The following is a 56,719-nucleotide window of genomic DNA, read 5'->3' as shown; positions in this document are numbered from 1 at the left end:
CTCATCAAAGTCATTAAAAGAAATGCCTTTGGATTCAGGAACTTTGAAAACTTTAAAAAACGCATTTTGATTACTTTAAACGTAAAGAAAGAGAGAACGAAATTCGTCCTCTCTAGGTGTTAGCTTTTCATCTACCCACTACAGTTGACAAAGAGCCATATTGATTTGCTTTTATAATTATTTTACAGCACTTGTTTTTGGTAATACTTTCTCACCTGTAGCTGTTTCAGCAGCTTTTACAGATTTATGAGCAGCTTTTCCATTATCTGAAACATTCTCATTTGATTTTTGAGTAACAGAAACTTCTTCAGCTTTCTTAGGCGCTTCAGCTTCAGCAGCAGCTTTCGGATCAGCTTCACGGAAAGCATTATAAAGTTCTTCTACTTTTGCAAATTGTGTTTCATAGGCAGCCCGAGCATCATTGTAGGCAATAGTAGCACTAGCAAGGTTATTTTCTTCAGTTGCAACGTTCACTTTTGCTGCTTCTACTGCTGCAGTATCTGCCTTAGCAGCAACTAATGCCTCTTCAGCAGCAATTTCTGCTGGATTAAAAGTAGTTTCGACAAGCCCTACACGTGCTGAAGTTACTTCTCCAGTAAATACAACCGGTGTTCCATTATATGTAAAAGAAGGTCCACCTGTAGCAGAAGTTGCAATTGCCATTGCGTTTGCACGTTCCGCACGAACAGTATCAAGTTTTCCTTGAGCAGCAGTAACTTTAGCCTGATAAGTAGCCTCTGCATCAGCCAATGAAGCCTGTGCACGTTGAAGTGCAATTTCTACACCTACCTTATTTTGACCAGCGTTAGTAAAGTGATTTTCAAGAACTTGAAGCTCACCTAAAGCTGCAGCATATTCTTTTGAACCTACTTTACCTACATTTGCCACACCTTGCGTTACATTATCATATGCAAATACGCTTGTCGTTAGTGGCGCAACTGTGCCAAAAAGTGCTACACCAGCCAATGTCGTATATAAAACTTTCTTCATTGTTCTATATCTCCTATATATTCTTTATTTTTTACAAGTCTCCTTGTATAATTCTATTATACCCCCCCCCGAATTTCTTTTGTCAAGTACTTTTTTCATTTTTTATAATATTTTTTAATGCGTGTCTATTTTTATCCCTCTCGTATTATAGCCTCTATTTATAATTCCTTTCATAGTGGTATCTTAGACAGTTTTTTGAGACCTTGAGTTCAAAAAACTAGAGCCAGAATGAATAGATATAACAGGCGGGCTGTCTGATACTGACGAAAATCAAAAAGAAGTGGCGTTAATCAAGATTTTAACATCTTGACTAACGCCAACTCCCTTCTTATTTATCCTTATCATCTTGCATTTTTTCTTTTACTTCTTCATATGAAAGTGGGTGGATATCTTCTTCTTGATGCTCTGCATCTGTAGGCATTTGCCCCGTCTCGTAGAGCGATTTAATTTGAACGCTATCCAAGGTCTCATATTTCAATAAGGCTTCTGCAATCAATTTATGGGTTTCACGGTTGGCTTGGATAATGTCCGCAGCCTTATCACGCGCTTCATTTAATAACTTGCGAACTTCATTATCCAATTCATAAGCCGTTTGCTCCGAGATATGTTTTTGTGTAGTATAGCCACCAAACATCGCATGATTTCCCTCATACTGCATTGGTCCCATCTTATCACTCATTCCATACTCTGCCACCATAGCCCGTGCCATTTGAGTGGCTTGTTCAAAGTCATTAGCAGCTCCAGTTGTTTGAGCATTAAAAATAATTTCTTCTGCTACGCGACCACCCATTAGACCTGCTAATTGTTCTTTCATATCTTCTTTAGATAGAAGCATTTGATCTTCTTTTGGCAAGGCAATCATGTACCCACCTGCTCGCCCACGAGGAACAATGGTCACTTTATGAACTTCACGTGCGTTTGATAGAACAAGTCCAACAATCGTATGACCCGCTTCATGGTAGGCCACCATTTCTCGCTCACGTTTTGAAACTTGGCGATCTTTCTTAGACGGTCCTGCAATGACACGATCTTCTGCCTCATCAATATCTGAAGCATCAATCACTGCCTTATTCTGACGAGCTGCAACTAAAGCTGCCTCATTTAATACATTTTCTAAATCTGCACCAACAAATCCTGGTGTTTGTTGCGCAACTAATTTCAAATCGACATCATCTGCCAAGGGCTTGTTTTTAGCATGAACTTTCAAAATAGCTTCACGGCCTTTTACATCTGGTCTTCCAACTAAAACCTTACGGTCAAAGCGCCCAGGACGAAGAAGGGCCGGGTCCAATACATCACTACGATTGGTTGCTGCAATGACAATGATGCCTTCATTTCCAGCAAAACCATCCATTTCAATCAATAATTGGTTGAGGGTCTGCTCACGCTCATCGTTTCCGCCTCCCATTCCAATACCACGCTGACGTCCAACAGCATCAATTTCATCAATAAAAATGATAGCTGGTGCAGCTTTTTTAGCATCTTCAAAAAGAGAACGGACACGGCTAGCACCGACACCAACAAACATCTCTACAAAATCCGAACCAGATATGCTAAAGAATGGAACACCTGCTTCTCCAGCTACAGCTTTTGCAAGGAGGGTCTTACCGGTTCCTGGAGGTCCCTCAAGGAGAACACCAGCAGGAATCCGAGCTCCCAATTTTGTAAAGCGCTTGGGATCCTTCAAAAACTCAACAACTTCTACTAGTTCTTGTTTTTCTTCTTCTGCACCTGCTACATCAGAAAAACGAACCTTTACATTGCTTTTTTCCAACGCCTTGGCTTTGTTACGGCCAAAGTTCATGGCACCTCGTGCACCACCACTACCTTGATTCATCATCATGATAAAGAAGATACCGAAAAGAAGCAATGGGAAAATATTGATAAAGATCGTCAGCCACAAGCTATTAGAACTCTCCGGCTTTACCGTTACTTTTACATCATGTTCTTTTGCTAGGGTCTGTAAATCATCTAATGCCGAATCTGCTGGCAGCATGGTAGAGGTAAATTTTTGATAGCTCGCCTTATCAGAAACCTGGAATAATTTAATGGATTCTGCCGTCTTGCTTTCTGCAATCTTTGGATTTTTATAGGTTCCTGAAATTTCAACGACGCTACCATTTGGCTGATAAGTGACCTCTGTCACATTACCATCTTGTAATTCAGTCACAACTTGTGAGTAGCTAATTTCATGTGTAGTAACTTGACTACCTGCTTTAAAAAATTGATAGGCTGTAATGACCGTCGCAATAATTAAAATAAGAAGAAAAGGATTTCGGATCAATCCTTTATTGTTTTGATTATTCATAAATACTATAGTAACCTTTTCCTAATTTGAATAGACTTCCTCTTTCAATACCCCAATATAAGGAATATTGCGGTAGTTTTCATTATAATCAAGACCAAATCCTACAACAAATTCATTTGGAATTGTAAAACCGGTATAGTCTGATTCAATCTCTACCACACGACCTTCTGGTTTATCAAGGAGCGTTGCAATTTTAATAGAAGCTGCTTGTCGCAAGGCAAATAATTCTTGCAATTCTTTTAATGTACGTCCTGTATCAATAATATCTTCAATAATAAGGACATCACGACCTGCAACATCTGTATCCAAGTCTTTAATAATCTTAACAGTACCACTACTTTCAGTACCACCATGGTAGCTAGATACGACCATAAAGTCCATTTCAATATGAGTGTCGATATGCTTGATCAGTTCTGCCATAAAAGGAATAGAACCTTTTAAAATACCAACTAATAGGGGAGTTTTTCCAGCGTACTCTTCTGTTAAAATCTTCCCTAATTCCTTACTTTTTGCAACAATTTCTTCCTCTGAAATAAGAATCTTTTTGATATCTTTTTCCAACATATTCCATTCACTCTTTCATTTTTATATATAATGCAGCTTTGATTATACCATGTTTTAGTGATTTACTCAAATCACTGGCAACCATATTCGCAATTCCATAAATTTTTCCTGCTTGTTCAATCACAACAGCCTGATTTCGTAATTTTTGAGGAATTTTTTGATCAATAAAATAGCGTCTTACTTTCTTATTGATGGAATGAAGTAAAATAGTATCACCGGCCCGTCTCTCCCTCAAAATAATCGGTTGATTGGCTTGAAGATAGAGAATCTGGTCTGGTTGCTCCAGTGGCTTATTTAATGAAAAAATAAACTTCCCATATTGAAAAATACCTTCTGATTCTATCATGTATTCTTCCTTTTGCCTATCCGTCTTAGGTTGTATTTTTGTAATAGTAAAAGTCTGATAATCCTTTACAAGGTAATAATCCCCTTTTAGATGGTGCTGATAATTTGCCTTGCTTTCAAGGATACCTAGTAGCTGCTGGAATTGATTCTGGGTCAGATGAAGTTCTGGAAACTGTTCTAGATATTGCTGTAGCAAAAGATACCGAACAGCTCCTGTTTGCTCTTGAAATTCTGAGAGATTATTGATATTGATATGTCTAGTTAATTCCCTAAAGGCTTGATGAAGATAAGCTGACTCTCTTCCCATACGTAGTAGGGCAGATGTAAACTGGGGATTTTCATTGGTCAGTAAAGGAAGGTAGTCATTGCGGACACGATTTCTAAAGTAAGCCAAAGAGCGATTGCTTTCATCTTCAAAATGAAACAAATCCATCAATTCCCCCTTACGAAAGGAAAGTAAAGGGCGAATCACTTCTCCACTTGCAAAAGGTTGGACTATTTTCATTCCTGCTAGATGGGCTAGGCGGCTCCCTCGAATCAAACGCATCAAAATCGTCTCTGCCTGATCATCAGCATGGTGAGCCGTAACCAAGGCTGTATAATGGTGTTTCTTCATCACTTCTGCAAAAAAATCATAGCGCATGGTGCGTGCTGCTGCTTCAGAAAATCTCCCTTCAAAATAAGAAACATAGCAAGGAATCCCCAAGCTTTTGGACCATTCTTTAATATAGTTTTCTTCCTCAAATGCTTCTTGTCGCTGCTGATGGTTGACATGAGCAACCCCAATTCGTATGTCAAAAACAGCTTGGTATTTAGAGAGAAGGTGGAGTAGATTCATCGAATCCTTTCCACCTGAAACCGCAATAAGGACTGCCTTATGCTTATCAAAAAAGTGACCTTTTTGTGCCACTTTTAAAAATTTTTCTTCCATTATTTTAAAATCCCATATACATCATTTGCAATCTGTGAAATATCATCATAGGTCATCTGATCTGTAAAGATGGATAAGACAAATGGTTCTTTAGCATAGACAACTGCCACATCATGCTTAAAATCATAAGCATCTCCGATTTTATGAGCAACTTTAACATCAATATCCCTTGCAATTCGTTGCTCATCAAAATGAGTAGTAGAAAGGCTTTCCAGTACATAGCCATCCTGCCGATAAATCGCCTCCATCATCAAACCTGCCATCTCAGCAGAAGCCATACGCGACACCATGTCCCATTTTTGCCCTGCAATCCTAGTCGTTTCTTGATAGAACTGCTTATCGAATTTATCAGCTGCATAGTAGCCAAGGAGATTGCTTGCCACATTGTCTGATTCTTTTGCTGTACGATTGATGAGATCGTCTATTCTATACTTTTGATTGTCTGGTGTCTTATCAATAGATCCACTTCCTTCAGGTTCATAAGCACCATCAAAGTCTTCCGTTTCTTTGACATACTTTACACTATCTGTCAAGTTCATTTCCCCATGATTGAGTTTTTCTTGGACATAGTATAATGTAGGAAGTTTGGTCACACTAGCCGCATACATCATCTGGTCTTGGTTGACACCTGCTGTCTCTCCAGTTGACAATTTTTTGACATAGACAGCTATATTCTTAGATTGATATTTTCTTGTTAACAAATCTTGAACAGCCTCTATACGATTATCCGAATTAGATAAATCATGAAGATTGACCCAAGCCTTGGAGTTTATTTTCGCAAAAAATCCTAGAGGAGTTTCAACCATTTCTGATACTGTTACCTCTTGGTAAGGCTTCAGATCAAGACTTAGTTTCTTAGCTTGATTAGCGATAGGGCTAGAATACAGAGTAACATTTTTTTTGAGCCATGCCTTTTCCGAAAGCACCTGACGTGTCAGGATGACATCATCATAGATAAATGTTTGGTCAGCCACTACATATCTCTTATCCTGTAGTTGGAATACCAACTGGTTCTGACTATTGACATCAACCCCAATAATTGAAAAAGGTTGATTAGGCTTTACTTTTTTGGAAGGAACGGTCAATTCTTTGTCAAGGTAGCTGTCCATTTCTTCATAAACATTTGGATTAGAAGGAATGGTTTGAAAATCTGTACTATACTCCTTATAATGCAGCTGATAGTTCATCTGATTCGATAATTCAAATGGAATTTCAGTACTTCCAACTGGTGTAGCTGCAAGCAAAACTGGACTAATAAGCCATAATAACTGTTTTTTCATCCTTCCTCCTTCCTAGTCTTTCGTATCCTTATTATTCTCTCTTTTTAATTTTAAGGCTCGATTCTTCTCAGCTAGTTCCTCCAGTTTTTCATCAGAATAAGCTAAGAATTGTTCAACCATTGCTGCAATCGTTTCTGTCATCGTGGTAGTAATCCTGGAATATTATAAATAAATTCCCCTTCCTTTGAATATTGAAGCTTCGCACGAATGTACTTCGTAACATATTCTTCATCCTCTAATTTTTTTACTAAGGAAGTTTCAATTTTCTCCTGCTTTTCCAATTCCTTGTACCGATTCTGCAAATCATTCAGTTGCTGCTCCCGCTTTTGTAAGATCTGATAACTATTGACTAGATTATAGGTTGGCAGCACAAACAGGAAGATAACTAAAATCAAAATGGAACCCATAAATCGGTTCTTCTGCTTTTTTTCCTGACGATAAGCCTGGCTTTTTTGTAATTCTTTCTGAATATATTGATTATTGATTTGGAGAATGTTCGATTTTTTCATCTGCTTCAATCCTTGTTTCGCTGATGATCTCATACATGTTGAGGGCATCTTCTTTTTTAGTACTATCTTTCATCTCTAGTACTTTGACAACTAGTAACTTATTTCCAAAACGGATTTCAATCTGATCATTTTCTTTTAAATCAGTTGAAGATTTGGCCAAAATACCATTTACCTTGATTCTTCCCTTATCCGCTACTTCTTTTGCAACGGTACGACGTTTGATAATACGGGACACCTTTAAATACTTGTCTAGTCTCATGTTTTTCACCTCATTTTTCTATTGTATCACTTTTTCATTCCTTTTTAAACTCTACAGATCCTTTTGAAGCTTCCTATCAACCATTTTTTCAGCAAAATGCATGAGTTCCTCAATAATTTGATACTCTTTTTTCTGTTCAATGTTGAAAATTAATTCCACACGTCCCTTATTTTCTGAAATACGAGCTTTCAGATTGGTTACAGATAAGGCTTCAAAGTAATCCTGCATCAGAAATATTTGACCCGATACTTCTTCAAAACTGATGATTATTTGTTGTTGTTTGCGTTCCACTTTTTGCACAAATACTTGGTCACAATAAGATTTCAAAAGACCAATTTCAAGGAGATAGGCGACCACATCTGGATACTCTCCAAATCGATCGATCAACTCATTTTGCAATTCTTCATAATCATCGCGATTATCAAGTTGCTTGATTCGCTTATAAATCTCAATTTTTTGACGTTGATCATCAATGTATTCACTCGGTAAATAGGCATCAATACATAGATTGATTTCTGTATTACTTCTGTCTCGTTTAGTCTGTTTGCCTTGTTTTTCAAGAATAGCATTTTCCAATAATTGAGCATATAATTCATAGCCGACCGAATCAATAAAGCCACTCTGGGCTGCTCCCAAAATATTCCCTGCCCCTCGAATGGATAAATCCTGCATCGCAATTTTAAAGCCAGAACCCAATTCTGTAAAGCCCTTAATTGCTTCAAGACGTCTTTCAGCAACCTCTGTCAAGTTCTTATCTGGTCGATACATTAAATAGGCATAAGCAATCCGATTAGAACGACCGACACGACCTCTTAGTTGATAAAGAGTGGACAATCCCATGTGGTCTGCATTTTCGATAAAAAGGGTATTCACGTTTGAAATATCGACACCTGTTTCAATAATCGTTGTCGTAACTAATACATCATATTCCCCATCAATAAAGGCTAGAAGCGTATTTTCTAATTGAATTTCTGACATCTGACCATGAACATATCCAATCTCGGCTTCAGGTACTAAGTCCCGTAATTCAGAGACTTTTTGTTCAATCGTGTCAACTTTATTGTAAAGATAGTAAACTTGCCCATCTCTATCCATTTCCCGTAAGATTGCATCTCGAATAATAGAGGGATTGGTTTCCAAAACATAGGTCTGAACAGGATAACGATTAGTCGGTGGGGTCTCAATGACTGACAAATCACGAATCCCTAACATAGACATTTGCAAGGTTCGTGGAATCGGTGTTGCTGTCAAGGTGAGTACATCTATTTTTGTTTTTAATTCTTTTAGGCGTTCTTTATGCTTAACACCAAACCGCTGCTCTTCGTCAATAACTAGTAAACCTAAATCAAAAAATTCAATATCTTTTGAGAGCAAACGATGCGTACCAATAATAATATCTATCTGACCTTTTTTGAGTTTTTTAACTGTTATTTCTTGCTCAAGCTTGGTTTTAAAACGGCTCATAACATCAACATTAACAGGGAAAGCTGCAAAACGACTTTTGAAATTGGCAAAATGCTGCTGTGCCAATACAGTTGTAGGAACCAAAATCGCTACTTGCTTACCATCATTAACCGCCTTAAAAGCTGCACGCATAGCGACCTCCGTCTTACCAAAACCAACATCTCCCACCAACAAACGATCCATCGGAGAAGCTTTTTCCATGTCTTTCTTTACTTCTTGAATGGAGCGAAGCTGATCTTCTGTTTCAACATAGGGAAAATATTGTTCAAATTCGGCTTGATTTTGATCATCAGCTGAGAAAGCAAAGCCTGTTAATTGACTGCGTTCAGCATAGAGACGGATCAAATCATCTGCTATATCTTCAACCTGCTTGACTACCTTTTGCTTGGCCCGTTTGAAACGACCATCATTCAAATTATTGAGTTTGGGTGTTTTGCCACCTGAAGCCAAATACTTAGATAGTACATCAATTTGCTCCACAGGCAAAGAAATCCGATCATTATTTTGATAGTGAATACTCAAATAATCACGATGAATTCCCGATACCTCAATTGTCTCAATCCCCAAATACTGACCAACACCATGGACATTGTGAACTACATAATCTCCCACAGACAGCTCACTATAATCTTTTAAGCGCTCAGCATTTGAAATATTTCTCCGACGAACTTTCCGACGAATCTTTTTATGAAAAATCTCATACTCAGTAATGAGCGCAATCTTTTCATCTAAGAAATGAAAACCTGCAGATAATTGACCCAGTGTCAATTGCTGCTGACCAATTTGTAGCTGATCGGGTTGGACAACAGGTAAGTCTAGCCCATATTCCTGTAAAGTATCCTGTAAACGTTTTAAGGCAGATTCAGATTCCGTTTGAAGAATCACTGTATAATCAGACTTGGCATAATGCCGTAATTCATCTTGTAATAAAGGAATCTGGTTGAAAAATTCCTGCATCGAGTGCTGATTCAATTGATACAGCGTGTCAAATTTCAGATTCCCTAACCCCTTTTGAAAAATTGAAAAATAGGTAGCAGGCTTATAAGCCCTAAAAGATTGATACACAGATGAATAGTAATGTAAACTTGCCAAGGATTTACCATTTTGTAAATCCTGTGTCAATAGTTCAGCAACTTCCTTGTCAAACTTCGCATGGGCATCCGCTATCCTATGAAAATCATCGAAAAATATAGGTGTATGGACTGGAAGATAGTCTAATAAAGTCCACTCTTTTTCATAAAAATATGAAAGAAATTTCCGACTATCTGGATGGCGGTAAAACTGCCTTACATCTGAAAGTACTTCTTTTATATAAGAAATCTGTTCCTGTTCTTGTAATGTCTGTAAACTATCTGTCAACTTCTTTTCTGCACGTAGATAGTCTTTTTCATCAAAAATCATATCAGAAGCAGGTCGTATCAAGATAGCATCAACATATTCAATAGAGCGCTGGCTTTCAATATCAAACTGGCGAATACCATCAATTTCATCCCCAAAAAATTCTAGACGATAGGGACGTTCGGTATTCATTTCAAAAATATCCAGAATATCTCCACGTTGACTAAATTCACCTGAATTTAAGACACGAGAAACCTTTTTATAACCAATTTCTTGCAAGGTCTTTACAAGTTTGTCAATTTCAATTTCTTCCCCAACCCTAAGTTCTTTTATCGCTTTTTGGTAAGATAGCGGATTTGGTAGTAACACCCTACAAGCTGCCATACTGGCAACTAAAATTCCAGATTTCGTTTTATCTAGTAGAAAGTTAAGACTTTCCAAACGAGACTGGATACGGTCATTTGAAGCAAAGGAAAATTCTGCAACTGGGTTATCATCTGTAAAGAAGTTGTAAACAGCATTGGTCCCTAAAATATGAGTCAGTTCTTGACTTAATTTCTCAGCCTCATTCTGGGTCGCTGTCACAATCAAATACTTTTCAGCTAATCTATCAAGAGCAGATGCCATGACAAGTACTTTCAGAGTGCCTGAAAGTCCCATTAGTAGTTGTCGACTGGAATCGTTTCCTCCAGCTAGCCATTGATTGATTTGCTTATTATGCTTGACTAATTCAAGAATATTCATCTTAGTTATTATACCTTCTCATTATCTTTTCAATGTCCTTTTCCTGTAAATACATCGTTACAAAGTCATCAAGTCTGTCTAAAGCCAGCTCAATCTGAATCCGGTCATCACTATCAAAATCAGATAAGACATGTTGGACCACTGTCATTCCATTTTTTGGTCGACCGATGCCAATTTTTATACGATCAAACTCCTGACTACCAAGATATTTAATAATACTCTTAATCCCATTATGACCACCTGCTGACCCTTTCTGACGAAAACGGACTTTCCCAACCGCCATATCCAAATCATCATAAATGACCACTAAATCCTCCTTAGTAAGCCCATAGTAGGTTAATAAAGCATGGACAGCCTTTCCAGATTCATTCATAAATGTCGTTGGTTTGACTAAATAGACTTTTTCATTCTTTATAAAAGTTGAGGCAATATCCGCCTGAAAGATCCGATCATGGCTAAAGGATAGGTGTTCTCGTTGCGCAATCCGATCGATAAACATAAAGCCAATATTGTGCTTAGTAGCCTCATAACGATCCCCAGGATTTCCCAATCCTACAATCAATTTTGTCATCATATTCTCCTTCTTCGATTGTCTAGTTTGTCTAAGAGTTGCTTCACTAATCTCTTCCAAACTGGTGAAGATTAAAAATAGGCGTTGCTAAAACAAACTCTCAAAAAGCTTCTTTGTCGTGTTTTCTAATTTTCAGTCACTTTTTTAACGCTCTCGTATCTTGATATACAAACAGTAAAACGGTTGGAAAGCAGTTTCCAACCTCTTCATTATTTTTGATACGCTTATACATTAAAGCGGAATTCCATAATATCCCCGTCTTGGACGATATATTCTTTTCCTTCCTCACGTAAGCGCCCTGCTTCTTTAACAGCCTTTTCACTACCGTAGGTCATCAAATCATCATAGGACATGGTTACAGCACGGATAAAGCCTTTTTCAAAATCTGAGTGGATGATTCCAGCTGCCTGTGGAGCTTTGATACCACGTTTAAAGGTCCAAGCTCGTACCTCTTTTTCACCAGCTGTAAAGTAGGTTCCTAAGCCTAGTAAGTGGTATGCTGCCCGCGTTAGCTTATCAACACCTGACTCTGTTAGACCCATCGCTTCTAAAAATTCAGCCTTGTCTGCCTCATCCAATTCAGAAATTTCTTCTTCTGCACGCGCAGAAATGACGACGACTTCTGCATGTTCTGTAGCAGCAAAGTCACGGATTTGCTTCACGTAATCAATACTGTCTGGATCTGCAACTTCATCTTCGCTGACATTTGCTACATAAAGGACTGGTTTGGTGGTTAGAAGAAATAAACCTTTCACAACCTTTTGCTCTTCTTCTGTAAAGTCAATCGTACGAGCAGATTTTCCATCTTCTAAGATTGGTTTAATTTTTTGTAAAACGCTAAATTCCGCGACTGAATCCTTATCTTTTTGGGTACGAGCCATTTTTTCAACACGTGCATAGCGTTTGTTGACACTGTCCAAGTCCGCCAAAATTAACTCTAAGTTAATCGTTTCAATATCAGCCATTGGATCAACAAAAGCTGACTCACGTCCTTGTTCCCGCATGACATTTTCATCATCAAAGGCACGGACAACATGAACAATAGCATCTACTTCGCGGATATTAGCCAGGAACTTATTTCCAAGCCCCTCCCCCTTAGAAGCTCCTTTTACGATTCCTGCAATATCTGTAAATTCAAAGGTAGTGGGAACAGTCTTTTTAGGGGTAATCAGTTCCGTTAATTTTTGTAAACGCTCATCTGGCACTTCTACCATTCCAACATTGGGGTCAATAGTTGCAAAGGGATAATTTGCCGCTTCTGCTCCTGCTTTTGTAATCGCATTAAATAGGGTCGATTTCCCAACATTAGGCAAACCAACGATACCTGCTGTTAAAGCCATTTCTTATTCTCCATTCAAAAATTTCAATCACGACTATTATAGCAGAAAAGAGAAAAAAAAGCTTGCTCAGTGACAAGCTTTCAACTAATTAACCCCAAATTTGCATCACGTCGCTATGGCAACAGGGCATAAAGAAATCCGCCAACAGGAAATATTAACCACCAATAACGAGCAAAGAATTACCAGGCATTCATCTGTGAGGTTGATTCTGCTTTTTCAATTACCTGTTCGACAATTTTTTCTGGCTTTTTCCCTAAAACCAACTCATCTAGACTGATATCAAAAATTTCAGCTAGTTTTATCAAGTTATCCAAATCAGGTGTCGCATCACCATTTTCCCATTTGGAGATAGATTGGCGAGAAATAAAGAGTTGCTCTGCTAAGGCATCCTGAGAAAGATTTTTAGCTAAACGGATGGTTTTGAGTTGTCTTGAAAATTGTGACATAATTTCACCTGCTTCTCTTTTTTCTTGATTATACCCTCTTTGAACAGAAATCACTAGCACTTTTAAACGCAACTGTCAGTTGCAAATTGTCTCAGACTAGCCATAAATCAAGCTTTTTCAGGTTGCGAGAGAGTTTTTTTCATTTTCCATTCAAAATCGTGGCGGCTCATCATCACCAGGTGATTACAATTCGTGCAACGAATCTTGATATCTGCACCTAGGCGCATGACCTCCCAGGCATTTGCCTTTTTCCCCGTTGATTTGATGACACAAGCATGGGGCTTTTTCATCTCCACAATACTCCCTAATTCGTACATGAATCTTCCTCTCCAAGATAATAATAACGTGTCTGACAGGTCATCGTTAGCTCATCAATCGTCTGTAATTCTCCATCTATTTGAGCAACCGTCTTATTTGGCAAACGAAGGTAAACGCTTTTTGCTGTCGTATGGTGCAAAACCGAAGACCTCTTGTGACGTTTTAATAATAAGTCCAGTAGCGCCTGAATACGCTCCCTAATAGAAGTCGCTGATACATACACCAGATCCATCTGAGGCTTGGTGATATGAGCCTCTGGCCAAATCATAATTCCACCGCCAAAATAGGTGTTATTGGCGATGGAAAGAAAAAAGAGATGCTCTAGCTCCAATACTTGATCATTCGTTTGAACAAACGCTACTAACTGAGCAGGATTTAACAGACCAAGAACACCAAAGAAAAGATAGGTTAACTTCCCGATTTTTAGACGATTGAACCACCTTTTAATCCCTGACTTTTCTGAATGTGCGACGACACGCGCTGGGTAACCAATATCAAGACTATTGACCACAACTCCATTAGGAGTTATGAAAAGACAGATCGGTACAGATTGGGTTTCTAGTAAGTTCTCCATGACCTGCTGCCAAGACACGATACCTGTAGCACGCGCAAAATCATTTCCTGAACCAGTTGGATAATAGGCAAAGGGAAGTTCCTGTGGCCAAACAGACAATACCTTTGACAAGGTACCATCACCACCTAAAATTAAAAAACGGTCACAATTTTTCTGAAAGATCGACAGAATTGCAGCTACTTGCTGATATTCATCATTTTTTCTTTTCGTCATAAAAGTCTCTACCCGCACCTGTGGATAAGTCTTTCGAATATCTTTAATAATTGTGAGGGCTTTCCCATGTCCTGCTTGAGGATTCGCTAAAATATATACTGTCATATCTCTCATCGTTTTCATTTTACCCCAGTATAACATAAAAGGGAATGAGACAAAAGTTATATCGTTAGTTTATTAAAATTTTATATCTTCAAAAAGCACATGAATGTGGAAAAGTAAAAAGAAGCTGAGCATTCCTCAACTTCTCTCTTTGAATTTCTAAAAACTAATTTGTCCGAACAGGGGTAATCAATTGGATAAAATCAATCTCTTCTGTATTCGGTACAAGAGTAAATGGACGAACAGGGGAAATAAAGCTAATGTTGATTTGTTCACTATTGGCTGCTTTTAAGGCATCAATAAGATAAGTTGGATTAAAGCTAATCACCAAATCCTCTCCTGATACTTCAAGTGTATCCAATTCTTCATTTACCCGACCAACTTCTGGTGAATGAACATGGGCAGATACTTGTCCACCTATGATTTCTAACTTGACTGTACCATTTTGGGTTGCATTTGATAATAACCGAGCCCGTTCCATTGCTTGACGTAATTTTGCTGTATCAAAAATAACTGTGGTATTGCATTCAGTAGGAATCAAGCGATCTGTATCTGGATAGGTTCCTTCGAGCAAGCGAGTATAAAAACTAATATGCTCACTTCTAAACAGCATTTGACTAGTAGAGAAGAAAACTTCCACTGTTTCAATATCGTCGGTGAAAACAGTGACAAATTCACGTAGTGAGCGACTCGGAATGACTACGTTAAAGTTATCCCCAGCCTTGTCCAAAGTTAATTTCCGTTGACTCATCCGATGAGAATCTGTTGCAACAGTTTTCAAATATTTGTTTTCTGTCAATACAAAGTGGACACCTGTTAGTATTGGACGACTTTCTTGAGTAGAAGCTGCAAAGGCTGTTTCGTTAATGGTCTCTTTTAAAACACTTGTTTTTAGAATAAGGGGTTCAGCAGTTGAAACTTCTTGTAGTCTAGGATATTGTTCAGCTTCTTTTCCTTTCAAGGTAATTTCTGATTTTCCACTTGTCAAAACAATTTGTTGCTGTTCAATTTCATGAACATCTAATACAATATCTGGTAGGCTTGAGACGACATTGATAAAGAAAGAGGCTTCTAACAAAATAGAACCTTGGGAAGAAATCAATAAGCCAGCATTCTCATCTTGAATAGAGATAAAGTTTTCAATTGAAATTTGACCATTTGACCCTGTTAAGGTAATTCCTTCAGTGGATACTTCCATTTTTAAAGTTGATAAAATAGGAATAGCATTTTTACTACTGATAGCTCTCTTAGTAATAGTAAGGGCTTGTAAAAATACAGTTTTATTGATAGAAAATTGAATCATGGATTCTCCTTTATTTATAGATTATAAGATTAGTAGTAATAGTAGGTTCTGTGTATTCTGTGGAAAACAGGCTAATAAACAGTGTTTCGAGACTTATTCCCTGTGAATAGCCTGTGGAGAACAGTGCGTTTTTGAACCAAGTTATCCTCAGTGACGAATTTTGTTTTTTATAGTAGTGAGTTCGATTTCGAGATTTTCATCCTCTACTAACCTATTTTTAATTTTATTATGCGCGTGCATGACTGTTGTATGATCGCGATTGCCAAACTCTTTTCCGATTTTTGGGAGAGAGTTATCCGTCATTTCACGTGCTAAATACATGGCTACCTGTCGAGCATGGACGATGTTTTGTACACGTTTAGCACCCTTTATCTCCTTGAGACTGACCCCGTAAAATTCCCCTACTTCATGTTGGATGGTTTCAATGGCGATTACTGTATTGACAGGATTTGTCTGTTTCCTAGCACGAATAGCTTCTGCTGCAACATCAACAGTGATTTCAGTTAGCTTCTTGACATTGGCCAGGAGATGGATATCTTTTAAGGCGCCTTCTAGATCACGGACATTGGAATCGAATTGACCAGCGAGATAAGATAGGGTATCGTCTGTAAAATCATAAGGATAGTCTTCACATTTATTACGTAAAATGGCGATGCGTGTTTCCAAATCTGGTGGTGTAATATCAGTTGTTAGCCCCCATTTGAAGCGTGTGACAATTCGTTCTTCCAGATTATCTAAGTAGTCGGGATTACGGTCGCTCGTCAAGACAATCTGCTTATTTTTATCGTGAAGTGCATTAAAGGTATGGAAAAATTCTTCCTGAGTAGACGCCTTATTTCGTAGAAATTGAATGTCGTCAATCAGCAGAAAATCTAAATTTCGATAGATTTCCTTAAATTGTTCCATCTTATTGAGACGAAGATGTTCTAGGAAATCATTGATAAAGGTTTCTGTTGAAACATACTTGATACGGGCATTTGGATTATTTTCCAAAGCCTTATTACCGATTGCGTTTAAGAGATGGGTTTTTCCTAGACCTGGGCCCCCGTAGATAAATAAGGGATTATAGAAAATGCCAGGATTGTCAGCGACTCCTAAAGCCCCAGCTTTTGCCATTTGATTATTGATTCCTTGAACAAAATTTGCAAAGGTATATTGAGGCTTGATATCTGGATGAGGCACGGCTTGCTCCTCTTTTTGGTGGGTTCGCTCTAGCTGTGCTATGGGCTCACTAATGCTGGTTCTTTCCGGAGGAGCATCATTGGTAAATTGGTAGTCAATGGAAATCTGACTATCAAAAATCTCAAATCCTGCGGTGATGATGATATCTTTTAAATTTTGATCCCAGAAGAGCTGTTTATAAGGACTGTCTAAGAATATCTGCGCTCGACTTGAGGAGATATCTAGTAATTGGGCATTTTCGACATAAAAATCATAAGCCCCTTGGTTAAGCTTTGCTTTCGCTAATTGCAGAACGCGCATCCAAAATATTTGTTGTTGCTCCACTATTTCTCCCCTCTTTCTATTTGATTTGTTCTATTAGTGTATCATAAAAGGTAAAAGTTTTCCACAAGTTATGTTTTTTCCACATTGTTTATATCAGTTTTCCACAAGTTGTGTATAAAGCTGAAAAATGGGGATTTTTCGGATAAATGAAACAGGTATGTAGTGTGAATAAACCTGTTTATAGATAAAAGGATTCCACACTAGTTTATAATAGTGTGGATAATTCGTTCAAATTCTTCTGCATCTTTAAATGAAATGGTTAGGTGTCCTCCACCATTTTTTTTCTGTTGGATTTGAACACTTGTTCCTAAAAGTTGCCGAATGTTTTCTTCCGCTTCTTTGACAAAGAGATTTTTACTAGACTGAGTCTGTTTTGGTTTCCTAGTGGATAAGGCAGCTTCTAAGGCACGAACACTCATTTCTTTTTCCAAAATAGTATGGAGCCATTGCTCTTGCTCTGCTACTGTATAAGGAATTAAGAGCCTAGCGTGCCCTTGTGATAGTTTTTCCTCTTTTACTGCCTGAATCAAGGTGTCAGATAGCTGTAGCAAACGCAGAACATTGGTGATGTAGGGTCGTGACTTACCCATGATCTGTGCAATTTCATCGTGTGTTAAGCCCTTTTCAATTAAGCGCTGATAGGAAGTGGCTTCCTCAATAGGATTCAGATCAGAGCGTTGTAGGTTTTCAATAATGGCTTGTGAAAGCAATTCATCATCAGATAGCTCTTTGACAATCGCAGGAACCCTCGTCAAACCTGCTAATTGACTAGCTCGTAATCTTCTTTCTCCTGCTAGTAATTCGTACCCAATAATAGATGATTTTCGGACAATCAAAGGCTGAATCAGGCCATTTTCTTTGATCGACTGGGCAAGTTCCTCCAACTTTTCCTGATCAAAATGAATCCGTGGTTGATAGGGATTCGGGCTGATATCAGTGATTGCAATATAACGTAGTTCTTCCATATGTCCATCTTAGCAAAAAAAGACCCACTTTACAATGATGTAAAGTGGATGATTGGTTAGTTTGTGAGGTCCTCTGTTGAATTGGATAACTTGATGTCAACCGTTTTTTCTTTTCCACGACGGGAATAAGTAATGGAAATCGTATCCCCAACAGTATGTTTATAGAGAGCACTTTGCAAATCACTGATGGTTTCAACTGTTTCACCGTCAATCTTGGTGATGACGTCATATTGCTCCAATTGACCGTCTGCTGGTAGACCTTTTTGAGTAGAGAGCACGACAATACCGGATTGCAAGCTATCATCTTCAACACCTGCCTTTTGTCGTTGGGCAGTAGAAAGATTACTTAAATTCGCCATTTTAATCCCCAATGCTGGACGAATGACTTTCCCATTTTTTTCAAGTTGATTGATGATATTGACTGCGTCATTTGCTGGAATGGCAAATCCCATTCCTTCTACAGCAACTCCAGTTGTTGAATTGGAGCTGGAAGTAATTTTACTAGAAGTAATTCCGATGACTTGTCCTTGAATATTGATGAGTGGTCCACCTGAATTTCCAGGATTAATCGCAGTATCGGTTTGAATAGCATTGGTGGAAATGGTTTGTCCATCTTCTGCCTTTGAAGTAACTGTACGGCTGAGACTGGAGACGATTCCTTGTGTGACTGTGTTGGCATAGATACTACCGAGTGGGCTACCGATGGCGATTGCTGTTTCTCCAACTTTAATTTTATCAGAATCTGCAAATTCAGCAACATTTTTAACCTTATCAGCAGCAATCTTAATGACGGCAATATCTGCATAGGTATCTGAACCAATCAGCTCTCCTTCTACTTTTTCGCCTGAAGCTAGTTGAATATCAATTTTTTCAGCTCCTGCAATCACGTGGGTATTGGTGACGAGGTAGGCAAATTGGTCTGTTTTTTTGTAAATAACCCCAGAACCTTCACCTGCTACAGCTAAATCCCCTTCTGAATTGGTGTTCTCTTCTAGAATAGAGTAATAGCCATTACCACGTGGTTGTTGATAGTTAATCACAGATACCACTGCATTTTGTACTTTTTCAACAGCCGATGTTGTCGAATTTTCATTATTGTATTGTACCTTACTAACAGTTGTCTGTTCGTTTTCTTTTTTGGTCTCAACGACCTGCGTGGTCTGATTATTCGTCTGGAGTAAGGGGGCAACAAGCGTTCCTGCTAATCCTCCGATAAAACCAATCGACAATAAGAGCAACACCTTTAAGAATTTTTTCATACAGATAATCCTTTCGAATTTTAGGTTTATCATAACCTTCTTTTCTTAATTATAACTTAAAAATAAAAAAAAGCAATCCACAGGATGTGGATAACTTAGCTAGATTCTATTGAAGTCTGTTAGCTAAGAGAGATTTTTGCTTGCATTTGAGACGAATATGATACAATGATGATATGAAAATAAAAATCATCACAGTTGGAAAACTAAAAGAAAAGTATCTAAAAGACGGAATTGCTGAATACATGAAACGCCTCAGTCGATTTGCAAAAATCGATATAATTGAGTTAGTAGATGAAAAGACACCAGATAAGGCTAGTTCTGCTGAAAATGATGCTATTTTGAAAAAAGAAGCAGGACGGATTTTAGCAAAAATAAGCGAACGTGAATATGTGATTGCTTTAGCTATTGAAGGTCGTCAATTTGCTTCAGAAGATTTTAGCCAGTTAATAGCTACTACCATGGTCCAAGGATATTCAGATATTACCTTTGTGATTGGTGGTAGCTTGGGCTTACATGAGGCAGTCAAAAAACGGGCTAATATATTGATGAGTTTTGGTCTTTTTACCCTCCCTCACCAATTGATGCGCCTCGTATTAGTTGAACAAATTTATCGTGCTTTTATGATTCAGCAAGGAAGTCCGTATCATAAATAGTTTCATGTGAAACATAGGAGTTATATGTCAATAAAAAAGGAATATCAAGTCTTTGAAGGATTACGAATTGCGACAGCTTTAACCTTTATTAGTGGGTATTTGAACGCATTTACCTATGTTACTCAAGGAAGTCGGTTTGCAGGTATCCAATCAGGAAATATTATCATGCTGTCCTACTATCTAGCAAAGGGTGATGGAACACAGGTACTTCGCTTTCTAAATCCTATTTTTTTCTTCGTATTGGGACAGTTTGTTGTCTATCTTATCAAACAAAGATTGAAAAGAAATCAGTGGTTATGGCATTTTAGCAGTAGTGTATTGATGACTTGCTTTATTCTCCTTGCAGTTGTGATTTCGCCCTTTGTAGGTCCCTTTTTCATCGTGGCAATACTTGCTTTTGTAGCTTCTATCCAAATAGGCACCTTTCAAAAGCTAAGAGGAGCTCCCTATGCAAATGTGATGATGACAGGGAATCTAAAAAATGCAGCCTATTTATGGTTTAAGGGATGGGTAGAGCATGATAAGGTTCTTCGTAAAAGAGGTCAGGAAACAATCCTTATTTTGGGCAGTTTTAGCTTTGGGGTGAGTATTTCAACACTTCTTTCCCTACGATTTTCCGAGTATGCACTTATCTATGTCTTGCTTCCAGCCCTTTATGTCAATTATGAATTATGGAGAGAAAAAAGCCTAGCATAAAAGCTAGGCTTGCTGTATGATTCCAGCAGGATTCGAACCTGCGACCGTTCGCTTAGAAGGCGAATGCTCTATCCAGCTGAGCTATGGAACCGCTCAGTAACTATCTTATTCTAACGTAAACACGACGGAATGTCAAGATGTAGAAAAAGTAAAAAATAGCTTGACAAAGGGATAAGTTCTATATTATACTAGATTAGTACTTAAATGGTCCGTTGGTCAAGGGGTTAAGACACCGCCTTTTCACGGCGGTAACACGGGTTCGAATCCCGTACGGACTATCTTATCCGCCATAGCTCAGTTGGTAGTAGCGCATGACTGTTAATCATGATGTCGTAGGTTCGAGTCCTACTGGCGGAGTAAAAGGAATCCCCTGTCCTTTTAGGGGATTTTTTTCTATACAAAAATGGAAAGGATCAGTTTTTATCCTTTCCGCTTTTTTGTGTTCAATCGTTTTCTTTGCTTCTGTCGGACTTTATCGTAGAGAATGAAGAGGAGGATCCCTGCTATAAAACAGGCAGAACCTATCACAAAACCTTGGGGAATAAAGGAGAGAACCAGCGTTCCGCTGCCTTTTCCAACATCTATCCTCATAAAGCCATTCTGCGCTTTTTTAATAGGCAAAGCTTTTCCATTTTGGCTCGCAGACCAGCCCTTGTCATAGGGAAGTGTTATCAGTAAGGAGGCATCTCTATGAGATGTGTAATCGATAAAAACTTTATTTCCCTTTGTTTTGACATGGACATCTCCTTCTTTTATTTTAGTCATCGCTAGTTGATATGCAGTTGTATCAAGTTGATAAAATTGAGGTTTATCAAATGAAACTTGCGAATGATTAGGAAAGCTCATGGTTAAGGTTATCGACTGTTCCTGTTCAAAATATCCTGCGTCAAAAAAGGAGAAAGTGTTATCGAGTGTAAAATTCTTGGTGATATTATTGATCGTGAATTGCACATTTTTAGTGCTATCGCTTGTAAAGCTGATATTTGGAAGATTGACATATAATTGTGTGTGTGCAGGAACTCGTAAGGAATAATGAATGCGAGGCACATCATCGTCTTCTGTCTTAGAAACGACTACACGATGATTGAGCTCAGAACCATTCTCAAGATTGGAAGGGGTTAAACTGTAGTAATACTGTAAATCAAGTCCTGCTAGCTGGTTTAGGAAGTTCGTCTGATTGTCTAGGGTTAGGTTAGAGAAGTTTACATCCTTGTAAACAGTGCTGGTTAAGAGCGCTAAAGGAAGAGAGTAGCTATTTTCATAGAGAGTATATACCCCACTTGAATAGATTGGAGAAAATCCGAATTTAGACTGCGCACCTTCTACTAGGTTATACTGAATCGAAAAGAGACTATCTGCAAGAATGGTATTATTTTGGTAGCGTAAGTTAAGATTTGTACCATCAGAGCGGAATCCTAACTTGTCTAAAGTTGAACTGGAAGCACGGTTCCGAATAGAAGAAAATTGAGAGATTCCATTGTAGTTGTACTTCATACTATCATTTCCGGTTTGTGGAAATAGTCGTTCGATACGATAAAATTCAGGATTAGTAGACTTTGTATACTTTACAAGATTGTCAATAGTTGTCAAGTTTTGTTCATAACTGTCACGGCTAGGGAAATGCCATTCAGTAGATAGACCATCAATCTGATAGGTGGTATTCAAACCAAGTTCAAATAGTACAAATGACAAGCTGATACCTGCAAATACCTTTAACCTAATGTGTTTCTTACTGATGGCAAAGAGAAGAATTCCATAAGCCATTAAAAATTCAAAAGATAAGAAGAAGTGAATTGAAGTTAGAAATTCGTAATGATGGAGGAAGAAAAACGTTGTTCCAAATCCAATCACTAGTAGGAGAAGGGGAAAAAGGTAGGTATAGAGGTGGATGTCTGCTAATCGTGTTAATGTCTCTGCAGCCATGTAAATGATAACCAGCGAGAAAATCCAGGCGTAGCGGTGTAGAAACATATTAGGGGCATGCATCCCTTGCCAGAATAAATCGAGTGGCTGTAGATAAAAGCTAGCAATGATGAGAGCAAGTAAGATACCATAGCTGATTTTTACCTGCCACTTAATCGATTTTATAGTGAAGAACATAAGTGCAAGCAGTAAAGGGAAAATCCCTACATAAATCATGGGAATAGCGCCAAACTTCGTCGTATCATAGCTGCCTACTAAATTTTTAGCAAATAGATCCAAATACCAAGAGTTTTCGGTTTGTAAGTTGACAATCTTTGTCAACTGCTCACCGTGTGTTTTTAAATCCAGGTAGCTAGGTAGGAGCATAACCATGCTCGATAAAGTGGCTAATAGTGACACAACTGTAAAGTCAATAAGGGAACCGATTCTTTCCTTGAAGTTCCAAGATAGTTGAACAAGGAACCAAAGGGTTAAAAATAGTGCCATCATATAGCCAAAATAATAATTTTGTATAAATAAACATGTCAAGCTGACAAAGTATAGAATTCTTCCTTTTCTTTCTATGATCCAATGTAGCCCAAGTAGGAGAAGTGGGGCAAGAATAAAGGTATCTAACCAGCTATTGATTTCAAGCTGGCTGGTTGAAAAACTCATCAATGAAAAACAAGTGGATAACAAGACGACGAGTGTAGGCTGTAATTTTTTATAGATGGTAGAGAGACTAATATAGGTTGACAGTCCTGTCAAACCAAATTTCAGAAGTGTAAAGAGATAAAGGGCATCAGGCATACTCTTTAGATCAAAAAAGTATACCAAAGGAGATAAAATAGAGCCTAAATAATAGGAAGACAGGGCATAAAAATTTAAACCCAATCCACTCGTAAATGTGTAAAATAAAGAGCCATCACCGTGTAAAGTATTTCGTAATACTTGATTAAAAATGACATATTGATGAAAGGCATCACTTGCTAAAATAGTGGTCTTACTTCCCCACCAAATTCCTTTAAAGGCGAATACCGTAGCGATCGTGAGGAGGGGAAGTAGGAAAGAGATACCTAAAGGTAGATATTTTGAGTGCTTTTTGAACATAACAATCTTCCATTTACAAGAAAAGGCGAATGAACTCGCCTTTTTTTAATCTTTCCAAAGTTCTTTTACTTTTGCTTGTACTTCTTGATTTTCTAAGAATTCGTCGTAGGTCTCATCAATGCGGTCAATAACGCCATTTTTTGAGATGACGATAATATGATTAGCTAAGGTTTGAATGAACTCGTGGTCATGGCTGGCAAAGATAATGGATTCTTTGAATGCCTTCAAACCATCGTTCAAACTAGAAATAGATTCCAAATCCAAGTGGTTGGTTGGATCGTCAAGGACAAGGACGTTTGACTTGAGGAGCATGAGTTTTGAGAGCATCACGCGCACTTTTTCTCCTCCTGAGAGGACATTGACAGGTTTATTCACCTCATCACCCGAAAAGAGCATGCGTCCCAAGAATCCACGTAAGAAAGTATTATCATCTTCTTCCTTACTTGCAAACTGACGAAGCCAGTCAAGAATGGATTCGTCGCTTGCAAAATCGCGACTATTGTCTTTAGGAAGGTAAGACTGACTGGTAGTCACACCCCATTTAATAGTTCCCTCATATTCGATATCTCCCATGAGGGCACGGATAAGCGCTGTTGTCTGAATATCATTTTGACCGATCAGAGCTGTCTTGTCACCTGGACGGAGGATAAAGCTAATATTGTCTAAAATCACCTCATTGTCAATGGTAACTTTTAAGTTTTCAACGGTTACTAAGTCATTTCCAATTTCCCGCTCTGCCTTAAAGTTGATAAATGGATATTTACGGCTAGATGGGATAATTTCTTCTAGTTCAATCTTATCCAGCATTTTCTTACGAGAAGTAGCTTGTTTTGATTTAGAAGCATTGGCAGAAAAGCGGGCAACGAATTCTTGCAATTCCTTGATTTTTTCTTCTGCCTTGGCATTGCGATCAGCCTGTAATTTTGCTGCGAGTTCACTTGATTGTTTCCAGAAATCATAGTTTCCAACAAAGATTTTGATTTTACCAAAGTCAAGGTCGGCCATGTGAGTACATACTTTGTTTAAGAAGTGACGGTCATGAGATACGACAATGACCGTATTTTCAAAATCAATTAAAAATTCCTCTAGCCAGTTAATGGACTGAATGTCAAGACCATTGGTCGGCTCATCTAGCAGCAAGACATCTGGTTTACCAAAGAGCGCCTTGGCTAAGAGAACCTTCACTTTTTCTCCATTGGTCAACTCGCTCATATTCTGATAATGAAGGTCTTCTGCAATATTCAGATTTTGTAAGAGTTGTGAAGCTTCACTTTCTGCTTCCCAGCCTCCTAATTCTGCAAATTCTCCTTCTAGTTCAGCTGCACGAACACCGTCTTCATCTGAAAAATCTTCTTTCATGTAAATAGCATCTTTTTCTTTCATGATGCTGTAAAGCTGCTCATTTCCCATGATGACGACATCAATCACTCGTTCGTCTTCATAGTCAAAGTGATTTTGGCGCAGGACAGAGAGACGTTCATCTGGTCCGAGGGAAATATGGCCAGTCGTTGGCTCAATATCTCCTGCTAAAATTTTGAGGAAAGTTGATTTTCCGGCACCATTAGCTCCAATTAAGCCGTAGGTATTTCCTGCTGTAAACTTAATGTTAACATCGTCAAATAATTTTCGATCGCTAAAACGAAGCGATACATCTGATACTGTAAGCAATACAATTCTCCTATTTTCTCTAATTAGTCTTATTCTACTCTAAACAAGCTGATTTTTCAATTGAAACTACATTGGAATGAGAATATCTTTCTCCACATTTTGGTGCGTCTTTTGTAAACTAAATCCTCTTCCCCTCACTTGGGTAGCAGGCATAACGACAATAAAGGCTGTTTCATCAATAGCAAGAATATTGGTTTCTAACTTTTGATATTCAAGTCGTGAAACAGTTGTCATAAGCATGCGATTTTCTTGACCTGTAAACCCACCAATTACAGGAAGTTCAGTTACACCACGATCCGCAGTCTTTGTGATGTAGTCCTTGATTTTGGTGTGTTTTCGTGAAATAATGAGGATATTTCTAGAGGAATCAGCTCCTGCTACAACGAGATTGACAAGATAGGTAATGGTGAGTAAGGATAAGATAGAGTACATGACTGTATCTGGATCAAAGGCGACAAATCCAAGGCCTACGATAATCCCATCCACAAATGCCATGCAGGTTCCCAGTGGAATCGGTGTGTACTTTTCAAGGAGCTGGATAATGATACCCGTACCACCGGTTGATGAATGCCCAATAAAGACTAGTCCAAGACCAAATCCTAGAATAGCACCTCCAAAAATTGCTGCTAGAAGTGTATTATGTGTCAAGGTTGGTAAACCAGCTGTCAACTTGATGAAAATTGGATAGATCCAAGCACCGTAAATAGTTTTGATAAAGATTTCCTTTCCCAAGCAGAAAAAACAAAGGAGTAAGAGGGGGATGTTGGCATAGAGGACAAAGTTAGCAGTATCCCAACCAAACAGGGCGTTCATATTGATCGCAAGCCCTCCAACTCCTCCAGAAGCAATATGATTTTCAACCAACATACTGTTGAAGGCAACAGCAGAGATAAAAGATCCAATCGTTACAAGGGTAAAGTCTTTTAATTTTTGTTTCATATAAATATCCTATCTGTCAATTTACAACTCCTATTATCCATGATTCTAGCCCTATCGTCAAGTTATTGAATGGCTTGACTTTCTATTTTTTAGAGTATATAATTGAAAGGAATCAGAAAGAGTAATAAATGAGCTATTTGTAGAGAGCTTGTAGTAGGTGAAAACAGGCAATAGTGAGTGATGAATGGGCTGATGGACTAGGAATTTGAAGTCACAAGATTCGGCTTGCAGGTCTTATATGCTAATGAAAAGGCTTATAGGTGAGGTAGTACCGTGTCTTTGATGCCCTCGCATGGCTTTTTGCTGTGCGTGGGTTTTATTATGGAAAGAGGAGAACATCATGACAAAACCGATTATTTTAACCGGAGATCGTCCAACTGGGAAATTGCACATTGGGCATTATGTTGGAAGTTTGCAGAATCGTGTTCGTTTGCAAAACGAAGGCAAATATGACATGTTTGTCTTTTTAGCTGATCAACAGGCATTGACAGACCATGCTAAGGAGCCACAGAAGATTGTAGAATCGATCGGTCATGTAGCCCTAGATTATCTAGCGGCAGGATTGGATCCTAAAAAATCGACGATTTTCATTCAGAGCCAAATTCCAGAATTAGCTGAATTATCTATGTATTATATGAATTTGGTATCACTGGGTCGTTTGGAGCGTAATCCGACTGTTAAGACAGAAATCGCTCAAAAAGGTTTTGGTGAAAGTATTCCGACTGGATTTTTGGTCTATCCTATTGCACAGGCAGCAGATATTACAGCTTTTAAGGCAAATTACGTACCGGTTGGAGTGGATCAAAAACCAATGATTGAGCAGACGCGTGAAATTGTTCGTAGTTTTAATCATGCCTACCAAACAGATGTTTTAGTAGAGCCAGAAGGGATTTATCCTACACATGAAGGTGCTGGTCGACTTCCTGGACTAGATGGTAATGCCAAGATGTCTAAATCGCTCAATAATGGAATTTACCTATCAGATGATATGGATACACTCAGAAAGAAAGTGATGAGTATGTATACAGATCCTGACCATATCAAGGTGGAAGATCCAGGTAAGATTGAGGGAAACATGGTTTTCCATTATTTAGATGTCTTTGGTCGTGAGGAAGACAAGGCAGAAATTGAGGCGATGAAAGAACATTATCAACGTGGTGGTCTAGGAGATGTCAAGACCAAACGCTATTTATTAGAAATTTTAGAACGGGAGTTGGGTCCGATTCGAGAACGTCGTTTGGAATTTGCCAAGGATATGGGTGAAGTTTATCGTATATTGCAAAAAGGTAGTGAACAAGCTCGTCAAGTAGCAGCCCATACTCTGTCAGAGGTCAAGGCAGCTATGGGTTTGAATTATTTCAATTAAGCCAAATATTCTAAAGAGCAAACGGAAGGTTTTTGCTCTTTTTCTGAACAAAAAAATAAATCATAAGGAAAAAGTTCGTTTATAGAGCTAATTTATCCTTAAATATCTTATTTGAAAGAAAAATTATAAATTAAGACGAATAATATTTGACAAATGATTTCAAAATGGTATGATATTTAAAATAAAAATCAGCTAAGCTATTAGTTGAAAAACTAAAAGAAAAGAGGAATCTGTGGATGTCTAATTGGGACACAAAATTTTTGAAAAAGGGTTTTACCTTTGATGATGTATTGCTTATTCCAGCGGAAAGTCATGTTTTACCAAATGATACCAATCTTCAAACAAAATTGGCTAAGAATTTAACTCTCAATATCCCAATTATCACAGCGGCCATGGATACTGTAACAGAAAGTAAAATGGCGATTGCGATTGCGCGTGCAGGTGGTCTTGGTGTGATTCATAAGAACATGTCCATTGAGCAACAAGCAGATGAAGTGCGTAAGGTGAAGCGCTCTGAAAATGGTGTTATTATTGATCCATTTTTCCTCACCCCCGATCATACGATTAAAGAGGCAGAAGAATTAATGGGACGCTACCGCATCAGTGGTGTGCCCATCGTTGAAACGATGGAAAATCGTAAATTAGTCGGTATTATCACCAATCGTGATATGCGGTTTATTTCGGATTACAATCAACCAATTTCAACGAATATGACCAGTGAAAATCTTGTGACAGCTCCTGTCGGAACTGATTTAGAGACAGCTGAACGGATTCTACAAGAACATCGTATTGAGAAACTGCCGCTTGTAGATGAAAATGGTTGTTTATCTGGTTTGATTACGATTAAAGATATTGAAAAAGTCATTGAATTTCCGAATGCTGCGAAGGATGAATTTGGTCGTCTTCTAGTTGCTGGTGCAGTGGGAGTAACTTCTGATACCTTTGAACGTGCAGAAGCTCTCTTTGAGGCAGGGGCAGATGCGATTGTCATCGATACAGCTCATGGGCATTCAGCGGGTGTTCTCCGTAAGATTGCAGAAATCCGCGCCTATTTCCCAGATCGTACCTTGATTGCAGGGAATATTGCGACAGCAGAAGGTGCTCGTGCGCTTTATGAAGCGGGAGTTGATGTGGTTAAAGTTGGAATCGGACCAGGCTCTATTTGCACCACCCGCGTCATCGCTGGTGTTGGAGTACCACAGGTAACAGCTATTTATGATGCAGCGCAGGTTGCACGTGAGTATGGTAAAACGATTATTGCAGATGGTGGAATCAAGTATTCTGGTGATATCGTCAAGGCTCTTGCAGCAGGTGGAAATGCGGTAATGCTTGGCTCTATGTTTGCAGGAACAGATGAAGCACCGGGAGAAACGGAAATTTTCCAAGGACGTAAATTCAAAACCTACCGTGGAATGGGTTCCATTGCAGCGATGAAAAAAGGCTCGAGCGATCGTTACTTCCAAGGGTCTGTCAATGAAGCCAATAAATTAGTTCCAGAAGGAATTGAAGGCCGTGTAGCTTATAAAGGTGCAGCAGCTGATATCGTATTTCAAATGCTTGGGGGAATCCGTTCAGGTATGGGATATGTTGGTGCTGCGAATCTTCAAGAGTTACACGACAATGCCCAATTCATTGAAATGAGTGGTGCAGGTCTGAAAGAAAGTCATCCACATGATGTTCAGATTACCAATGAAGCACCAAACTACTCTGTTCAATAATATAGGATAGTATGCATCATGAAGTAGCCCTTGCTCTACTCACACACAACATGTAAAAAAGATTAGGTGACGGTCTTGTTCCTCGTTTTAAGAGACACAAGGCCGTTTTCTTTAACATGAAGGCGCTATAGAAAAGAGGAGAGTAAAAGGTAGAAATCGTGGTTTCTACTTTGTTTCTTACCTTTACAAAGGCAGTTCATTGTGTTAAAATATAGAGCCATGTTTTTATTTTGAAAAAATGAGTACTCTAAAAAGCAGTTTTTTATGGCTACTGAATCTTGCTGAACGATTTCTCAACTCAAAGCATTTTTCATTTTTAGTCAGGCACTGGTTTTAAGAGCACAAAATAATTTACAGCATTGTAAAATAACTTGACAATGTTGTAAAGGACACTGTAAAGGAGAAGAAATGCAGGGTATTTTATACGCACTTGTCCCTATGGTAGCTTGGGGAAGTATCGGTTTTGTCAGCAATAAGATTGGCGGAAAGCCCAATCAGCAAACATTTGGAATGACCTTGGGAGCGCTCTTGTTTGCCTTGGTTGTTTGGATGATTGTAAGACCAGAAATGTCAATCACTTTATGGATAGTTGGAATCATTGGTGGCATGCTCTGGTCCATGGGACAATATGGTCAGTTCCGCTCAATGCAATATATGGGGGTATCTGTTGCTAATCCTCTATCGAGTGGCGCTCAGCTGGTATTTGGAAGTTTGATTGGTGCCATCATCTTTGGAGAATGGACCAAATCCACTCAATTTTTACTTGGGATTTTAGCCCTGTTCCTCCTTTTGGTTGGGTTTTACTTTACCAGCAAGCAAGATTCAGAGAAAGTTCATGTAAATCCCAATCATGAGTTTGGAAAAGGTTTCCAGGCTCTGACCTATTCGACCCTAGGCTATCTATCTTATACGATTTTGTTTAATAATATCATGCATTTTGATGCCTTGGCAGTCATTCTTCCAATGGCTGTGGGAATGGTCTTAGGGGCTCTGATTTTTATGAAATTTCAAATTCAGTTTGAAGCTGTTGTTATCAAAAATGCTCTGGTCGGCCTCATGTGGGGAATTGGAAATATCTTTATGCTCCTAGCAGCAGCAAAGGCAGGTTTGGCTATTGCCTTTAGCTTCTCCCAGCTCGGTGCTATCATCTCCATTATTGGAGGAATTCTCTTTTTAGGTGAAATTAAAACGCGTAAGGAGATGCGTTGGTTGACAATTGGAATGATGTGTTTTGTGATTGGAGCCGTTTTATTAGGAATCGTAAAATCCTACTAGTGGCTTTATCTAGTCATTTGGTTGTTCCAAATAAGTTGATGCCTACAAACTAAGTAGCGAACGAAGTGAGCCTTTATACTCATTTCGTTTACCTTTTATTACTTCAACGATTATGGAAACCCCATTTCCTTATTTCCAACTTCCAATCATCTAGAAGATGATTGGAAGTTGCTTTTCTGTACTCTAGTATAGCCTGTAGCTCGTTGCCTAGTACTAATTACTCAATAAAAATCAAAAGTAGACTAGCTTTCACAATTAAGAATGGTGAAAGGTTGGAAATGAGATTAGCACCGCTAATTTCATTATAAACGAAGCCGAAGGTAGAACGAGCGTTCACCAAGGCAAGTTGACGAAATATCCTTTTGATTTTTATTGAGTATAAAAGTAAACGAAACAACTATAAAAGCGATAGAGGCTAGGTAAAACTAACCAATCAGAAAGAAACACAGACAGATTCAAGCTGATTTTGATTCAATTCAGTTGAACGGTCTGTGTTTCTTTTATTTCCACTATTGAGTATTAAATTTGCTCTCAACGACCTTAATGTATGTTGATGTCCCCTTGCTTGACAGTAAAGATTTTTACTTCCTCTGGTAGTTTTGATAGGTGTTCAAGACTGGTTGTCGTGATAAAGGTCTGGATATTTTGTGAGATGGTTTCTAGTAATTTGACTTGACGGTTATTGTCAAGTTCACTCATGACATCATCAAGTAGTAAAATAGGATATTCGCGAGTAATTTCTTTCATTAACTCAATTTCAGCTAATTTGAGAGAGAGGACAAGACTTCGATGCTGTCCTTGGCTTCCATAGTGGGCATTGACACCGCTTAAGAAAAAGCCAATATCATCGCGATGAGGGCCAACACCTGTATTTTTTTTGAATAGATCACGTTTACGACATCTTGACAATTCTGTCAAGAAAGCATCAAGTAAAGTGTCTTTTTCTGTAAAGCGAATAGACGATTGATATTGGATCGTCAATTCCTCATGCTTTTCGGAGATTTCGATGAGTTTTGTGTTCCCAAAAAATTCTAATTTTTTGAGAAAATCGATGCGTTGCATCATGACCTTGCTACCGTATTCAGCCAGCTGTTGATCTAGGACAGAGAGAAAGGTTTCGTCAATTTTATCCGTAGATTTTAGATAGCTATTACGCTGTTTGAGGATATGATTATAATTGGACAGGTCCGATAGGTAAATAGGCTTGATTTGCCCTAATTCGACATCGATGAACTTTCTCCTAAGAGCAGGTGACCCTTTAATGAGCTGTAAATCTTCGGGAGCGAAAAGAATGACATTCATGTGACCGATATAATCGGATAGTTTCGATTGTTTGAGATGATTGACTTTGGTAATTCGTCCTTTTTCTGTCAATTCTATGTCAAGTGGAAGTTTACCGATTTGACGGTGGAGTAAACCACTAATGGAAAGAGTTTTTTGCTGAAACTGGATTAAATCCTTATCAACACGAGTCCGATGACTACGCGTCAAAGCTAAAAAATAGATACTCTCCAGGATATTGGTCTTTCCTTGTGCATTTTGCCCGAGGAAGATATTTAATCCATTATGAAAATGGATCTCGAGCTCTTGATAATTACGGAAATGCTGTAAATGCAATGATTCTAGCCACATACTTAGGTACCAGGGAAGCGGACAGGGACTGCCTTTTGCCTATCCTTGTTAAGCTTTTTAGGAGGAGTTCCTTTCCCTTTTTTATTTCCTGCATTTAGTTGTTTGACGAGTTGGGCGACACGTTCTTTTTCAGCCTTGTCTTTCTCGTATTCTTCTCGTTCCATCTCTGTTGGTGCAACTACGGTAATGGTCACATCATGGCTCGGAATACTGATGACATCTCCAAGTCGAATTTTTTTGCGTCTACGCTCTTCTTTTTCTCCATTAAAGAAAACAGGGGCTTCTTGTAAAAATCCCTTGATGGCTCCTCCGCTTTGGATAAGCCCAACTTCTTTTAATAATGCTTGTAAAACAATATATTCTTCGTATAGTTTGTAGTCCATAAATTACCTCATTTCAGTTAATTATACCATAAAATGGTATAATTGAAGCTAGAATGTGTGAGAGAGGTTATCCATGAAATTACAAGAAGGTGTTCAGCTTCATTTTATTCCCACAGAGAAATTTACGACCAATCAAATATTGGTTCGTTTTACTGCACCAATGGATGCCAAAACAGTTGCTGGACGGGTCCTAGTTTCTAATATTCTAGATACGGCTAATCAGGTCTACCCAACTTCTCATCTCTTTCATCAACGTTTGGCAGATTTATACGGAGCTCAGTTTTCAACCAGTGTATCAAAAAGAGGAAAAGTGCATTCGATTGATATCAAAATTTCCTATGTCAAATCGAGCTACCTGCCAGCTGGGACAGATTTGACCTTATCCTTGCTTGATTTTCTCCATGCTAGTATCTTTCAACCTTTGAAAACAAAAAACGGATTTGAATCAAAGTTGTTTGAGATTGAAAAGACGAATGTATTGAATGATCTAGATGCAGAAATTGAAGACCACGAGTATCATGCAGATGTGGAGTTGGCAGCCTTATTTTTTGAAGATGAAGATTTAAAAATTCCCCGTATTGGAAAACGGGATTTGGTAGAAAAAGAAACGAGCCAGACAGTTTACAAGGCTTTACAGAATATGATTCATTTGGATCGAATCGATTTCTTTATTTCAGGGGAGGTTAATCAACAAGCAGTGATCAATCGCTTGCGAGAATTTCACTTTTCTTATCGTAATCCAAAGCTAGAATTTACCTACCAGCCAACCTGTTCAAATATTGTCAGAGAAAAAATGGAGCGTAGGGAAGCGACCCAGTCCATTCTAGAGTTGGCTTATCATTTACAGGTTTCTTACAATGATGTCAACCACATTCCTTTACTTGTTTTTAATGGTCTTTTTGGGGCATTTGCGCATTCTAAGTTGTTTACAGATGTTCGTGAAAAGGAGGGGCTTACCTATACGATTGGTAGTCAATTAAATATCTTTACAGGATTTTTGAAAGTCTATGCAGGTATTGATAAGGAGGATCGGAAAAAGACCATGCGCTTGATCAGTAAGCAACTCTTAGATATGAAAAGGGGTTACTTTACAGATGAGGAACTAGAATTAACCAAAAAGATGCTGGTACATTCTGCAACTCTTTCCCAAGATAAGCAGTATCAGCTGATTGAACAAACCTATAATAAAGTCATCTTTGGTGATTGTCAACTTGATTTACCAGAATGGATAGATGCTGTCAACAAGGTGTCAAGAGAAGAGGTTATTCGTGTTGCAAAGTTAGTCCGACTACAAGCCGTCTACTTTATGGAAGGAGTTATATCGTCAAGATGACATTAACGGAGACAATTTATCCTTACTTAAAAAATCCTATCTATCATGCTAGATTGGAAAATGGATTGAGAGTTGCCTTGATTCCTAAAAGGGATTTTCATGAAACCTATGCCATTCTAACAGTTGAATTTGGTTCAGTTGACAATGAGTTTACAAGCATTGACAATATTAGAGAGATTTATCCAGCAGGTATTGCCCATTTTTTAGAACATAAATTATTTGAAACAGCAGATGGTGGTGATATATTGCAGGCATTTGCAGCCTATGGGGCACATGCCAATGCCTATACTAGTTTTAATCAGACAAGCTATCTTTTTTCTACAACTGGGGAGGTGCGTCAGCCACTTGAATTACTCCAGCAGATGGTGAGGGAAGTACATTTTACCAAAGAGAGTATAGAGCGAGAAAAAGAAATTATCACCCAAGAAATTGAAATGTATGCAGATGATTCTGATCATCGTCTCTACCTCGGGATTTTAAAAGGTCTCTATCCTAATACACCTTTGGCTGAGGATATCGCAGGAACGAGGGATTCTATCAAGGAGATTTCAAGTACCACCTTACAGGAGAATTTCCAGCACTTTTATCAACCAGCTGCTATGTCATTGGTTGTGATGGGGGATATTGAAGTTGAGGAGGTTTTTGGCTGGATTAGGGACTACCAATCGGACAATCATGGAAAACAAGAAGAAAGACAAGTTTCTCCCTGTATCGTGAAAGAGCCGGTCATTGAGCATGGCAAGGAAAGTTGGGAAGTAGCACTCCCCAAGCTGGCTATCGGTTTGCGAGGAAATGATCGGATTCCCCAAGGAAAAGAACAATATTATCGGATTTGTCTCTCCTTTTTATTGTCCATGTTAATCGGAAGAACCTCTAAACGCTATCAGGCACTCTATGAAGCCAATAAAATAGATCATTCCTTAAGCATTCATATTGAGGCTCAACAGGGGTATCATTTTGTCGTGGTAACGGGTGACACAGCAGAACCTATTACTATTTCCAGTCAGTTGCGTAAGGTTTTTTTGAATTTTGAAGGGGATGAGGATGTGACGCAGGAGCATTTCCAAATTCTAAAAAATGAGCTGTATGGCGAGTTTATCAGCGGTCTGGATTCGTCTGAGTTTACGGTTGGCTATTTTGCAAGTCATTTTTCAGAGACCGAATCAATTTTTGATATTCCTGAACTCTTGGCCAGTCTAACACTAGAGGAAGTATTAGATATTGGACGGCAATTTATGAAGCAATGCGATGTGGCAGATTTTATCATTTTTCCAAAATAAAAGTAAATTAGCATCGAAATTTTCCTAAATTTTTGGTACAATATGGTATTGAAAACTAATTGATAGAGAGAGGAACTTATGAGACAAAAAAGTATAGGAGAGGTATTGCGAGCAGCTAGGGAAAGTCGTGGTTGGAATTTTGCTGATTTGCAGAGAATGACAAAGATTCAAGCAAAGTATTTGCAGGCTTTGGAATACAATGATTTTGAATACATTCCAGATAAGACCTATGCCCGTTCGTTTTTACAGCGGTATGCTGAGGTGTTAGAATTGGATGCTGCTGTGTTGCTCGATGCTTATGATCGAAATAGTTTGGTGATGTATTATGAGGCGGGAGAAGAAGCAGAGCTACAGTCTGAATTGCGAAGAAGTTACAAGGTGAAAAAGAAAAATCCCTCTTATTTGCCACTCATTTATCTATTGCTTGCTTCCACCTTTATTTTATGTTTTGTGACCTATATCGTTTATAGTCGTGTGCAAAATCAGGCACGAACGAATGAAACAAGCACGTCTTATAGCGTTGTTTCTCAATCGACTGTAACATCAACTACAAGGAGTGAAGCAGAGAGCCAATCTTCTTCTAGTAGCTCGTCATCTTCTATACCTTCATCGTCTAGTAGTCAAGCATCTGAGACGAGTTTGATAGTATCCGGTGGTGGAAACGATTTGGCAGTAACGGTTAAGGGTGCTAAAGAACCGATAACACTAACCCTTTCTGTATCAAGTGTGACAAGTTGGGTTAGCTTAACGGATACAGAAATTGCAGGTGGCTTTACTCTATCTCCAGAATCACCTACAGTGTCAGCAACACTGCCGTCAGGAACCAACACAGCAACCTTAGTGTTAGGTGTTGTTCGTGGGGTTGAAATCACGATTGCAGGTCAAAAGTTGGATACATCTGCTTTGACAAGTCAGTCAGGAAATATCATTCTGACAATTGAACAGTGAGGATTACGATGAAAAAAGAACATATTCCTAATGCTTTAACACTCGGTCGTATTTTAGTGATTCCGATCTTTATACTTGTTTTGAGTGTGTGGGATAGCCTGGCTAGTCATATTGTAGCGGCGATACTGTTTGCCTTTGCTAGTTTGACGGATTATCTTGATGGATACTTGGCGCGTAAATGGCAGGTAGTGACGAATTTTGGAAAATTTGCTGATCCAATGGCAGATAAGATTTTGGTGATGACAGCCTTTATTATGCTAGTAGAGCTAGGGTTTGCTCCAGCTTGGATTGTAGCGATTATTATTTGCCGAGAATTAGCTGTAACTGGTCTGCGTTTGCTCTTGGTTGAAAATGGCGGAACAGTGCTTGCTGCTGCGTTACCTGGTAAAATCAAAACATTTTCTCAGATGTTTGCTATTCTCTTGCTCTTATCCCATTTCCAGTTATTAGGAACGTTTACCCTCTACATTGCCCTATTTTTCACCCTTTATTCAGGTTATGATTATTTCAAGGGCGCCTCTTATTTATTTAAGGATACCTTTAAGTAATGACAAATATTATTGAAGTAAAACATGTACGCTATAAATATGATCCAGAAGATGAGCACTATACCCTGAAGGATGTGTCGTTTCACGTGAAACAAGGAGAATGGCTTTCCATTATCGGTCATAATGGTTCAGGGAAGTCAACGACCGTTCGTCTGATCGATGGTCTTTTGGAGGCAGAAGTTGGGGAGATAGTCATAACAGGTGATGTCTTAACACCAGCAAATGTCTGGGAAAAACGCCGTCAGATTGGGATGGTTTTTCAAAATCCTGATAATCAGTTTGTTGGAGCCACGGTTGAAGATGATGTTGCTTTTGGCTTAGAAAATCAAGGCGTCCCGACAGAAGAAATGGAGCAGCGAGTACAGGAAGCCTTGGAATTGGTTGGAATGACGGAGTTTAAAAAGCGTGAACCGGCAAGACTATCTGGTGGTCAGAAACAGCGCGTTGCGATTGCAGGAGTGGTTGCTTTGCGACCAACTATTATTATTCTTGATGAGGCGACCAGCATGTTGGATCCAGAAGGGCGTTTGGATTTGATTCGAATTGTCAAGGACATCAAGGAAAAGTATCAGATTACAGTGATCTCCATTACGCATGACTTGGCTGAAGTAGCCTTGAGCGACCGAGTGATGGTCATGAAAAAGGGGCAGATTGAATCCATTAGTAGTCCAGCAGAACTATTTATGCGTGAAGATTTACAGGCTTTGGGATTAGATCAGCCATTTACGGTAGCCTTAATGCAACAATTACGTGAACAAGGGCTTGAGATTCCCTTACGCTATTTTACAGAAGAGGAACTAGAAGAAACACTATGGGCATTACTCTCCAACAAGTAGATTATACATATCAGGCTAACACACCTTTTGAAGGACGTGCGCTTTTTGGTGTTGATTTGGAGATTATGGACGGATCTTATACAGCTCTCATCGGTCATACTGGGTCAGGAAAATCAACGATTTTACAGTTATTAAATGGGCTGAATATCCCAACATCAGGGACTGTTTTGATTGATGATTTTTGTATTACTCCGACCTCTGCCAATAAAGATATTAAGCAAGTGCGGAAGAAAGTGGGGCTTGTGTTCCAGTTTCCAGAAAGTCAGGTTTTTGAAGAAACGGTTTTAAAAGATGTTGCCTTTGGACCACAGAACTTCGGTGTGTCAAAAGAAGAGGCAGAAGCAACTGCCCGGGAAAAATTAGCCTTGGTTGGGATCTCAGAAGATTTGTTTGACCGTAGCCCCTTTGAATTGTCTGGCGGACAAATGCGACGGGTTGCTATTGCAGGTATCCTAGCTATGGAGCCTAATGTCCTGGTCCTTGATGAGCCGACAGCAGGACTTGATCCGGCAGGTCGTAAGGAGTTGATGTCTATTTTTAAAGACCTCCATCGTTCAGGAATGACCATTGTGTTAGTCACCCATTTAATGGATGATGTTGCGGATTTTGCAGACTATGTATTTATTGTATCGAAGGGGAAAGTGGTCGGTTCAGGTTGTCCTAGAGATGTATTTCAGGAAGTTGATTTTATGGAAAGTATGAAGTTGGGAGTTCCTAAAATTACAAAATTTGCAGCAAATTTGGAACGTAGGGGATTCGTTTTTGAGCGTTTACCAATCACTATAGATGAATTTGTTGAGGTGGTCGTGCATGGATAAGTTGATTTTAGGTCGGTATATCCCAGGAAATTCGGTAATTCATCGCTTGGATCCGCGTAGTAAGCTACTGGCGATGATGAGCTTTTTATTGATTGTTTTTTGGGCTAATAATTTGGTGACCAATGCTCTCTTATTCATCTTTGTTTTAACCCTTGTAGTTTTGTCCAAGATAAAATTGAGCTTTTTCATCAATGGTATCAAGCCAATGATTGGCATTATCTTATTTACAACCTTTTTCCAAGTCTTTTTCACAGGTGGTCGTGAGATTTTGTGGCAATTCTGGATTTTGAAAGTGACGGAGGAAGGACTTCAACAGGCAGGCATTATCTTTGTTCGCTTTGTCTTGATTATTTTTTTATCAACGCTCTTGACCTTAACGACGATGCCACTTAGCTTGGCAGATGGTATTGAAGCAGGACTTGCTTCTCTTACTTATGTGAAAGTACCGGTGCATGAAATTGGTTTGATGCTATCGATGAGTTTGCGCTTTGTACCGACCTTAATGGATGATACGACACGAATTATGAATGCTCAGCGGGCACGTGGAGTTGATTTCGGAGAAGGTAGCCTCATTCAAAAGGTAAAATCTGTTATTCCTATTTTGATTCCGCTCTTTGCTTCAAGTTTTAAGCGAGCAGATGCCTTGGCAACAGCCATGGAAGCGCGTGGTTATCAAGGTGGTGATGGACGAACCAAGTACCGTAGACTAGAATGGAAGTTGGCAGATAGCTTGGTTTTAGTTGTCATGTTGACTTTAGGTCTTCTTCTTTATTATCTGAAAAGTTAGTGAAAAAATGAGAAAAAGCGCTAGAATAGCGCTTTTATAGTTGAATTTAAACCTATTTGTAACATTTGTAATCTTTTCACAAAATAAGAGTAATATTTTGATTGTATGATAGAGAACAGTTGAAAGAAAGGATTACATATATCATATGATAATATCAAGTAAAAAACTAACATTAACGATTGCAGGTTTGATTGCAATGACTGCTTTCCTGTTTGTGGATGTCGTAAGTGCCGATACTTACAAGGTCAAATCTGGAGATACCCTATCTCAAATAGCGCATACTCATCAAACAACTGTTGCAGAATTGGTCGCATTGAATCAGATTAAAAATCCAAATTTGATTTATGTGAATCAAGTGTTGGAATTGCATAAAGGCACAGAGGCAGTGACAAATGTCTCGTCGGTAGAAACTGCTAAACCAGAAGCTCAAGAGGTTTCGGTAGCCTATACTTCTACGGTAGTAGGCGATGAAGCTGCCGCGAAGGAATGGATTGCTCAAAAGGAATCAGGGGGTAGTTATACTGCTCAAAATGGTATCTATTATGGTCGTTATCAGTTGACAAATAGCTATTTGAATGGTGATTATTCAGCAGAAAACCAAGAGCGTGTGGCAGATGCCTATGTTGCGAACCGTTATGGCTCATGGTCAGCTGCAAAACAATTCTGGTTGGCAAACGGTTGGTACTAAGTTAAAAAGATCGAATGTTTTCGGTCTTTTTATTTTCTGAATTATAAAGACCGTCTTATTGATCGGGTAAAATCTTGTGGGGATATTTTGAATTTTATTCGTCGAGAAGACAGCAGTCTTAGACTTTATAAGGCTTATTTTTGTAAAAATAAGCTCTGTCCAATGTGTAACTGGAGGCAGTCGATGAAATACTCTTATTAGACTTCTCAAGTAGTCGATGAAGCTATTAAAGTACAACGAAAAGGGCGTTTTTTCTTCTTGACCTCGATGTAAAAAATGTGCAAGTAGTTGATAACTTGTATAATGGCTTGTATCGAAAAAGACAAATTGGTTATGGTGGAGTATTTAGAGAAATTTGTAAGAGGTTGCAATTGACTGATGTTGAAAATGGAGATTTGATTCATACTTCTGAAGATGAAAATGATGTTTCAGTTGGAATAAAAATCGTCGCAATTTGGAATGCGACGAAACAAAATGATTTGATAAATGAAGAGTTGGGAAATATAACACCAACTTTTTTATTGTAACATAAATATTTTTAAAAATATAGTCTTGTTTTTATTGGAAATTTGATGTATATTGAAGTTGTAAAAATCCAATAAAAGAAAAAGGAGGAAAGTTTTATTGCAATTATCGAAAAAGAGGTTAAAATTATGAATAGTAAAGATAAATTTTTGGGTTTCTTTTTAGTTATACTAGGAATAATTGTGTAATGAAAATATTACTGATTTTTATAACATTTTTATTGGAGTATGTTTACGTTTATCGTTATTGATAAAGATTATTATTAAAATTAAAAAAGATAATTAATTTTCAGTTGTTGGCTATGAAATGACGATAATCAATTGGGGTCAATCTGGTTTATCAAAGTATATTGACGACTATAATCAATCAGTATTAAATATGCTTACAATGGTACCCTAGTAGCTACTGTTGATTCAAGTGTTAGTGCAAGTGCAAAAGCAGAGTTGGCTGGAGCTGGATTTAGTGTAAGTTATACTTCTGGTTTTGCTACTTACTACAGACGTCCATTTAGTCAAAATGGAACGATTAGTTTATATTAGTTTATTTGGATAGGGATAATATGAATTTTAAAATTGAAAGATACGGTTTTATATTACTTTCTTTTTCTATTGTTTGTGCATCTATCATACTAGGTTGGTTTATTTACAGTGGTTTGGATGCTCTTGGACAACATATTTTTAATGGGCTTATGAGCTCGAGGTAAAAAATTTTGGTAGGGGATTAGAATTTCAATTTTTATAGTTTTATATTTTAAACCGACAAAAACTACCATAAAATGATTTTAGCATTCTTTTGTGAGGGTGCTTTTTCGTGCGTTGGTTCGCACGATTAGCTCTCTGCAAGAATCTCTCGGAAGGAGCGTTTGCGTTTTGATGAACCGATAGGTTTGTCAAAACAGCATAAACGTTTACTTTTTTGGAAAAAATAACAAAAATTTGATACAGTCATTTAGTTTATAAACAGAATTCCAAAACTTCCCACACAGAGCCCTGTTTTCTTAGTCATTCCCTCACTTTCTCCTTTAAATTAGCTCAGGTTTGCTCAATAGGCTTCAATTCTGGAGAATAAGCAGGAAATTGGAAATAGAGAAACGGAGTTTCCACAATCGTTGAAGTAATAAAAGATAAACGAAATGAGTATATAGCAGATACGTTGTACCTCTAATTTTAACCATTGAAAGATAGGATAGCGAAATCATAGTTTTCCTAAATAGAAATAGGATGCAAAATACCTAGAGGAAAAACGATTAAGTTGGGGACTAGCATAAAGTTTCTCTTCTTATACTAAAAAGGGGCATCACTTTTGTGGGCTCCTTTGCTTTCGTTGGAACGATTTTGAAGCCTAACACATGACTTCTTACTTGAGTAGGATCGTTCAAAGTCAGTAATTACTTAGAATAAGTTGTCAAAAGGCTTAGACTAGTATGCACAGTAGTGTGAGTAAGAGGGACGAGAAAGGTCTCTCTTTCATTAAAATTTCTTAATTCCTAGTCATTTCCAAAGATGTGCTGAGCGAGGCATTTTCCAGTCGGAGTGATGGCAAGTCCACCTTCTGCTGTTTCTCGAAAGGCAGTTGGAAGGCTCGATCCGACTTGGTACATAGTAAGAATGACCTCGTCTACAGGAATTTTTGACTCGATTCCTGCTAGCGCCATATCCGCTGCAACGAGTGCATAGCTTGCTCCCATGGCATTGCGTTTAACGCAAGGGACTTCAACAAGCCCAGCAACCGGATCGCAGATTAGACCAAGCATATTTTTAATGACAAAACAAACAGCCTGGCTGGCTTGAAAGGCGTTTCCGCCTGCGGCTAAGGTGAGGGCAGCAGCAGACATAGCTGCAGCGGATCCAACCTCTGCCTGACAGCCTCCTTCTGCTCCAGAAATGGAAGCGTTATTTGCGATGACAAGTCCAAAAGCTCCTGCTGTAAAGAGAAAGTCAAGCTGTTCTTTTTCTGTTAAATCAAGTTTATCAATAGCGGCTCCTAAAACAGCAGGCAGGCAACCGGCAGACCCAGCAGTAGGTGTGGCGCAGACAAGTCCCATTTTGGCATTCAATTCATTAACAGCGATGGCGTTACGGGCAGCAGAGAGAATCGTTTTATCTGCTAGGGTTTTACCAGACTGGAGATAGCGTTCGAGCTTGGCGGCATCACCTCCTGTCAGCCCAGATACTGATTTACTTTCAGATAGACCATCTACAATAGAAGATTTCATGACTGTCAAGTTTCTTGACATAATTGTCAATATTTCCTCGCGAGAGCGTCCAGTGAGTTCGATTTCAGTTTCAATCATCAGTTCAGCCACATTTCCTGAAAATCTTTCAGTAGCCTGTGTAATTAGTTCTTCAATTGTATAAAACATCGTTTTCTCTTTCTAGTTAAAGAAGTTGACATTGTGTAAATGTGGAATCTTTTCAATTTCAGTAATGGAGTTCCCGCATTGTCTGGAATCAACCTCAATAATCATAATTGCTTTTTCTCCAGCACTTTCACGGGTTACATTCATCTGTGCAATATTGATTTCATTTTTTGAAAGAATATCTGTCACTTTCGCAATCATTCCAGGCACATCTTGGTGGACAATGATGATGGTTGGTGTGTTCATATTGAGATTCACTGCAAAGCCGTTTAACTCCGTTACTTGGATATTTCCTCCGCCAATCGATACCCCTGTTGCAGAAATGGTTTTGGCATCATTTTTGATGATAATACGGGTCGTATTGGGATGTGGGCTATTGCTATCCTTATTGATTTTCCAATAGACCTTTATTCCTCTTTCTCGAGCAATATCAAGAGAATCTGGAATGCGAGGATCATCAGTATCCATTCCTAAGATGCCGGCTACTAGCGCAACATCGGTTCCATGTCCCCGGTAGGTTTTAGCAAATGAATTGTAGAGTTGAAATTCGACCTCTGTAGGTGTCTCTCCAAAGATAGAGGAGACGATTTTGCCGATACGAACAGCTCCGGCTGTATGGCTAGATGACGGACCAATCATAACGGGGCCGATAATGTCGAATACGGATTGAAACTTTAAATTTGTCATAATGTTCTATTTTACCCCTTGAAAATGTTGATATAATAGGATTTTTCAGAGGTTTACACTCTAAAAAATATAAATTTGTTCACCTTTTTGTGGACTAGAGAGAATTGATAGCTTTTTCAAAATAGGAAACAGCTTCATTTTCTTTGTCTTTGGATAGATGAGAATAGACATCTAACGTCATGGTTATATTGGCATGACCTAGACGATATTGTAGTTCTTTGTAAGTTATGCCAGCGTTCAGCAATAAACTAGCGTGAGTGTGTCGGAAAGCATGAAAGGTAAAGCGAGGGACACCAGCCTCTCTACAGTATCGGTCTAGCGCAACTTGTCTAGTAGCCAAGTTTTGGTACTCTTTCGTTGGCGTAGCAAATACCACGGACGGAGAACGATCCCCGACTTCTAAGAATATCAGCCGTTGGCGGTTCTGATACTGTTTGAGTATGAGAGCCGTTTTTTTATCTATGCTGATTGTTCTTATCCCTGCTTTGCTCTTCGGGCTTCCTATGTGCTTTACAATGCGGTTATACGCTTTGGTGATACTGATTTTCCTTGTCTCTAGGTCAATATCAGACCATTTGAGGGCTATTATTTCTCCAAAACGGCAACCAGTGGCTAGCAGAACACTGTATAGAACATAATCAAAATAATAGCTATATTTTTGGTGGGATAATGCTTCCACATACTCCATAAAGGTTTTCAAATCCTCGGGAGCGATGAACTTGATAGCCTGGCGTCCTTCTTTTTGCTGAGCAGGTAGGATAATATCCCGGGCTGGGTTATATGGAAGTAACTGCATAACAACAGCATACTGAAGAATGCGCCGATTGATTGAATGGATTGTTTTAAAATTTACCAGCTCTTTCGATAAGTTATTTACAAAGTATTGTATGAACGCAGGGGTGATACTGTCTAATTTCAAACTACCAAACGTTGGCAGTAGGTGCTTTTTGAATAAAAAGTAGGTATCGTGGTAGCTTTGAGGTTTTACGGTTAGCTTGTAGCTTTCAAGCCATAACTTTGCTAACTCTTTATAATTGGCAACTTTTACCGTCTTGTAGACTGTCGCCCCGCTCTTATCAAAATCCAGTTGCGCATGCCTCGCCTTTTGGCTAACCTCTTTCTTGGTTCTTCCCGATACAGTGGTTTTTACTTTCTTACCCGTTACCTGGTCTACTCCCAGATAGACACTAGCACGGTACACAGTAGTACCATTTTTCTTTTTGTGTTCTGTTATTTTCATGATATACCTTTCCATCAGCAGGCAAGCCATTGTTAGAGGGGTTTTATATCATGATGATTTGTGGTACAATGTAATTAGATGTAATCGCAGTCAGTACGAGCAGTGCTGGCTTTTTTGTGTCTGAGTGTTACGAGAATAGCCCTATTTTCGTTTGTTTTGGAGTAGGTTGCTAATTATGCTAATGTAGGACAGAATGCCGTAGAGGGCTTGAAAATGCGTTGTCTGATGTGCGGTATTTTGGTATACTATTGTAGCCCTCTTGGGATAGAAAGGGGGTGAAATGCTTATGACAACATTTCTTACCGTATTTATTGCACCTTTGCTAGCCGCTATCCTGACAGCATTGTTTGAGTATTGGCTCAACTCACGCAATAAATAACCCCTAGGGCTTCCGAGCCAAAAGAAAACCCTCAGCGAGGCAACGCTGGGGGCTTTTTGTATGCTCATGACATACATTTCTTACTGTTATAGCTATTATAACATAGATCCCCGGTAGGTTGTCAATTACTTTATATTTCACTAGGTCTTTTTAGATATTCCTAGAATGCCAAAATCAGCGAAAATGGACTTTTCTAGTATTCATATGCCACCGTAGAGCTTCCTAGAGTATTACCTTTTTCATAGTTTGCAGTTGTAACTCCTTACTGATGAAGTACAGGGAACTGTTGGCTGTCCACGCGCAGATGATGAAAATAGCTAACCAGCTCCCAAATACGTCCACATGGTCGCATTTAGGTATTCCTAAAATAAACCGCTTGACTTTTGTTGACTTTTTCAACTGTTAGGAAATGTTAAGTTTTTTTTGCTGTTAACTAATGTTAACTTTTTTCAACTCTTGAGAAAAGTTGAGTTTTTTCACATCCACACGTCCACCAGAGAGCCACTGAGAGGGTAAACCATCAACGATAGGGTAAAGATACCCACTGAGTGGCTAATCACGTATGAGAGCTTCTAGGAGTGTCTGAGACAGCAAGGACTGCGCGTGGGTGAGCTGTTACTCAAATTGAACTGGTTAGTCTTTTGAATTTAGTTTAGCTGTCAAATTTTTTAGAAATAACAAGGCTAGGTTTAGGTCTGTAACACTGTATTTTTCTAATAGCATTGTCTCTGCTTCTTTTTTGCTTTTCCCCTCCTCAAAAGCACCGATAAACTCAAATCCTATACGGGCTATCTTTTGAAAATAGTCTGTCATATTTTGCATAACATCTTTATCTTCTGCACCCTCAATTTTACAAAGAGCTTCCGAATCAATAATTTCTATCATGGTATTCACCCAGATGTCTGCTGTTTCAAGTTTTAGCTTTTCCCCCTCAGAGCTAAATCGTAAGTCTAAATCTGATTTTTTTACGTTTAGAAAATCGGCGATTTTTTGTAGGTTTCCCGCTGTGGGCATTGAGCGTCCTTTTACATATCCCGTTATAGTGCTTTTTGGAATGCCTGTCTTATCGTGTAAATCTATTTGACGTACTCCTTTTTCAGCCATGATTCTATTGAGATTGTTAGAAAAATACTCTCTATTTTCCAAATCTTGAGGGCTATTTTTTGCCATAGCGTTCACTCCTTTCTTGAGAGTATTATAACATAAAAAGCGACAAAGTACGAAAAAAATAATATTTTTTTCAAAAACTATTGACAAGGTACGAAAAAAATAGTACTATCGTTTTATCACTTTTTGAAAGGAGCTAAAAGAATATGACGCAATGGACACTAAAAGCGTGTCGAGTGAACGCAGGTTTGACCTTGCGACAAGTAGCTAAAAAGGTAGGCAAGAATTTTCAGACCATCTCAAAGTACGAAAAAGATAGTACTTTAATTCCTTTTGAGTTGCTAAAAGAACTATCTGTGCTGTATCAAGTGAAGCTAGATGATATTTTTTTAGGAGATAGTACGAAAAAAATAGAACTACCAATCCCAGAAAAATAGAAAGGCAAGCAATGAGAAGAAACTACAGCAAAGTCATTGACGAGCTACGCAATGACTACGGGCTGAATCTTGTAGCCATTGGTCAACGAATAGGAACAGACCCTAGGACAGTTGGCAAATGGTGGCAAGGTAAAAACAAGCCCAACGAAAAAAGCAGGCAGAAGCTAAACAAGTTGTACAGAGAGGTAAAACAGAACATGACAACGCAGGTAAGTATTTTTGATGATACAACAGGGCAAATAATGCAGGTAGTTACTACTACCAATTTTCACGGACAGCCGTTGGACATCTACGGAGACACTCAAGTACCTTGGTTTAGAGCTAAGGACGTGGCTAATATGATTGATTATTCAGTAGCAAGTATGAATAAATTTTTGCAATCGGTAGATGAAGATGAAAAGGAACGGAAGAATATTCCGACCCCTGGAGGTATTCAAAAAACTTGGTTCTTAACAGAGCAGGGACTCTATGAAGTGCTATTCCAATCACGTAAACCAATAGCCAAAGAGTTCAAGAAAGCGGTCAAGCAAATCTTAAAAGAAATCAGACAGCAGGGCTACTACGTGCAGGGTGAACTCATTCAAGACCAACCAACTACAGAGCCTCTACCAGGTATCAGCGACCTAACCTATATCAAGAATAAGATTGCCGAGGTGCAGGATATGGACAACTTAGCAGACATCACCGCAGGTCTTGAGCGGGTGGCTAAGCTGGTGGCAGTGATTGGAGGTTAGGCAATGGAACTAGTTTACATGGACGGACGAAAAGAGCCGTATACATTGAGCAGTATTATTGCAGAGTGTGCAGAGGTAAAACACAGGCATTTGAAGGTACTGATTAACAAACATAAAGAACGCTTGGAGCATTTCGGAAAGGTGACATTTAAAATTTCACCTTCAAAATCTGGGCAGAATGTACGTGACTATATTCTGAACGAGCAACAAGCGACCCTACTCATAACATTCTTGAAGAATACTGAGCAGGTCGCAACATTCAAAGAGAACCTAGTCAGAGCATTCTTTGAAATGCGGGACGAGCTAGCCAATTTCAAGCTACAGAGAGCGCTAGAAAAGCCAAAGCGCAGAGAATTGCATGAAGCGATTGAGAACTGGGAACAAGCGCCAAAGCACGCGCATTCAACGGTTACCAACCTATTGCTGAAAGGTGCTAGCGGCATGAACAAGAGGCAACTCATGGCTGAACGTGGTGGATACAATGGTATTGATAGCCTAACCAGTAGCGAGCTAGTCAGATACCAAGCCTTAGAGGATATGGCTATCGCGATGATACAGCTAGGCATGACCTACCACGACATCAAGACAATGGTATTCAAAAGAAAAAGCCCTAGTGGCGCGTGAGAGGAGGAACAACCATAGGAATATTGACCGCGATTTTTAAGCTCTTGACGTGGGCATTCTCTGCTGGAGAGTGCAGAATCAATTCTACGCATGACAGAGAAGCATAGAACGCACGAAAACGGAGCTGAAATACTCTCCTAGGGTAAATAAACCTTAGACCAAAACAACTCTCTAAAACGACTGTAGAGACTACGAGAAAGGAGAAAAATGTATCTACCAGAAGAACGGGAAACTGTTATCAGTTATGACGAGCTAGACGATAGTTGGACATTTGAAACAAGTGTCCGTAGACATATTACAAAGATTGAAAAGCGTATCGAGCTATACGAGATACTAGCCGAAGAATTCGACGAGCGAGGGAATCGCGTCTATATTCGTACCAAAATGGCAAACGGAACGGTCAGCCCATTTGCAAGACCCCCAAAAATTTTAACTGATGAACAAAGGAGAGAAATAAGTGAACGAGCTAAGGCACGTTTTAAGGTCACAGAGTAAAGAAATTTATTACTTCTAGCGACTTCAAACCTCTCCCGAGGGTAAATATACCAGCGGAGAGAATGAGAGCTGAAAACGGCTATGATAGCCGTTAAAAATCGACAACAAAAAAGGCTTAGCGAGCGACCAAACTCTCAAGCCTTTTCACACACAAACTAAAACACAATAACAAAGCAGGCAAGCCATTGTTAGAGGGGTTTTAGTGACTTTATTATATCACAAATTTGTGAAACATGCTACCGCAGAAAAATGATTGGATAATAAATGACCTTTGAAAATAGAGTACGCAAAAAATTTTTAAAGTTTAGGGGTTGACAATTATTGACGACATAAACTATAATAGTTCTTGTCGACATGAAAGGAGTGATGAACTCAATGACCGACACCAAAAAACGAGTAGGACGACCAAAGGGAAAAAACTCAAATACTGTTAAATTAACGGTAAGGGTTAGTGAAGAGTTAGACAGCAAGCTGAATAAGTATGCTGAAGAAAATAACTTGACTAAACCCGAGACTTTGAGAAAAGCCTTTGAGAACCTTACAAGATAAAAAGAAAGACCTGCTACACTCTCAAACGCCAATCCGACAGTGTAACAAGTCCGACGACCCACAAAGTAGGTACGTAAATATTATAACATGCGTACTCTATTTTGTGAACCAAAAAATTACAGAAGAAAGGGAGTACGCTTTTTGTGTACTCAAAAAACAGGAAAATGACAACATCAATACAAGAATTAGTATCAGAATTGAAAATTATCAAAAGTGCCTTGGGTTATGTAGTTGATTATTTAGATAATGCTACCACCGCACCCGAACAAAGAACAGGCTATCTACTAGGTCAAGAAGAGAATTATACTCTTGCATATCTTGCATTCCAGCACTTGCATTGCTTGATTGAAGATAACGAACAGAGATAAGGAGAGACAATGAAAACCATGGAGAAAATCGATGTATTAACTGAATATGAAAATTTATTGAACTATGTAGACGAGGTTCGTAAAAGCATGGATATTCTTTACAACTATATGAATAAAAGAATTGACTATCAAAACCCGGTTGCTATCAGTTGTTTTTTAGAGGAGCGGGAGTCACAATTCGCACTGCTTAACCTAGCAATGTGTCGCTTAGACAGTCTATCTCATGAGCACAGGGCGCTTATTAACCAAGCAATGGAGGAATCACACAATGATTGATTATGACGACGTAAAAGCACAACTAATAGACCTTGTAGCAATTTCAGACCTAGCAATCGTTGACGGGGAGCCAAATAACATCTATTCAGCTTTGAACGTTATGCAACGGGCTATCAAACAGCTAGTCAATAAGTTGGAAGAGAGGGAAAAATTATGATAGATGAACTCAACTTACCAATGGAACAGAAGCTAGTCTTGGTGATTGTCCTAGCAATTGTGAACATCTTTCTATGGCGCAATCTGGGCTATTTTCAGCTTGATATGAAGCCCCAAAACGAGCCAGAGGGTAAAGATACCAAGAAGCTACAAAATGCCAACTATGGGGCTTATATTCAAGCCCAAGGGCGGTATTACAATTAGGAGGTACTGAATGACATTGCCAAAAAACTATAGGCGCGTGCTAGAGCTTATCCCAACAGGTAGCGAGCGACCTATCACGAATCGAGAAATACAACAAATAACTGGGCTAAATGAACGGACGATACGGGAAATTGTGCAACTGCTGACCACTCGCTATAAAATCCCTATCGGTAACGTTAGAGGACACAACCCAGGCTACTACTTTCCAACCAATGACGCAGAACGCTTCCAGGGCATGATAGAGCTTGATAAGCAAGTCACCGAAGAACAGAAGCGCCTTGAGGTGATTAAGTATGGCAATTTGAATGAACAAGACAAATACTTGAAAGGGGGCTAGTATGGACGGTATTTTTAGTACAGGATATGAACAACGACTACTAGAGCAGAACCTTTCAGCAGTCAATACCTTTCTGGAACACTACAACAAGCCCAAGCCTCGAGTATTGGGGTTGATAACTGCCCAAGAGGTACAAAATGAACTAGAGATAAGCTGGAACACTTTGCAGAAATGGGAGGACACAGGCTTGAAACGCTATCAGCCACCGCTTGAGGATACTCGAAAAGTGTACTATAGAATAAAAGATATTCTGATTTTTTTGGGGGTGGAGAATGGGCGGTAAACATCTAAAGCACCCAGCACTACAAGGGTTGCGGATTGGTCAAGAAAGTAAGACAAAAGACAGGCAACTAACTTTTGAACAGGTCAAGGAACGGCAGAGATTAAAGAAATTAAAAAAGAAACGGAGGGGCTAATATGGTACTTTATCAAGCTAAAGGTTTCAGAGGCAATGCGGTCTATCCGTTTGATAAGCTAGAACCGTTTGAGTATATCGCACAGTTTAAGCCTATAGCAGTGCCTAAAGGCATTGATATTGAAGAATACAAGCGAACAGATGCCCCTTACTGTATCAGCGGTAAGCTAAAAGCTGAGAAGAACGGGAGCTACAAGCGCAATAATGACAACCTTATCTATCGTGATTTGATTTTTCTGGATTATGATGACATTGAAAGCGCGTCGAAAGAGTTTATACAAGCCGTTTCTAGCGCCTTATTTGGCTACTCCTACATCTTATACCCGACCATTAAACACACGGCAGAAAAGCCCCGCTATCGCCTTGTAGTGAAGCCTGACAAGGTGATGAACGAGGCAAGCTATTGCCAAGTAGTCAAAGAGATAGCCGACAAAATTGGGCTACCCTTTGACCGTTCTAGCTTCACATGGTCGCAATTGCAGGGCTTACCCGTCACTACTGGTGACCCAGCGGAATATCAGAAAATCGTAAATCGTGGACGGGATTACCCCGTTGAAGCAGTTCTAGCACGCGCACCAGCCAAACCTATGAAGACTGAATACAAGCCTAGGAGAGCTGGACAACCCTCAATGACTATGCGCATTATAGACACTCTGCTAAACGGTTTTGGAGATGAGGGAGGACGAAACATAGCGGTAACTCGTTTCGTGGGCGCTTTAATAGGTCAGTACGTCCGTTGTGATGTCCCGACAGCGTGGGAACTAACTCAAATAGCAAATAGTGTGACGTCTGCCCCCTTGGCAGATGATGAACTGGAACGAACCTTTGAAAGCATCGTAAAAACAGAAATCAGAAAGAGAGGATTAGGATTATCGAAGTAGAAAACTTACAAGCAGAACTTGAACAGGCGCAAGCAGTAGCGGACTTTTCAGAGCCTGCGAGCATGAAAGAATTGTACAATACCTTGTACGAACTAGGCGCATTGTGGAGAGAGGAACACAAGTACATCGTGAACGAGGGTCAGAAGAATGAAAAAGTTGTTGTCCCTATTCCCGAGCCGAAAGATATTGCAAAAAATCTAAAAGCGGTTTGTCACTTTGCCTTTATCGGCAGGGGTGACGTGACAGATAAAAGCCCCTTGTATGTGTATAACTATGACACAGGGCTATATACGGACAGCGTGGACTTGTTCAATCGCTTATGTGCGAAATTTGACAGCAGGCTAAAGCCTAGAGCTTGGGCGGACACTCGGGCATTTATCCGGACAAGTACCAAGATGATAAAGCCGTTTGAAAATCCCGACCTCATACCTGTGGCCAATGGCATGTTCAACCTAAAAACAAAAAAGTTACTCGCTTTTTCTCCTCAGTATGCAATCACTAGCAAAATCAACACACAGTACAATGCAGCAGCTAGAAAGCCTATTCTTGCAGGGTGGTTTGATTTTGATAAGTGGTTGGAGAGTATCGCTTGCGGTGATGTTGAAGTCGTCGCGCTTCTATGGCAGATTATGAACGAAGCCATCAATCCCAACCGCACGAGAGGAAAGCTCGCGATACTCCTGGGATACGGGAACAATGGTAAGGGAACATTTCAAAGCCTGCTAATTAACTTGATAGGTGTTGATAAAGTTTCAACTTTGAGACCCGACCAGTTTGAGGGACATCAACTAAGTAGCTTAGCTGGCAAGGTTTGTAACATTGGTGACGATATTTCCAACAAGTACATCGATGAAGTGTCTGACTTGATGAGTATTGTCACAGGGGAGACTATCACAATCAATCCCAAGCACCAACAGCCTTTTGAGTTGAGTTTGAAGCTGTTCTGTCTCTTCTCGGGAAATGATTTACCACGTGCGCGGAACAAATCACAAGGCTGGTATCGTCGTTTGTGTATCGTTCCATTCAATGCGGATTTCAACGGTCAAGTAGAGCGTCCCGAGATTAAGAATGAATTTCTAAAGGATAGAGAGCTTTTGGAGTGGGTGCTATTTAGGATCCTGAATATGCCAGCTTTTGATAAGTTTATCGAGCCTAAAGTGGTGCAGGAAGAGCTGAAGAAGTACAAGAAAGAGAATGACTATCTTGTCGCATTCGTTGAAGATGATTATACAGAACGAGGCTTACATCTGATTACGAGAGTACCCCTCAAATGGATAAAAAGCGAGTATATTACTTTTTTAGCAGAAAATGACCTATCTGCCAATATCCCATACGGGTTTGGGAAGTATTTTGTGAAATCCCTACAAAATCATACAGGGGATAGTTATTCGTTGAAACGGGGACGGCTAAAAAAGGAAGAAGCCAAAGCGTTCCCGTATCCTTTGACCCTAACAGATTATACTGAGACCCCTCAAAGTTTAGTAGAGAAAAATAAATAAAAATGTAGCAGTTGTAGCAGTTCTTGTAGCACCTATTTTGCGAGAAGCGCTACATAGAAAAGCCAATAATGACAAGGTTTTTCGCTCTTTTGTAGCACTTGTGCAGTTGTTTTTTATTTAAGATATAGGGAGAAACAAAATATATAGCTATATATATATTTCGGACATTTTTTTCAAACAACTGCTACATTGGTACTTAGAGGGCTGAAACCCTAATGCCACAAGGTTTTTGGGTGTAGCACTTCTTTTTCTAAACAACTGCTACATTTTACATAAATTTAAAAAACGGAGGAAAAAACACATGAAAGTACAATTTTTTAGTAGTCAATATTTGCACAAATTAGAATCTAGAATCAACACATGGCTTGAAACCCACCGAGACCAGTTTCAATCGATACAATATTCAACAACAACTGTCACACCCGATAACGAACCTCTTTACACCGCAATGGTCGTGTATAAGGAGAAACCATATGGCGAAATCTAACCACTACCGCTATCAGACAGGCGCAAAGAATTTTGACACTATCAAGAACATCAAGCTAGGAATACAAGGCTACATTATTGGCTTGTATTCACGTCCTGCCGTTGAGGTGGAACTAACTGAACTACCTGCAGGTTGGCGACTAGTTGCGGAATATGAAGCAGACCATGACTTGACCGAGAACCTGGAACGAATTGCAAGTACATACAAAAAGGAGAACTAAAATGCAAAACATTCATAAAATCAATGACACTTGGGGGAGTTTTAATAAAAAAGGGAAAACTTCTCAATGGGTGAACTTAAAGACAGGCGAACGATACGACGCATTGAATAAGGAGAGTTTTTCCGAATTTATCAAGCGCTTAGAGGTAACAAAACCCATGACCCTAGCAGAGTTCAAGAAGTGGGTAGAGGAGACCCTCGACCTTGCGGAAATGGTACAGGACTATCGAGATAAACTACCAGAAGCAGACCGTGAACAGTTCGAGGGGCTTTCGTTTGCCGTTTGGAATTGCCTAGAATCAATCCCTTACATGTTGGAGAGTGGAGAGTTAACTTATAAACCAATGGAGAACCAAGGAATGAACAACGATATCGAAAAAAGCTACATCAATGCGCGTGTAAAACAACTCAAAGAAAAAAGCCATGAGGGCTTAGTAGAGTTAGTAGCTAATTATGAGCTGGAGTTGCTTGATTATACGGAGCGATTGCTAGCTGATGAACCAATACCCCTAAATAGTACGACCGCAGAGGGTACGCTAGGAATACTTGATAATGGCGCTTTAGAGCTATTGAAAGAGTTGGACGTAGCCAAAGAATACAAGGGGCTACATGATTATACCTAAACGAGAGGAGGCACGCGCCTCTTCTTTTTTTGCTATAATGGATTAAGTAAATAGATTTGGGTGTTTCAGCATATATAGGGAGTAACTAGAAAATGAAAGTAACTAGAATAAGTATTGAAGGATTTATCCGACCTTTGAAGAAAATGGAGACAAGCAAAATCAAGACAAAATCTATAGAGGTTGACTTGGAGGAACTGATTATCAGATACGGTATGAACACCTTTCCCCTTGAGCGAATACCAGGTACAAAAGGAGGCTATCGCTATTTCTTTTCTTGTCCTCAATGTGGCAGACGGTGCAGAGTGATGTATAAGGTCTCTACGCTCTACGCTTGCGGAACTTGTCAAGACATTCACAGGGATACGCTAAACCGAACTAAAACAGATTGTACTTACTACTGGGAGCGAGCTTTGAGAGAAGCTAGGAAAATACAACCAAACTACACCCCCAAACTAGGTGGCTACATGTTTGACAAGTTTCCAAAGCGTCCTAAACGCATGAGATTAACCACCTACTTGAAGCATTGGCGGAAATTTATGAAGTATCTGGACAAGGGGGATAGTTATTGGGGAGTGTGACAAATCGTGACTTTTTTTTGGAACGCGGGTGCAGTTTTGCAAAACAAATAAATAACAATAGTTCCTCAAATCACTAAGGTTTTACAAAGGTACAGAGAATTGAAAAAACTGGTGAGGTTTAGGCTAGGTACGGGGAGTTGAAAAGCACGATTTCAGGAATCGAACCTCGAGCGAAGCTCGAGAAAATCTTTCATGAACTCCGAGCGAACGCCGAGAAAAATTGCAAAAAAAGCCAGCGTGTACTGACTCCTTGTGAATAATAACTGGTAAATCTATTATATCACAAAGGAGGGCAATCAATGAACAAGAAGCAAGCTAGAAAATACGCTAATCGAAAACTAAAAGAGTTCGAGAGGTGGCAGAGGGTCGCTCAAGATGACGCTTTAGCTTATACAGATGATTATATTCTACAGACAGAGGGCGAGGACTTTCAACGTGTAGAGCAGTTAGAGATTAACCGAGAGACCGCACAGCAAGAATTGAACGCCATAAAATCGGCAATCAATTCTATCAATGACACCAGGTTGCGCCAATTATTGATATTGAATTATCTAGAACGCAAACCGATTGAGCAAGTACGTCCGAGGATAAAAAGCAAGTACAAGCCGTATAAAGCAATCGAAGCACGTCAATATCATAACTTGAAAAAGGTTGCTTTGCTAGAGTTCGCCAAACAATACAGAAATGGAGTGCTTGAAACGTTGTCAGATTCAAATTAAGCTAGGTTTCAGCCGTTCTTTTAGCTTGTCTGATAAATCACCACAGATAGACTAAAAACCGTTAGAAGTGATTTTAGGGGATTTTTATGACTTGTATATTTTTGAAAAATAGTAGAATTTTTACTTGAATACGTGTAACACGTGTGATATAATAATCTTGTCAGGAGGTAAAAGCGCTATGCCTATGACACAAAAAGAAATGGTAAAACTCCTAAGCGCTAATGGTTGGATAAAAACTAAAGGCGGTAAAGGTTCCCATATCAAAATGGAGAAGCGAGGAGAAAGACCTATCACAGTTCCACATGGTGAACTAAACAAGTACACCGAACGAGGAATAAGAAAGCAAGCGGGCATCTAGTCCGCCTCTGCTTTTGAGAGTAACGGAGGTAAACTATGCTTGTCACTTATCCTGCTTTATTTTACTATGATGATACCGACGAAACAGGGGCGCCCTACTTTGTCACCTTCCCAGATTTTGAGCATTCAGGAACTCAAGGAGAGGACATGGCAGACGCTATGGCAATGGCTAGCGATTGGCTAGGAATCAGCCTTGCGCATTACATCGAGAATGGGCGAGATATTCCCACACCTTCCCCTATTAACACCTTATCTTTAGCAGATAATAACCCTTTCCGTGATGATGAGGATATAGAGCTTATCTATGACCCTAGTAAATCTTTTATTTCTATGGTTATGGTAGATGTCGCCGATTATTTAGGCAGTCAAGAACCTATAAAGAAAACTCTAACTATTCCGCGTTGGGCGGATAAGCTAGGGCGTGAATTAGGCTTGAACTTCTCCCAAACACTCACCGAAGCAATCGCAGATAAGAAATTATAGTTATTTCGCTTTAAAAAACATTATTCAGACATTCTGTCACCGAGTTATATTTTGGTAGTAACTCCATGACTT

At 39.1% G+C, this 56,719-nt stretch carries 60 protein-coding genes, 3 tRNA genes and 2 pseudogenes; 37 read left to right on the top strand and 28 right to left on the bottom strand.

Features of this window, described 5'->3' with window-relative positions; translation table 11 throughout:
• Positions 1-123: transposase (locus ACVPON_RS06640; protein WP_462877396.1), on the top strand; the 123-nt coding region annotated here is incomplete at its 5' end.
• A gap of 54 nt (positions 124-177) precedes the next feature.
• Here ACVPON_RS06640 and ACVPON_RS06635 read toward each other — a convergent pair.
• From ACVPON_RS06635 to ACVPON_RS06550, 18 genes and pseudogenes are all read right to left on the bottom strand, one after another.
• The gene (locus tag ACVPON_RS06635; protein ID WP_462877394.1) at positions 178-990 is read right to left on the bottom strand and encodes a hypothetical protein; all 813 of its coding nucleotides are present in this window, start codon (positions 988-990) and stop codon (positions 178-180) included.
• 328 nt (positions 991-1,318) lie between these two features.
• Positions 1,319-3,298: an ATP-dependent zinc metalloprotease FtsH gene (gene ftsH, locus ACVPON_RS06630; RefSeq protein WP_462877393.1), complete on the bottom strand. Its 1,980-nt coding sequence runs from the start codon at positions 3,296-3,298 to the stop codon at positions 1,319-1,321.
• Positions 3,299-3,319: 21 nt separating this feature from the next.
• The gene (gene hpt / locus ACVPON_RS06625; RefSeq protein ID WP_462877391.1) at positions 3,320-3,862 is read right to left on the bottom strand and encodes a hypoxanthine phosphoribosyltransferase; all 543 of its coding nucleotides are present in this window, start codon (positions 3,860-3,862) and stop codon (positions 3,320-3,322) included.
• Positions 3,863-3,869: 7 nt separating this feature from the next.
• Positions 3,870-5,138, bottom strand: a complete 1,269-nt coding sequence (gene tilS / locus ACVPON_RS06620; protein WP_462877389.1) for a tRNA lysidine(34) synthetase TilS — start codon at positions 5,136-5,138, stop codon at positions 3,870-3,872.
• Positions 5,138-6,418, bottom strand: coding sequence for a serine hydrolase (locus tag ACVPON_RS06615; protein ID WP_462877387.1), 1,281 nt, complete (start codon positions 6,416-6,418; stop codon positions 5,138-5,140). The genes tilS and ACVPON_RS06615 overlap by 1 nt, the downstream gene beginning before the upstream one ends.
• Positions 6,419-6,430: 12 nt before the next feature.
• The gene (locus tag ACVPON_RS06610; RefSeq protein WP_462877385.1) at positions 6,431-6,559 is read right to left on the bottom strand and encodes an SP_0009 family protein; all 129 of its coding nucleotides are present in this window, start codon (positions 6,557-6,559) and stop codon (positions 6,431-6,433) included.
• A complete protein-coding gene (locus tag ACVPON_RS06605) occupies positions 6,556-6,927 on the bottom strand; it encodes an FtsB family cell division protein (RefSeq protein WP_462877383.1) in 372 nt (123 codons plus the stop codon). Before ACVPON_RS06605 ends, ACVPON_RS06610 begins: the two co-directional genes overlap by 4 nt.
• Positions 6,896-7,186, bottom strand: a complete 291-nt coding sequence (locus ACVPON_RS06600) for an RNA-binding S4 domain-containing protein (protein ID WP_462877381.1) — start codon at positions 7,184-7,186, stop codon at positions 6,896-6,898. Before ACVPON_RS06600 ends, ACVPON_RS06605 begins: the two co-directional genes overlap by 32 nt.
• A 51-nt stretch (positions 7,187-7,237) precedes the next feature.
• Positions 7,238-10,732: a transcription-repair coupling factor gene (gene mfd, locus ACVPON_RS06595; RefSeq protein ID WP_462877379.1), complete on the bottom strand. Its 3,495-nt coding sequence runs from the start codon at positions 10,730-10,732 to the stop codon at positions 7,238-7,240.
• A gap of 1 nt (position 10,733) precedes the next feature.
• The gene (pth, locus tag ACVPON_RS06590; RefSeq protein ID WP_462877376.1) at positions 10,734-11,303 is read right to left on the bottom strand and encodes an aminoacyl-tRNA hydrolase; all 570 of its coding nucleotides are present in this window, start codon (positions 11,301-11,303) and stop codon (positions 10,734-10,736) included.
• A 224-nt stretch (positions 11,304-11,527) separates the two neighbouring features.
• The gene (gene ychF / locus ACVPON_RS06585) at positions 11,528-12,643 is read right to left on the bottom strand and encodes a redox-regulated ATPase YchF (RefSeq protein ID WP_462877374.1); all 1,116 of its coding nucleotides are present in this window, start codon (positions 12,641-12,643) and stop codon (positions 11,528-11,530) included.
• 182 nt (positions 12,644-12,825) lie between these two features.
• Positions 12,826-13,089 (bottom strand): annotated as a pseudogene (locus tag ACVPON_RS06580) (helix-turn-helix domain-containing protein); the annotation flags it as partial.
• Positions 13,090-13,196: 107 nt separating this feature from the next.
• Positions 13,197-13,406, bottom strand: a complete 210-nt coding sequence (locus ACVPON_RS06575; protein ID WP_462877372.1) for a DUF951 domain-containing protein — start codon at positions 13,404-13,406, stop codon at positions 13,197-13,199.
• Positions 13,394-14,299 (bottom strand): diacylglycerol/lipid kinase family protein, encoded by a 906-nt coding sequence (locus ACVPON_RS06570; protein ID WP_462877370.1) that lies wholly within the window; start codon positions 14,297-14,299, stop codon positions 13,394-13,396. Before ACVPON_RS06570 ends, ACVPON_RS06575 begins: the two co-directional genes overlap by 13 nt.
• Before the next feature lie 163 nt (positions 14,300-14,462).
• Positions 14,463-15,599: a DNA polymerase III subunit beta gene (dnaN, locus tag ACVPON_RS06565; RefSeq protein WP_462877368.1), complete on the bottom strand. Its 1,137-nt coding sequence runs from the start codon at positions 15,597-15,599 to the stop codon at positions 14,463-14,465.
• A gap of 147 nt (positions 15,600-15,746) precedes the next feature.
• Positions 15,747-17,105: a chromosomal replication initiator protein DnaA gene (gene dnaA / locus ACVPON_RS06560; protein ID WP_462877366.1), complete on the bottom strand. Its 1,359-nt coding sequence runs from the start codon at positions 17,103-17,105 to the stop codon at positions 15,747-15,749.
• Positions 17,106-17,305: 200 nt separating this feature from the next.
• Complete coding sequence (locus tag ACVPON_RS06555) at positions 17,306-18,070, bottom strand: ParB/RepB/Spo0J family partition protein (protein ID WP_462877364.1); 765 nt, start codon at positions 18,068-18,070, stop codon at positions 17,306-17,308.
• Positions 18,071-18,126: 56 nt separating this feature from the next.
• Positions 18,127-19,329, bottom strand: coding sequence for a S1C family serine protease (locus tag ACVPON_RS06550; protein ID WP_462877362.1), 1,203 nt, complete (start codon positions 19,327-19,329; stop codon positions 18,127-18,129).
• A gap of 173 nt (positions 19,330-19,502) precedes the next feature.
• Here ACVPON_RS06550 and rlmH point away from each other — a divergent pair, with 173 nt between their 5' ends.
• Together rlmH and ACVPON_RS06540 are read left to right on the top strand one after the other, a co-directional pair.
• Positions 19,503-19,982, top strand: coding sequence for a 23S rRNA (pseudouridine(1915)-N(3))-methyltransferase RlmH (rlmH, locus tag ACVPON_RS06545; RefSeq protein WP_462877361.1), 480 nt, complete (start codon positions 19,503-19,505; stop codon positions 19,980-19,982).
• Positions 19,983-20,006: 24 nt separating this feature from the next.
• Positions 20,007-20,678 (top strand): YoaK family protein, encoded by a 672-nt coding sequence (locus ACVPON_RS06540; protein ID WP_462877359.1) that lies wholly within the window; start codon positions 20,007-20,009, stop codon positions 20,676-20,678.
• A 17-nt stretch (positions 20,679-20,695) separates the two neighbouring features.
• On the opposite strand, the gene ACVPON_RS06535 is transcribed toward ACVPON_RS06540, so the two are convergent.
• Positions 20,696-20,769 (bottom strand) — tRNA-Arg (locus ACVPON_RS06535).
• A gap of 115 nt (positions 20,770-20,884) precedes the next feature.
• On the opposite strand from ACVPON_RS06535, the gene ACVPON_RS06530 reads away from it, so the two are divergent.
• Both ACVPON_RS06530 and ACVPON_RS06525 read left to right on the top strand, forming a co-directional pair.
• Positions 20,885-20,956, top strand: a tRNA-Glu gene (locus ACVPON_RS06530).
• Between the two features lie 5 nt (positions 20,957-20,961).
• A tRNA-Asn gene (locus tag ACVPON_RS06525) sits at positions 20,962-21,035 on the top strand.
• A 63-nt stretch (positions 21,036-21,098) separates the two neighbouring features.
• On the opposite strand, the gene ACVPON_RS06520 is transcribed toward ACVPON_RS06525, so the two are convergent.
• The 3 genes from ACVPON_RS06520 to ACVPON_RS06510 form a co-directional block, all read right to left on the bottom strand.
• A complete protein-coding gene (locus ACVPON_RS06520) occupies positions 21,099-23,690 on the bottom strand; it encodes a YfhO family protein (protein ID WP_462877357.1) in 2,592 nt (863 codons plus the stop codon).
• 45 nt (positions 23,691-23,735) lie between these two features.
• Positions 23,736-25,358 (bottom strand): ATP-binding cassette domain-containing protein, encoded by a 1,623-nt coding sequence (locus tag ACVPON_RS06515; protein ID WP_462877355.1) that lies wholly within the window; start codon positions 25,356-25,358, stop codon positions 23,736-23,738.
• A 66-nt stretch (positions 25,359-25,424) separates the two neighbouring features.
• On the bottom strand, positions 25,425-26,297 hold the full coding sequence (locus ACVPON_RS06510; RefSeq protein WP_462877353.1) for a YitT family protein: 873 nt from the start codon (positions 26,295-26,297) through the stop codon (positions 25,425-25,427).
• A 340-nt stretch (positions 26,298-26,637) separates the two neighbouring features.
• On the opposite strand from ACVPON_RS06510, the gene trpS reads away from it, so the two are divergent.
• From trpS to ACVPON_RS06495, 3 genes are all read left to right on the top strand, one after another.
• Positions 26,638-27,663, top strand: coding sequence for a tryptophan--tRNA ligase (trpS, locus tag ACVPON_RS06505; protein ID WP_462877351.1), 1,026 nt, complete (start codon positions 26,638-26,640; stop codon positions 27,661-27,663).
• A gap of 236 nt (positions 27,664-27,899) precedes the next feature.
• On the top strand, positions 27,900-29,381 hold the full coding sequence (gene guaB, locus ACVPON_RS06500; protein ID WP_462877349.1) for an IMP dehydrogenase: 1,482 nt from the start codon (positions 27,900-27,902) through the stop codon (positions 29,379-29,381).
• A 408-nt stretch (positions 29,382-29,789) separates the two neighbouring features.
• Positions 29,790-30,656, top strand: coding sequence for a GRP family sugar transporter (locus tag ACVPON_RS06495; protein ID WP_462877347.1), 867 nt, complete (start codon positions 29,790-29,792; stop codon positions 30,654-30,656).
• A gap of 540 nt (positions 30,657-31,196) precedes the next feature.
• Here the strand turns inward: ACVPON_RS06495 and recF are convergent.
• Positions 31,197-32,288, bottom strand: a complete 1,092-nt coding sequence (gene recF, locus ACVPON_RS06490; RefSeq protein ID WP_462877345.1) for a DNA replication/repair protein RecF — start codon at positions 32,286-32,288, stop codon at positions 31,197-31,199.
• A gap of 2 nt (positions 32,289-32,290) precedes the next feature.
• Positions 32,291-32,671: an RNA-binding S4 domain-containing protein gene (locus ACVPON_RS06485; protein ID WP_462877343.1), complete on the bottom strand. Its 381-nt coding sequence runs from the start codon at positions 32,669-32,671 to the stop codon at positions 32,291-32,293.
• A gap of 73 nt (positions 32,672-32,744) precedes the next feature.
• On the opposite strand from ACVPON_RS06485, the gene yfmF reads away from it, so the two are divergent.
• The 10 genes from yfmF (at position 32,745) to ACVPON_RS06435 (ending at position 40,436) form a co-directional block, all read left to right on the top strand.
• A complete protein-coding gene (yfmF, locus tag ACVPON_RS06480; RefSeq protein WP_462877341.1) occupies positions 32,745-34,004 on the top strand; it encodes an EF-P 5-aminopentanol modification-associated protein YfmF in 1,260 nt (419 codons plus the stop codon).
• Positions 34,001-35,284, top strand: coding sequence for an EF-P 5-aminopentanol modification-associated protein YfmH (yfmH, locus tag ACVPON_RS06475; RefSeq protein WP_462877339.1), 1,284 nt, complete (start codon positions 34,001-34,003; stop codon positions 35,282-35,284). Before yfmF ends, yfmH begins: the two co-directional genes overlap by 4 nt.
• Positions 35,285-35,362: 78 nt before the next feature.
• A complete protein-coding gene (gene rodZ / locus ACVPON_RS06470) occupies positions 35,363-36,232 on the top strand; it encodes a cytoskeleton protein RodZ (RefSeq protein WP_462877337.1) in 870 nt (289 codons plus the stop codon).
• An 8-nt stretch (positions 36,233-36,240) separates the two neighbouring features.
• Positions 36,241-36,780: a CDP-diacylglycerol--glycerol-3-phosphate 3-phosphatidyltransferase gene (gene pgsA / locus ACVPON_RS06465; RefSeq protein WP_462877335.1), complete on the top strand. Its 540-nt coding sequence runs from the start codon at positions 36,241-36,243 to the stop codon at positions 36,778-36,780.
• Positions 36,780-37,616, top strand: a complete 837-nt coding sequence (locus ACVPON_RS06460; RefSeq protein WP_462877333.1) for an energy-coupling factor ABC transporter ATP-binding protein — start codon at positions 36,780-36,782, stop codon at positions 37,614-37,616. The genes pgsA and ACVPON_RS06460 overlap by 1 nt, the downstream gene beginning before the upstream one ends.
• Positions 37,592-38,434 carry an energy-coupling factor ABC transporter ATP-binding protein gene (locus ACVPON_RS06455; RefSeq protein ID WP_462877331.1) on the top strand — a complete coding sequence of 281 codons (843 nt, stop codon included), beginning with the start codon at positions 37,592-37,594 and terminating at the stop codon, positions 38,432-38,434. The genes ACVPON_RS06460 and ACVPON_RS06455 overlap by 25 nt, the downstream gene beginning before the upstream one ends.
• Positions 38,427-39,221, top strand: a complete 795-nt coding sequence (locus ACVPON_RS06450) for an energy-coupling factor transporter transmembrane component T family protein (protein ID WP_462877329.1) — start codon at positions 38,427-38,429, stop codon at positions 39,219-39,221. Before ACVPON_RS06455 ends, ACVPON_RS06450 begins: the two co-directional genes overlap by 8 nt.
• A gap of 145 nt (positions 39,222-39,366) precedes the next feature.
• Entirely contained in the window at positions 39,367-39,909 is a 543-nt protein-coding gene (gene apf, locus ACVPON_RS06445) for an aggregation-promoting factor (RefSeq protein ID WP_462877327.1), read from the top strand.
• Between the two features lie 87 nt (positions 39,910-39,996).
• Positions 39,997-40,110, top strand: coding sequence for a protein rep (locus ACVPON_RS06440; RefSeq protein WP_462877325.1), 114 nt, complete (start codon positions 39,997-39,999; stop codon positions 40,108-40,110).
• Positions 40,111-40,187: 77 nt separating this feature from the next.
• On the top strand, positions 40,188-40,436 hold the full coding sequence (locus ACVPON_RS06435; RefSeq protein ID WP_462877323.1) for a protein rep: 249 nt from the start codon (positions 40,188-40,190) through the stop codon (positions 40,434-40,436).
• Between the two features lie 1,484 nt (positions 40,437-41,920).
• On the opposite strand, the gene sdaAA is transcribed toward ACVPON_RS06435, so the two are convergent.
• From sdaAA to ACVPON_RS06415, 4 genes and pseudogenes are all read right to left on the bottom strand, one after another.
• Positions 41,921-42,796: an L-serine ammonia-lyase, iron-sulfur-dependent, subunit alpha gene (gene sdaAA / locus ACVPON_RS06430; RefSeq protein ID WP_462877321.1), complete on the bottom strand. Its 876-nt coding sequence runs from the start codon at positions 42,794-42,796 to the stop codon at positions 41,921-41,923.
• A gap of 12 nt (positions 42,797-42,808) precedes the next feature.
• Positions 42,809-43,480, bottom strand: a complete 672-nt coding sequence (gene sdaAB, locus ACVPON_RS06425; RefSeq protein WP_462877319.1) for an L-serine ammonia-lyase, iron-sulfur-dependent subunit beta — start codon at positions 43,478-43,480, stop codon at positions 42,809-42,811.
• 94 nt (positions 43,481-43,574) lie between these two features.
• Positions 43,575-44,720: a tyrosine-type recombinase/integrase gene (locus ACVPON_RS06420; RefSeq protein ID WP_462877317.1), complete on the bottom strand. Its 1,146-nt coding sequence runs from the start codon at positions 44,718-44,720 to the stop codon at positions 43,575-43,577.
• A 1,312-nt stretch (positions 44,721-46,032) separates the two neighbouring features.
• Positions 46,033-46,269: pseudogene (locus tag ACVPON_RS06415) on the bottom strand (helix-turn-helix domain-containing protein); the annotation flags it as partial.
• Between the two features lie 143 nt (positions 46,270-46,412).
• On the opposite strand from ACVPON_RS06415, the gene ACVPON_RS06410 reads away from it, so the two are divergent.
• The 19 genes from ACVPON_RS06410 (at position 46,413) to ACVPON_RS06320 (ending at position 56,647) form a co-directional block, all read left to right on the top strand.
• Positions 46,413-46,643: a helix-turn-helix domain-containing protein gene (locus ACVPON_RS06410; RefSeq protein WP_462877315.1), complete on the top strand. Its 231-nt coding sequence runs from the start codon at positions 46,413-46,415 to the stop codon at positions 46,641-46,643.
• Positions 46,644-46,654: 11 nt separating this feature from the next.
• Positions 46,655-47,377: a BRO family protein gene (locus tag ACVPON_RS06405; protein ID WP_462877313.1), complete on the top strand. Its 723-nt coding sequence runs from the start codon at positions 46,655-46,657 to the stop codon at positions 47,375-47,377.
• Between the two features lie 3 nt (positions 47,378-47,380).
• On the top strand, positions 47,381-48,001 hold the full coding sequence (locus tag ACVPON_RS06400; RefSeq protein WP_462877311.1) for a Rha family transcriptional regulator: 621 nt from the start codon (positions 47,381-47,383) through the stop codon (positions 47,999-48,001).
• Between the two features lie 207 nt (positions 48,002-48,208).
• Entirely contained in the window at positions 48,209-48,496 is a 288-nt protein-coding gene (locus tag ACVPON_RS06395; RefSeq protein WP_462877309.1) for a hypothetical protein, read from the top strand.
• 713 nt (positions 48,497-49,209) lie between these two features.
• Complete coding sequence (locus ACVPON_RS06390; protein ID WP_462877307.1) at positions 49,210-49,413, top strand: hypothetical protein; 204 nt, start codon at positions 49,210-49,212, stop codon at positions 49,411-49,413.
• Positions 49,414-49,422: 9 nt separating this feature from the next.
• Complete coding sequence (locus tag ACVPON_RS06385; protein WP_462877304.1) at positions 49,423-49,689, top strand: hypothetical protein; 267 nt, start codon at positions 49,423-49,425, stop codon at positions 49,687-49,689.
• The gene (locus tag ACVPON_RS06380; RefSeq protein WP_462877303.1) at positions 49,682-49,846 is read left to right on the top strand and encodes a hypothetical protein; all 165 of its coding nucleotides are present in this window, start codon (positions 49,682-49,684) and stop codon (positions 49,844-49,846) included. The genes ACVPON_RS06385 and ACVPON_RS06380 overlap by 8 nt, the downstream gene beginning before the upstream one ends.
• The gene (locus tag ACVPON_RS06375; protein ID WP_462877301.1) at positions 49,843-50,049 is read left to right on the top strand and encodes a hypothetical protein; all 207 of its coding nucleotides are present in this window, start codon (positions 49,843-49,845) and stop codon (positions 50,047-50,049) included. The genes ACVPON_RS06380 and ACVPON_RS06375 overlap by 4 nt, the downstream gene beginning before the upstream one ends.
• A gap of 10 nt (positions 50,050-50,059) precedes the next feature.
• Positions 50,060-50,386, top strand: coding sequence for a DNA-binding protein (locus ACVPON_RS06370; protein ID WP_462877299.1), 327 nt, complete (start codon positions 50,060-50,062; stop codon positions 50,384-50,386).
• A 1-nt stretch (position 50,387) separates the two neighbouring features.
• A complete protein-coding gene (locus ACVPON_RS06365) occupies positions 50,388-50,669 on the top strand; it encodes a hypothetical protein (protein WP_462877297.1) in 282 nt (93 codons plus the stop codon).
• Positions 50,659-50,802 carry a hypothetical protein gene (locus ACVPON_RS06360; RefSeq protein WP_462877295.1) on the top strand — a complete coding sequence of 48 codons (144 nt, stop codon included), beginning with the start codon at positions 50,659-50,661 and terminating at the stop codon, positions 50,800-50,802. Before ACVPON_RS06365 ends, ACVPON_RS06360 begins: the two co-directional genes overlap by 11 nt.
• Before the next feature lies 1 nt (position 50,803).
• Positions 50,804-51,682 (top strand): primase alpha helix C-terminal domain-containing protein, encoded by an 879-nt coding sequence (locus ACVPON_RS06355; protein WP_462877293.1) that lies wholly within the window; start codon positions 50,804-50,806, stop codon positions 51,680-51,682.
• Between the two features lie 62 nt (positions 51,683-51,744).
• Entirely contained in the window at positions 51,745-53,181 is a 1,437-nt protein-coding gene (locus ACVPON_RS06350) for a DNA primase family protein (protein WP_462877291.1), read from the top strand.
• 473 nt (positions 53,182-53,654) lie between these two features.
• Positions 53,655-53,888 (top strand): hypothetical protein, encoded by a 234-nt coding sequence (locus ACVPON_RS06345; RefSeq protein ID WP_462877289.1) that lies wholly within the window; start codon positions 53,655-53,657, stop codon positions 53,886-53,888.
• A 1-nt stretch (position 53,889) separates the two neighbouring features.
• Positions 53,890-54,510, top strand: coding sequence for a hypothetical protein (locus ACVPON_RS06340; RefSeq protein ID WP_462877287.1), 621 nt, complete (start codon positions 53,890-53,892; stop codon positions 54,508-54,510).
• 92 nt (positions 54,511-54,602) lie between these two features.
• Positions 54,603-55,088 (top strand): hypothetical protein, encoded by a 486-nt coding sequence (locus tag ACVPON_RS06335; protein ID WP_462877285.1) that lies wholly within the window; start codon positions 54,603-54,605, stop codon positions 55,086-55,088.
• 299 nt (positions 55,089-55,387) lie between these two features.
• Entirely contained in the window at positions 55,388-55,807 is a 420-nt protein-coding gene (locus ACVPON_RS06330; RefSeq protein WP_462877283.1) for an ArpU family phage packaging/lysis transcriptional regulator, read from the top strand.
• Between the two features lie 178 nt (positions 55,808-55,985).
• Positions 55,986-56,165 (top strand): type II toxin-antitoxin system HicA family toxin, encoded by a 180-nt coding sequence (locus tag ACVPON_RS06325; RefSeq protein ID WP_462877281.1) that lies wholly within the window; start codon positions 55,986-55,988, stop codon positions 56,163-56,165.
• Between the two features lie 35 nt (positions 56,166-56,200).
• Positions 56,201-56,647, top strand: coding sequence for a type II toxin-antitoxin system HicB family antitoxin (locus ACVPON_RS06320; protein WP_462877279.1), 447 nt, complete (start codon positions 56,201-56,203; stop codon positions 56,645-56,647).
• The last annotated feature ends 72 nt before the right edge of the window (positions 56,648-56,719 follow it).

Source organism: Streptococcus sp. 1F3, assembly GCF_054968985.1.
This window is presented reverse-complemented; position numbering and strand designations above follow the sequence as displayed.

Coding starts and splice junctions, on each gene's coding strand:
- rlmH (WP_462877361.1), top strand. CDS start 19,503: ATGAAAATAAAAATCATCACAGTTGGAAAACTAAAAGAAAAGTATCTA.
- ACVPON_RS06495 (WP_462877347.1), top strand. CDS start 29,790: ATGCAGGGTATTTTATACGCACTTGTCCCTATGGTAGCTTGGGGAAGT.
- pth (WP_462877376.1), bottom strand. CDS start 11,303: ATGACAAAATTGATTGTAGGATTGGGAAATCCTGGGGATCGTTATGAG.
- ACVPON_RS06350 (WP_462877291.1), top strand. CDS start 51,745: ATGAAAGAATTGTACAATACCTTGTACGAACTAGGCGCATTGTGGAGA.
- ACVPON_RS06575 (WP_462877372.1), bottom strand. CDS start 13,406: ATGTACGAATTAGGGAGTATTGTGGAGATGAAAAAGCCCCATGCTTGT.
- rodZ (WP_462877337.1), top strand. CDS start 35,363: ATGAGACAAAAAAGTATAGGAGAGGTATTGCGAGCAGCTAGGGAAAGT.
- apf (WP_462877327.1), top strand. CDS start 39,367: ATGATAATATCAAGTAAAAAACTAACATTAACGATTGCAGGTTTGATT.
- ACVPON_RS06320 (WP_462877279.1), top strand. CDS start 56,201: ATGCTTGTCACTTATCCTGCTTTATTTTACTATGATGATACCGACGAA.
- trpS (WP_462877351.1), top strand. CDS start 26,638: ATGACAAAACCGATTATTTTAACCGGAGATCGTCCAACTGGGAAATTG.
- ACVPON_RS06410 (WP_462877315.1), top strand. CDS start 46,413: ATGACGCAATGGACACTAAAAGCGTGTCGAGTGAACGCAGGTTTGACC.
- ACVPON_RS06550 (WP_462877362.1), bottom strand. CDS start 19,329: ATGAAAAAATTCTTAAAGGTGTTGCTCTTATTGTCGATTGGTTTTATC.
- sdaAA (WP_462877321.1), bottom strand. CDS start 42,796: ATGTTTTATACAATTGAAGAACTAATTACACAGGCTACTGAAAGATTT.
- yfmF (WP_462877341.1), top strand. CDS start 32,745: ATGAAATTACAAGAAGGTGTTCAGCTTCATTTTATTCCCACAGAGAAA.
- dnaN (WP_462877368.1), bottom strand. CDS start 15,599: ATGATTCAATTTTCTATCAATAAAACTGTATTTTTACAAGCCCTTACT.
- ACVPON_RS06450 (WP_462877329.1), top strand. CDS start 38,427: ATGGATAAGTTGATTTTAGGTCGGTATATCCCAGGAAATTCGGTAATT.
- ACVPON_RS06375 (WP_462877301.1), top strand. CDS start 49,843: ATGATAGATGAACTCAACTTACCAATGGAACAGAAGCTAGTCTTGGTG.
- ACVPON_RS06345 (WP_462877289.1), top strand. CDS start 53,655: ATGGCGAAATCTAACCACTACCGCTATCAGACAGGCGCAAAGAATTTT.
- ACVPON_RS06510 (WP_462877353.1), bottom strand. CDS start 26,297: ATGAAACAAAAATTAAAAGACTTTACCCTTGTAACGATTGGATCTTTT.
- ACVPON_RS06390 (WP_462877307.1), top strand. CDS start 49,210: ATGACAACATCAATACAAGAATTAGTATCAGAATTGAAAATTATCAAA.
- ychF (WP_462877374.1), bottom strand. CDS start 12,643: ATGGCTTTAACAGCAGGTATCGTTGGTTTGCCTAATGTTGGGAAATCG.
- ACVPON_RS06570 (WP_462877370.1), bottom strand. CDS start 14,299: ATGACAGTATATATTTTAGCGAATCCTCAAGCAGGACATGGGAAAGCC.
- ACVPON_RS06485 (WP_462877343.1), bottom strand. CDS start 32,671: ATGGACTACAAACTATACGAAGAATATATTGTTTTACAAGCATTATTA.
- ACVPON_RS06330 (WP_462877283.1), top strand. CDS start 55,388: ATGAACAAGAAGCAAGCTAGAAAATACGCTAATCGAAAACTAAAAGAG.
- ACVPON_RS06400 (WP_462877311.1), top strand. CDS start 47,381: ATGGAACTAGTTTACATGGACGGACGAAAAGAGCCGTATACATTGAGC.
- hpt (WP_462877391.1), bottom strand. CDS start 3,862: ATGTTGGAAAAAGATATCAAAAAGATTCTTATTTCAGAGGAAGAAATT.
- yfmH (WP_462877339.1), top strand. CDS start 34,001: ATGACATTAACGGAGACAATTTATCCTTACTTAAAAAATCCTATCTAT.
- ftsH (WP_462877393.1), bottom strand. CDS start 3,298: ATGAATAATCAAAACAATAAAGGATTGATCCGAAATCCTTTTCTTCTT.
- ACVPON_RS06385 (WP_462877304.1), top strand. CDS start 49,423: ATGAAAACCATGGAGAAAATCGATGTATTAACTGAATATGAAAATTTA.
- ACVPON_RS06395 (WP_462877309.1), top strand. CDS start 48,209: ATGTATCTACCAGAAGAACGGGAAACTGTTATCAGTTATGACGAGCTA.
- ACVPON_RS06325 (WP_462877281.1), top strand. CDS start 55,986: ATGCCTATGACACAAAAAGAAATGGTAAAACTCCTAAGCGCTAATGGT.
- ACVPON_RS06340 (WP_462877287.1), top strand. CDS start 53,890: ATGCAAAACATTCATAAAATCAATGACACTTGGGGGAGTTTTAATAAA.
- recF (WP_462877345.1), bottom strand. CDS start 32,288: ATGTGGCTAGAATCATTGCATTTACAGCATTTCCGTAATTATCAAGAG.
- ACVPON_RS06335 (WP_462877285.1), top strand. CDS start 54,603: ATGAAAGTAACTAGAATAAGTATTGAAGGATTTATCCGACCTTTGAAG.
- sdaAB (WP_462877319.1), bottom strand. CDS start 43,480: ATGACAAATTTAAAGTTTCAATCCGTATTCGACATTATCGGCCCCGTT.
- ACVPON_RS06380 (WP_462877303.1), top strand. CDS start 49,682: ATGATTGATTATGACGACGTAAAAGCACAACTAATAGACCTTGTAGCA.
- ACVPON_RS06615 (WP_462877387.1), bottom strand. CDS start 6,418: ATGAAAAAACAGTTATTATGGCTTATTAGTCCAGTTTTGCTTGCAGCT.
- ACVPON_RS06520 (WP_462877357.1), bottom strand. CDS start 23,690: ATGTTCAAAAAGCACTCAAAATATCTACCTTTAGGTATCTCTTTCCTA.
- ACVPON_RS06555 (WP_462877364.1), bottom strand. CDS start 18,070: ATGGAAGAACTACGTTATATTGCAATCACTGATATCAGCCCGAATCCC.
- ACVPON_RS06360 (WP_462877295.1), top strand. CDS start 50,659: ATGGGCGGTAAACATCTAAAGCACCCAGCACTACAAGGGTTGCGGATT.
- ACVPON_RS06455 (WP_462877331.1), top strand. CDS start 37,592: ATGGGCATTACTCTCCAACAAGTAGATTATACATATCAGGCTAACACA.
- ACVPON_RS06405 (WP_462877313.1), top strand. CDS start 46,655: ATGAGAAGAAACTACAGCAAAGTCATTGACGAGCTACGCAATGACTAC.
- ACVPON_RS06635 (WP_462877394.1), bottom strand. CDS start 990: ATGAAGAAAGTTTTATATACGACATTGGCTGGTGTAGCACTTTTTGGC.
- ACVPON_RS06610 (WP_462877385.1), bottom strand. CDS start 6,559: ATGACAGAAACGATTGCAGCAATGGTTGAACAATTCTTAGCTTATTCT.
- ACVPON_RS06605 (WP_462877383.1), bottom strand. CDS start 6,927: ATGAAAAAATCGAACATTCTCCAAATCAATAATCAATATATTCAGAAA.
- mfd (WP_462877379.1), bottom strand. CDS start 10,732: ATGAATATTCTTGAATTAGTCAAGCATAATAAGCAAATCAATCAATGG.
- ACVPON_RS06355 (WP_462877293.1), top strand. CDS start 50,804: ATGGTACTTTATCAAGCTAAAGGTTTCAGAGGCAATGCGGTCTATCCG.
- ACVPON_RS06460 (WP_462877333.1), top strand. CDS start 36,780: ATGACAAATATTATTGAAGTAAAACATGTACGCTATAAATATGATCCA.
- ACVPON_RS06600 (WP_462877381.1), bottom strand. CDS start 7,186: ATGAGACTAGACAAGTATTTAAAGGTGTCCCGTATTATCAAACGTCGT.
- ACVPON_RS06365 (WP_462877297.1), top strand. CDS start 50,388: ATGGACGGTATTTTTAGTACAGGATATGAACAACGACTACTAGAGCAG.
- ACVPON_RS06420 (WP_462877317.1), bottom strand. CDS start 44,720: ATGAAAATAACAGAACACAAAAAGAAAAATGGTACTACTGTGTACCGT.
- tilS (WP_462877389.1), bottom strand. CDS start 5,138: ATGGAAGAAAAATTTTTAAAAGTGGCACAAAAAGGTCACTTTTTTGAT.
- guaB (WP_462877349.1), top strand. CDS start 27,900: ATGTCTAATTGGGACACAAAATTTTTGAAAAAGGGTTTTACCTTTGAT.
- ACVPON_RS06370 (WP_462877299.1), top strand. CDS start 50,060: ATGACATTGCCAAAAAACTATAGGCGCGTGCTAGAGCTTATCCCAACA.
- pgsA (WP_462877335.1), top strand. CDS start 36,241: ATGAAAAAAGAACATATTCCTAATGCTTTAACACTCGGTCGTATTTTA.
- ACVPON_RS06540 (WP_462877359.1), top strand. CDS start 20,007: ATGTCAATAAAAAAGGAATATCAAGTCTTTGAAGGATTACGAATTGCG.